This is a genomic window from Pseudomonas sp. GW821-FHT04C07, from assembly GCF_059420325.1.
In genome coordinates, this window is the sequence record NZ_JBWKTM010000002.1 from 629,927 (window position 1) to 673,536 (window position 43,610).

Genomic DNA, 43,610 nt, shown 5'->3' on the forward strand with positions numbered 1-43,610 from the left:
CAAACATCATCCCGACCATGGAGCTGGCGCCCAATATGCCCGCTTCACCGGGTGTCAACGCCCACGCGGTCATCAGACGTGGCAGCACCGAACCGTAGATGACCAGGTCGTAGCCATCGAACATCATGATGAATGAACACCAGAAAACCAGCAGGTAGTGGAACCGATTAAGCCTTGCAGAGTTGACGACTTCCAATGCATTAATTGAGCGCATACACGTTACTCTTATTATTGTCATGGCCATGGCAGCGGGACTTGGCAGTGCGCTGTCCGGAAGTTTTACGAAGCAGTGCAGGACTACTTCGTTTGCGTTTCCAGACGATATGGATAGAATCCGAATAGATCAAATAGATAGATTTTTCGATTAAATATAAATACAAACTATATTTGGAGTGGCCGTGATCGACCTCAATCTGGTCCGGGTCTTTGTGACGATTTTCGAAACCGGCAGCGTCAGCGCCGCCGCCGAGCGCTTGCATGTGACCCAGCCGTCTGTGAGTTACGCGTTGTCTCGCCTGCGTACATTGCTGAACGAACCGTTGTTCAAACGCAGCCGGGACGGCATGCAACCCACATTCCTGGCCACGCAGCTATATGCCAAATTCCGTTACTCACTGTCGGAGATCGAGCGGGCCATTGCCCAGACCAGCCACTTCGACCCACGGGTTTCGACTCGCGGCTTTCGCCTGGCCTTGTCCGACCTGGGCGAGGTGTTCTTTCTGCCTTACATCCTCAAGGCCTTGCAGGCGCAAGCACCCGATACCGAGCTGGAAATCATCCAGATTGACATCGACAAGCTGGGAGAGTGGCTGAGTACCGGAAAGATCGACGCGGCCATCTGTAACCGCAGCGACTCACCGCTCAATGCCAACTGTGACCTGATTTTTAGTGAGCGCTATGTGTGCCTGGTTTGTCAGGACCACCCACGCATTGGTTCGACGATGACGATGGAGCAGTACCTGGAGGAGAACCACGTGGTGGTATCCGCATTGACCGGGCACCACGTGGTGGAGGATCGTTTGCGCGAGTCAGGCTTCGAACGCAAAGTCCGATTGCGGGTGCCGCACTTCAGTGTCTTGCCGGAAGTTGTTTCCAGCAGCGACCTGCTGGTTACCCTGCCCTCACGGGTGGCGACCATGTTCGCGTCTCGCAGCCATACCCGCGTGGTGGAGCTACCCTTTAGCGTCCCGTCTATCGAAGTCAGCCTGCAATGGAATGACCATGACAGCGATATCCTTGCCCAACGTTGGTTTTGTGGGCTGTTGAAGGACACTCTGACCGGCCTCTGAGCCCAAGCGGCTGAAGCCGATCGGTTAGCCCGACAAAAATAGATATCATCTATATTTAATCGAAAAAACCATCTATTTGATCTATTCAAGACGACCTCTTACTTTTGAGGCTGACGTTTTGAGAGAGATCATCGCAATGGCATCCGTACACTCCACGACCTACGAACTGCTGCGTCGCCAAGGTATCACCACCGTCTTTGGCAACCCGGGCTCAAACGAGCTACCGTTCCTCAAGGACTTTCCAAAGGATTTCAACTACATCCTCGGTTTGCACGAGGGTGTGGTGGTCGGCATCGCCGATGGTTACGCACAGGCCAGCGGTACCCCCGGTTTCGTGAACCTGCATTCGGCCGCCGGCACCGGCAACGCCATGGGTGCGTTGAGCAATGCCTGGAACTCTCATTCCCCACTGATCATCACCGCAGGCCAGCAGACCCGCGCCATGGTTGGGGTGGAAGCGCTGTTGACCAACGTCGACGCCGCCAACCTGCCCAAGCCGCTGGTCAAATGGAGCTATGAGCCGGCCAGTGCCCAGGAAGTCCCGCACGCCATGAGTCGTGCGATCCATATGGCCTCCATGTCACCGCGCGGGCCCGTCTATTTGTCCGTGCCCTATGACGACTGGGAACGGGAAGCCGATCCACAATCTTCTCACTTGCTTGAGCGACGGGTAGTCAGTGCCGGGTTGCCGGGCGATGCCCTTCTGGCGGATCTGCTCGAGCAACTGTCGAACGCCCGCAACCCGGTGCTGGTGCTAGGGCCAGATGTCGATGCGGCAAACGCCAACAAGCATTGCGTAACATTGGCAGAACGTCTTAAAGCCCCGGTGTGGGTCGCACCGTCGGCGCCTCGCTGCCCTTTCCCGACGCGCCATCCGTGCTTTCGTGGCCTGCTGCCGGCAGGCATTGCGGCCATTGGAAAACTGCTGGAAGGTCATGACCTGGTACTGGTGCTCGGTGCACCGGTGTTTCGCTACCATCAGTACGATCCGGGTCAGTACCTGGCTCAAGGTACGCGACTGATTGCGGTTACCTGCGACCCACTGGAAGCGGCGCGGGCGCCCATGGGTGACGCCATCGTTGGCGATGTCGGCTTGATTGCCGCCGCCTTGGCCGAGCGCGTAACACCCTCCTCCCGAGCGATGCCCACAGCACTGCCACTGCCTGAGCCGGTGGAACAGCTCGCAGGCCCGCTGCGCCCGGAGGTGGTGTTCGACACGCTCGACGAAATCGCTCCGCACAATGCCATTTACCTGAACGAATCCACCTCCACTACCGCGCTGATGTGGCAACGCCTGGCCATGCGCAATCCAGGCAGCTACTACTTCGCCGCTGCCGGTGGTCTGGGGTTCGCCATGCCTGCGGCAGTGGGCGTTCAACTGGCCGAGCCCGAGCGCCGTGTCATTGCGGTGATCGGCGATGGCTCGGCCAACTACAGCATCACCGCACTATGGACCGCTGTTCAATACAACATCCCGACGATTTTCATCATCATGAACAACGGGACCTACGGCGCCTTGCGCTGGTTTGCCGGGGTTCTGGAGGTCGAGAATGTACCTGGCCTGGACGTCCCGGGCATCGACTTCTGCGCCCTGGCCAAGGGCTATGGCATGCAGTCGTTCAAAGCCCAGGACCGAGGCCAACTTGAAGATGCGCTGCATCAGGCTCTGGCGCTGCACGCCCCGGTACTGATCGAAGTCAGCACATTGGCGCCGCAGAGCTGAGGAGCATCATCCATGTGGAACAATGCTCCGTTGAACGTCGCCGCCTATCGTGAGTTGGCCCGTCGGCGCTTGCCGAAAATGGTCTTCGATTACCTTGAAGGCGGTGCCGAAGACGAACAGGGCCTGCAGCACAATCGCGAGGTGTTCCAGAACGTCCGGTTCAAGCCCCGGCGGCTGGTGGATGTCAGCCAGCGTGACCTCTCGGCCAGCCTGTTCGGCAAACGCCAATCACTACCACTGCTGATCGGCCCCACTGGCCTCAATGGCGCGTTGTGGCCCGACGGCGATCTGGCCCTGGCCCGTGCGGCAAGCCGGGCGGGCATACCTTTTGTGCTGTCTACCGCCTCCAACCTGTCCATCGAAGACCTGGCCCGGCGCTGCGATGGTGAATTGTGGTTCCAGCTCTACGTGGTCCACCGCACCCTGGCCGAACAGATGGTCGAGCGAGCGCTGGCGGCTGGCTACACGACCCTAGTGCTGACCACCGACGTGGGGGTCAACGGCTACCGCGAACGCGACCTGCGCAACCAGTTCAAGATGCCGATGAGCTACACCACGCGGGTAGTGCTCGACGGTTGCCTGCATCCGCGCTGGTCGCTTGATCTGGTGCGCCATGGCATGCCCGAACTGGCCAACTTTGTCAGTAGTGACGCGTCCAGCCTGGAGGTCCAGGCCGCTCTGATGAGTCGGCAGATGGACGCCAGTTTTGATTGGCAGGCGTTACGCTGGCTGCGCGACAAATGGCCCCACACCTTGCTGGTCAAGGGCCTGCTGGATGCCGACGATGCGGCCCGATGTATCGCTGAGGGCATCGACGGTGTGATTCTGTCCAACCACGGCGGACGTCAACTCGACACTGCCATCTCACCCTTCGAAGTGCTGGCTGAAACCGTGCGCAAGGTTAGCCGCCCGGTACTGATCGACAGCGGCTTCCGTCGCGGAGCCGATGTCGTCAAGGCGCTGGCCATGGGAGCCGACGCGGTGTTGCTGGGGCGCGCCACTCTGTATGGCCTGGCTGCGCGGGGCGAATCCGGTGTGGACGACGTGTTACGCCTGCTCAAGGCCGATATCGATCGGACCCTGGCCCAGATCGGTTGCCCTTGCGTCGAGCAGTTGTCGCCCGAATACCTCGACCTGCCGCCTGCACCAGCACAGGCCATTTTGGTACCCGCCCGGACTCATCCACTAGAACAAGCGAGAAGCTAAAGATGTGTGCCGTCAAGATCACCGGACTCAAGTCCCGAGCTGTGAATGTTCCCCTGACGTATCCCATTCATACCGCTGTCGGCACTGTCGCCACAGCCCCGTTGGTGCTATTGGATCTGACCACCGACGCTGGTGTAACCGGGCATGCCTACCTGTTCGCTTACACGCCAGTAGCACTCAAACCGCTCAAACAGATGGTCGATGACATGGCCAGTCTGATCGTCGATCAGCCCTTGGCGCCCAGTGACTTGGAACAGATGCTCAGCAAGCGCTTTTGCTTGCTGGGTTTCACTGGTCTGGTGCGAATGGCCGCCGCCGGGATCGATATGGCCGCGTGGGATGCCTTGGCCAAGACCCAGGGGATGCCGTTGGTACAGTGTCTGGGCGGCAATCTACGGGCAGTGAAAAGCTACGACAGCCACAGCCTGGACGGTGAAGCCCTGGCAACGTCACGTGCCGTTGACGCCGCCGAAGCGGGTTTTCGCGCGGTAAAGACCAAGATCGGCTATACCAGTCTGGTCGAAGATCTGCGTGTCATTCGTAGCATGCGCCGCGCCGTAGGTGACGATTTCTCCATCATGGTCGACTACAACCAGAGCCTGAGCGTGCCCGAAGCGATCCGCCGGGGCCTGGCCCTGCAACAAGAAGGCTTGGCCTGGATCGAAGAACCGACTCTGCAGTACGACTATGTCGGTCATTCACGAATCTGCGAAGCATTGGATATACCGATTCAGATCGGCGAAAACTGGTTCGGCCCCGAAGAGATGTTCAAGGCGCTGAGCGCCGGCGCCTGCGACCTGGCGATGCCGGACATCATGAAAGTCGGTGGTGTTACCGGATGGCTCCGAGCAAGTGCGTTAGCCCAGCAATTCAGCCTGCCGCTTTCCAGCCACTTGTTCCAGGAGTTCAGTGCACACATGCTGGCAGTCTCCCCCACCGCTGACTGGCTCGAACGGCTGGACATCGCAGGAGCTGTTATAGAGCCGACTCTGACCTTCAAGAACGGGCACGCCGTGATCCCAGACTTGCCAGGTGTCGGGATTGTGTGGCGCGAAACGCAGATCGATAAATTCAGTGTCTGAAGTCCCCCCTCGCAACGCTGTACCGTCAAGCAAGGAAGTGATAGCACCTATGCATGTTGCGCAATGCTTGAAATAGCACCTCCCGCCAACCCGCTTTCTCTGGATAACGGGTTGGCGGGAGGTTGCAGGTCTACTTACAACAGCTCTACTTATCGCCTTGCTTTTCTGGGCTCTCCTCGCTTCTGGTAGCATCCGTTCCCGTACCGAACGCCAACACCGAGGTCGTCGGCAACGGCTGCTGCTGGACATAATGCACACGCGTCATTGGCTCCCGGTTGACCAGCAACCGCAGCACATCAGGGCGCGAATAGTGGCCAACAGGGTCGTAGGCAGCTTTGGCCACACCGATCACCCCCAAGTCGATATCCGCATAGAGGATGCCCTCCTCTGTTTCCGCCAATGGCGTACATAGCGGTGCGCCATCCGGGCCGTAGATCATTGCGAAGCCCCCGCCTTCCAGTAGCAGCTCGGCCTTGGCAGGAGAATCAATCAGTTCGTCGAGCATTTCTTTGGACACCGTGGCACATGGCGCCAGCACAAAACACTGACCTTCCAATGCGTAGACTTGCGAGGCGGCATTATTGGCTTGGGCGCTAAGCTGAAAGGCCGCCCCCCGGTATACCGAAAAGCTAGGCCAGGCCGCGATATGCACCTGTTCGTGCTGAGCGTACATGGCGTACTTGGACAGCGGCTGGATATGCTCCGCGCAGCACAAGGCACCTAACCGACCCAAGGCAGTGTCATGCACAGCAAGGTCACTGCCGTCGCCTTCTCCGTAGACTGAGCGCTCCACGTGAGTTGGCTTGAGCTTACGCCGTGTGGCGACTACCCGCCCGCAATCGTCAATGATCGCCTGAGCCAGATACAAGGTACCGCCAGAGCGTTCTGTGAAGCCCATTACGACGTGGATCTTGTGCTGTGCCGCAGCCCTGCAGAGACGCTCGAAGGGTTCACTTCCGACCTCCAGAGCGTTGTCGAAGTTGCGCTGGACGAAGCGCATGCCACCGGCCGGTGAGTCCAGCCAGATCCACCAGGGATATCCCGGCAACCACGCTTCGGGGAAAGCCACCAGCGAGGCGCCCTCAGCCGCCGCCTGAGCAATCAGTCCAATGGCCTTGGTAACACCGGCTTCCAGGTCGAGGAACGCAGGAGCGGCCTGCACTGCGGCTACTTTGTACTGTTTCTTATGTAGGGTCATGCTTGGTCACCTTGCTTGGTCAGAAAATATGAGCCAGACGCACATTCACCCGCAGGTTTTCCTGCGGGCCATTGCTTACGTCGAGGTCTTGGCCTGCTTGGGTTTGCAGTTGTGTTTTCGGGGTAAGGAAATGCGACCAAGTCAGTAGATAGCGCCTGGTATTCAGGCTGTCGTCCAGGCTGACACCACCCAGATGATTTTCACCTCCAGTGGTGTGGAAGAAGCTGACCCCAAACTGGTCGGTGGGACTGAATACATAGCGTAAGTGCGTCTGCACTTCGAAAACCGAATCTTGACGTAGTGTGCGACCGGCAAAGTCATCATTCTTGCCGAACTCATCGTGCTCCAGGGTGATTTCACCGTACAGCGTCCGAGGAATGATTGCCTGCACGTAATTGACTTCGAATATCCCTTTCCAGCGGTTCTCGCCAATGTTCATTGAGCCTTTGTCAGCATCGTAGCTACCTAACGGCAAGCCGACATAACCGCCCAGGCTGAAGTAACGCTCGTTGACCGCATCGTTGAGGAGCCAGATATTGCTGCCGATGATCGGGTCGCCAAAATTGCTTTCCGAAGCATGGCTGCCACCACTTATTTTCAGGTGGCCGTAAGGTAGGATCACCTGCGGTGTCACCAGGAAGCCGGCTAACGAAGTCCATTTCACGTATCGAGCCAGAGCTATGTCACTATTGAGGCGAAAATCCCCCGGCGCATCATGGCCGTCTACCTTCAATGTGTTGCGCTCGGCGTGTTGGTAGTAGAGAACCCCTAGATCCGTGCCCTCGGGTAAGGGAGCCGAATCTCCAGGCTCGGTGGTAACCACCCCAGCACTGGCCCCTGCGGTATACCCAATTAATAGCGTCGCCACTGCCCGCTTGAGACCATGCGCAAGACACTCGTCTTTTAGCACCGATTCACTTCTCATATCAGCTCACTCTTATAATTGGAGAGTTGGGAACAGCCTTGCGGTTTATTGCGCGGGGCCAGCCTGGCGTCCGAGGATCGATTGCATCCTCAGGCCGATAGCCAACAGGTGACCGTCAGAGTCGGGCAGTCCGTCGATTTCCAGACCAACCGGCAGCGCGCTACGTGGGCCAAGCCCAATAGGAAGTGTCAAGCCAGGCATACGAGCATTGCTGCCGGGGTCGGCGTTGCGGATCATCCGTGCAAACGCCGCAAAGGTAGTGGCTTCAGGTTCGCTTTTGATCGCCACATCGGGGGTGGTCGGAAACACCAAGGCATCGAGACGGTTGTCCTGTACGAGCGCCTGGTACATCTGCATCAGTGCCGGAACGCCTTTGTTGATCGCCCAGTCGTAGGCCGGTGCCAGATCAACGAGATTGCCATTGGCGTCAGGAAGTTTTTGCGGGGTGATGAATCGGTGAAAAATCTCCCGTACGTCAGGGCTGGAGATCTGCCGAGCCAACGTCTCGATACTGATGCCGCTGCCGCTAATCACCAGATAGCGTTGCAGGTCTAATTTGCCCTCGTACAATGCAATCGGCATCCCTACCTTGGCATCCAGTTCGAATACCCCAGACATAGAAACAGGCACCAGTTGGAACCCCGCGGCCTCAAGCTTTTTCAGCGCTTGGTCAGCGGTGGCTGCGACATCTGGATCCAGGTCTTGCCAGAACTCGGCAGGTACACCCAGCCTTATCGCGGAGGCCTTCGGTGATACTACTGGCTTCAGCCCGGTGATGACCTGATCCAGTAAAACAACATCCTCGACGCAACGTGTCATGGGCCCAGCTGTGTCCCGTGTATGGGATATCGGCGTAATGCCTTGCTGACTGTAGCGTCCCACCGTAGGCCTGAAACCTACACAGCCATTGAGTGCACACGGTTGACGGATGGATCCGCCGGTGTCGGTGCCCAAGGCCATTGGTACCAGCCTTGCGCCCACCGCACTGGCGCTGCCTGAAGACGAACCTCCGGCAATCCGTGTCGAGTCGTAGGCATTACGTACGCCAACTACTCCTGGTTCATGAAAGGCCGTGTTGTAGCCGGATGTGCCGTAGGCCAGTTCCTGCATATTGGTCTTGCCAATGACAATCGCCCCGGCGGCTATCAGGCGGTCGACGATGGGCGCGTTGGTCTTCGGATAAAAGTCGGCCAGAGCGGGGGTTCCCGCACTATTGGCGAAGCCCTTGACCTGGATATTATCCTTGATGGCGATGGGCACACCGCCCAAGGGCAGACAGGGTTTACCCTGCTGCATGCCTTGATCGTAAACGTCTGCCTGTGCCAGCGCGGCACGTGCGTCAACCGAGATGAACGCATTCAATGCCTTACGAGTCTCGATACGCGCCAACCAGCCTTCCACCAACTGGCGACTGGTAACGGTTTTCGAGCAGATCAGCTTTGCCGTTTCAACACCGGTCAATTCATAAAAATTAGCCGGTAATACTCCTGCACTCGACACGCTGGCAGCCAACGCCAACGGTGGTCCGATACCCCATTTCAACTGTCGCATCACTCGTATCCTGTCCAGTTATCGGGCCCCAATGCCCTGCCACTAAACTAACGAGCGTGCCGTTCGGCCGCTTCCTCATTAATGAGGAGGAGGTACTAGAAATGTCGAGCCAGTTGAGTGCGATTCGCGCAGTCGAGCTTGCACATGGCATTGCTCAAATGGGTTCGAACAGTGGTGAAGGCGATGCCCAATTGCCGAGCGACTTCCTTGTCGCTTGCACCGTTTGCGACCAGTCGCGCGACATCTGCCTCGCGTCCCGAAAGCCCTTGCGCATGTTGAATAGACGGTGACAGCGAACGCACGAAATAAGGTGAAAGACTATTGAGGATGCGCTCTTCCCGAAGTGTGAAGGATTGCCCTCCAGCACCTCGCCAAATGCGCAGATCGCCCACATCAACGCCCCCGTCGAAAAAGTAGATGTTGATGCCATGGTACATGCCTGCCGGCTTCAGAAAATCGACGTAGAACTCACTGCCCAGCAGCTGAGGACGAGCGATCACATTGTCCACGTTGGTAGCCGACACGCAGGCACGCAAGGCCGGAGTGACATGATCAATCTGACAGAAGTGCTGATCGTAGCTGTTCAGCATCGCATCACTGATATTGACCGCAACTCTCTGGGTCGATTTCTTGCGCTGATCATCCCAGACAAATGAGGCCGCATAGTCAGCGTCGACCAGCTCGGTCACCAGTTTAAGAACCTCTGCTCGTGCCTCAGCCTTGCCGCGATATTCAGAGAGCCGCCAGATGATTTCGGCGACGCACTCCACTTGCAGCTTGCTCAAATCTGTCGTAACCATTGTGATGAACTCTCCCCGACCGCTTGCACCAACGAAACAGCATGTGCACAGCAAGAATCAGACCCTTGCGCAGGTTACACAGATCAACGCTTCAGAGTATTCGAAGGTAGCGAGCTTTCCCTCAAGGACAAAACGTTGAGGACACAGGTCCAAACTGGAAAACTTGCGAAGGTTCAACCGCGCTTTCGATGCGCATGCTCAGGGTAAACTAATGGAGTGGCTACCGATGTGCTCATTGATAAGTGAGATACTGCATACGGGCCCACATTCTCGGAGACTTGGCTGTGCTGACTCAACAGGTGCGTGTTCATGTCCGGATTACTCTGATTATTGTTATGGACCATTAATCGTGCTCATCAAAAAACAGAGCGAAGGGAATGACTCGATTTTATGGTTAAAAGAACGATATTAGCAGTGTCGTTACAGCGCAAATAGATAGTTTGACGAATGCATATAGCCCGTCTTTATAATCATCTCGATAGCCAAAAGCTCTGTAAAACTCTGAAAGCACCCTTTGCAATAGCTGGCGCTCACTAACACTCGCCAAATCATACCTTTTAGGTATCGTACAGCACCAAAATGATATTAGACGCTGACAAGCGCCACACTTAGTCTCTGACTAGGCAGGCTCCGCCTGCGCACAAAAATTATAAAAATGCCTTAGTGATCGGAGCAGCCATGAGCACTCATTACTCCATTCCCGAGTTGATCGATAGCACTCGATTCAGCGCTTTTCAGTGGCGAGTTTTTGGCCTCTGTTTTTTCGTAGCCATTTTAGACGGATTCGACACTCAAGCGATTGCATTCACCGGCCCCTCGATCATTCAGGCATTCGGACTTGGAGCAGGGGCTTTGGCGCCTATTCTGACAGCAGGAGTTGTCGGTATGGTGCTGGGGGCAATGGTACTGGGCTTGATGGGCGACAAATTCGGTCGACGACCGACGATTATCGGGTCAGTAGCATTATTTGCTGTCGCGTCCCTAGCGACTGCATTTGCACAGACTACGGACCAGATTCTGGTCTTGCGATTTATCGCAGGGCTTGGAATGGGCGGCGCAACACCCGTAGTACTATCGCTCGCGGCCGAGTACGGCTGCGCTAAACATCGTGGCACGATCATGACCACGGTTTTACTTGGTTTGCCCGCAGGAGCCATTCTGGGAGGGTTGTTAGCGGCCAAAATGCTGCCGTCTATTGGCTGGCAAGGCATCTTTGCAGTCGGCGGCATCGTACCGCTGGTGCTGTTGGCTGTATTGATATTTGCACTGCCAGAGTCGTTGTATTTTTTAACGAGACACCGGGCGAATATCAGTCGTAAAAAGATTGAGAAAATTGTCGCTAAAATCACCAAAAACCAAATCTCCCCAGGCAGTACCTATAGTGTCCCAGAGATGGATTTAAAAACTAGAGTGACCTCCTTGTTCTCTGGCGGGCTAGCGCGTAATACCTTTGGAATATGGATTATCTACCTTTTTAACTGGATTGCATGGTTCATGTTTCTGTCCTGGTTACCCACCGTTTTCAAAGCCACCGGACTACCAGCAGAGCAGGCGCCAATGGGCACTGTTGCGGTCAACGCGGTGTTTGTTGTTTGTGCTATTCCCCTCTCGATCATCTTGCCGAAAGTTAACACTCGGCTGTTGCTGCTGGTCTTGTTTCTTTTTGGTATTGCTCTGTGCCTGGGCCTGGCTAACAGTGGTAACAACTGGACATTGGTTTTCATCCTCGCCGGCTTAGCAGGCTTAGGTATTGGTGGTCAGCAAATCGTATTGAACTACATGGTTTCCCAGGCGTATCCCACTGCATTGCGTGCAACTGCAAAAGGCTGGGCGATTGCACTGGGTCGAGTAGGGGCCATTATTGGATCAGCAAGCGGCGGTTGGTTTCTCGAACACGGTGGTCCCGCGGGCTATTACTCAGCGCTGATTGTGCCATTGGCAATTGCGGCGACAGGGCTCATGATCGTTCGCGCCCAACCAGATGCGGTAGAAGGTCAGTCACTCGCAGCGCATTGAACACTGTAACCGGCAACGGCTGCTGAAAATAATGCACACATGTCATTGGCTCGTGGTTGACCAGGGTCGTAGGCAGATTATCGTCTGCAGGTGCGAGACAATGGCCCAGGTATCGACCGGCCAATCCGAGTCCATTTGTTTGAGCCATTCTTAACCAATAAGCACGGCTAAGCTGGCCTCCTGATGCTTTACGACAACCTTGCTACCGCTGCTGGCGGTAGCCTAGCGAGGAGCGGCACCCAATAGAAACATTTCTACCGCTCGACCGACCAGCTCTTGAATCTGCCCAACTTCCAAAGGCTCTGAACTGGGTTGATAAAGCCTTACCTGTACCTCAGCTGTTAACAATGCCAGGAATTGTGCGGCTTTAACCTGAGGGTCTGCCTGGCGTAGCTCACCACGGGCCATGGCGTCGCGCATCCAGCTCGACAATACCGCATTACAATCGCTTGGCCCGGCCTCGTAGAACAGCATGCCGATATTGGAGCGCCCTGCCTCGGCCATGACCATCCGGTAAACCGCCAGTGCGCTGCTCTCGTTGGTCAACACGAATAACATGCGCTCGCCAAAGCGCGTCAGCGCCTGCTCGAGCGTGACGTTATCCCGGTCATGGGCGGACAGTTGCGCCACCGCCTCTGATAAATGCACGGTCGCAACCGAACGAACGACTTCTACAAACAACTCTTCCTTGGAAGGGAAATAGCCATACAGCGTGGCTTTTGAACCACCCAACCTTTTGGTCAATTCGTTCATCGACGCACGCTCGTAGCCCACCTCCTGAAACAGAACCGCCGCGGCTTCAACGATTGCTTCGCGGCGCGCCTGCGTCCTTACCTTCATCACAACTCTCGCTCTGTAAGTGAACCGACGTGTACATTTTTGCTTGACAGGCATTTGCGTGCCGCGCAAGAATTAAAAGCGTACCGACTGGTTCAGTTTTGATTTAAAAAACCACTGTACTGCGCAGGCCTTTCAAAAACAAGGAAAGGCTGGGTCGCAACCGGCACCTGTGAATGCCAAAACCGCTTTATCTCACCTGATCACGCTTCTTCAAACAGGGTTCTGACATGTACAAAATGCTCAAGGCTTCTCGACTGGCAATGCTGACGGTCACCCTGGCCATGGCCGGATGTGCCGGGACATCGCCGTCTTTGTATTCGGACATCGATTCCTCGGCACGCCTGGCGCCGAACACCGATGATGACTCCGACCGCGTGCCTTATATCTATAAGGCTAACGTGGACTGGAGCAAATACTCCGCGGTCATTCTCGAGCCGATCACGGTCTATCAAGCGCCGGACAATCAATTCGGCAACCTTACTCAAGCAGACAAACAAACCCTCACTCAGTACATGCACCGCCAGTTCAGCGAACGCTTGCAAGAGCGCTTCAAGTTAACGCGGGTAGCGGCGCCCAATGCCCTGCGAGTCAAACTGACCTTGACCGGTGCGCAAACTACTACGCCCTTTTTCGGCACATTCACGCGATTCGATCTGGCAGGCGGCCCTTACAACATCGTGCAATCCATTCGCGGGAAAGAGGGTTCGTTTACCGGCTCGGTCAGTTATGCGGTGGAGATTTACGACTCGTCCAACAACCGCCTGCTTAACGCTTACGTGACCAAGCAATACCCGAACTCGCTGAACATCAGCGCGACTCGGGGATCGCTGAGCGCCGCACAAACGGGGATCGATAAAGGCGCGGACGCGCTCGTCGCCCAGTTCGAATAACACCGCCCATGAAAACGTACCCGTACCTGATCGCCTGCGAGCATTGCGACACGGTGTATCAACGCTTCGCCGTGACTTCAGGAGAAGTGGCGCGATGCCGGCGATGCTCGGCCGTCTTGTATCGTGGGGGCCTACTGGACATCGACCGATGGCTGGCGTTGACCGTCGCAGCGGCCATCGCCTTCGTGATCACCAACGCGTGCCCGGTCATCCGCATCAGTTTCCATGGTCTGCACAACGAAGCGACACTTTGGGACGCGGCTGCCGCGCTCGCGCACAGCTCGGCGTCCCCCATCGCGGCGTTGGCCGCGTTTTCGATCATCGTCGCACCACTGCTGCAGATCGCCCTGTTGGGCTGGGTGCTGGGGTTCGCCCGGGCCGGGCGAAGGGCGCCCGGTTTCTCTCAGGTCATGAGGCTGCTCATCCATTTGCGCCCCTGGTGCATGATTGAAGTCTGCATGCTCGGCACCTTGGTCGCGGTGATCAAACTCTCAAGCTTTCTGCAGGTGCTGCCGGGTGCGGGTATCTGGGGCATGGCCGTGTTGATGGCGCTGCTCGCGTTGATCGCCAACCGGGACATGCGATGGCTGTGGGAGCTGAGCGCGCAGCTACATGGCAATGAGGTGAGAGCTTGAAATACTCACCGCGTGCCGCGCATCTGGGCGTCGTCGCCTGCCATCTGTGTGGGCTGGTCTGTGAGAGCGTCCCCGATCAAGGCGAGCCCGCTCGATGCCCGCGCTGCCGCTCAAGGCTTCATCGACGACGCCCGGACAGCATTGCGCGAGGCTGGGCCTTTCTGTTGGCGGGCCTCATTGCCTATATTCCCGCCAATGTTCTGCCGGTGATGTACTCCAGCCTGTTCGGTCATGGCAGCGAGAGCACCATCCTGCACGGGGTTATCGAGTTCTGGGAATCGGGCTCTTACGGCATCGCATTGGTTATTTTCATCGCCAGCGTGGTGGTGCCCTGCACCAAGTTTCTGGTACTCGGCACTTTGCTGTTCACCGCACAGCAGCGCAGTCTCCGGGCAATGCGTGAGCGCGTCCGTCTCTACCGCCTGGTCGAGTTGATCGGTTACTGGTCGATGCTCGACGTGTTGGTGGTCGCCGTCGTTGCCGCACTCGTCCAGTTTCAGGCGCTAAGTACCATCGAACCTCGCATAGGCATTTTCTTCTTTGGCCTGATGGTGATCCTCACCATGCTCTCGGCCATGAGTTTCGACCCACGTCTGATCTGGGATGGTGAACAAGCCGATGCGTCACATGCCTGACAACGCCCATGATTTGCCACACCCTCCGATGGTGAGCAGGCGTCGTGGAATATCCCTCGTCTGGCTGGTGCCTCTGGTCGCCGCACTGATCGGGCTTTCGATGTTGATGCGTGCCTGGCTGTCGGCCGGCCCGCAAATCACCCTGACCTTTCAAACAGCCACGGGCTTGGAAGCCGGCAAGACACCGGTCAAATACAAAGACGTTACGGTCGGCAGCGTCTCCTCTATCACCTTGAGCGATGATCGCTCCCATGTACTGGTCACCGCCTCCTTGGTCGAAAGCGCCGAAAGCCTCGCACGCGAGGACACGCGTTTCTGGGTCGTGCGGCCACGTATTGGCGCCCGCGGTATCTCCGGTGTGGATACGTTACTGTCCGGCGCTTACATCGGTATGGACACCGGGATATCCTCAAAACCTGCCAGCACGTTTACCGGCCTGGAATCACCACCCACCCTCATCACGGGCATGCCGGGCAAGGTCTTTACCATTCGCACTGCTGCGCTTAAATCACTGGATATTGATTCGCCTGTCTACTACAGAGATATCAAGGTCGGGCGGGTGGTGTCGTACCAGCTGGACAGCGACGGCAAGGGCGTGAGCCTGCAAGTCTTCATCGACGAGCCCTACGATCGCTTTGTGACCACGGATACGCGCTTCTGGAATGCCAGTGGCGTGGACCTTTCACTCGGCGCCGAAGGGCTGAAAGTCAAAACCCAATCTATGGCTGCCATCGTGGCGGGCGGTATTGCTTTCTCAGCACCCGATTACAGTCGCGCCGAACCCGCCACGGCCAAAGCGCAATTTACACTGGCGCAAGATCAGCAAAGTGCCATGGTGCAACCGGATGGCCCGGCCCATTACATCCAGCTTCGTTTTGACCAGTCACTGCGTGGCTTGACTGTCGGCGCACCGGTGGAGTTCTCATCCGTCACTGTCGGCCGAGTCGTCTCGATGAACCTCGACTACGATCCCTCCCGGCAGCGCTTTCCGACGATCGTCGGCATAGAGGTTTATCAACAGCGATTGGGACGAGTGCAGGAGAAGCTTCCCAAACCCGAAGGCGACCGAGAGCAACAGGCGGCTACATTTTTGCGCGGTATGGTCGAACAGGGTTTGCGCGCGCAAGTACGCTCGAGCAACCTGCTGACAGGTCAGCTCTATGTAGCACTCGACTATGTGCCAAACGCGCCGCGGGTTACGTTCGATACCCGCGCGCGCCCGCTCAACATTCCAACCATCCCCAGCAGTTTCGACCACCTGCAAGAACAACTGGCCAGCATCATCGGCAAGGTCGACAAACTCCCGCTCGACTCCATCGCCCGGCATCTGGACGCGACTCTGGTTGGCCTGGACAAGACCCTGCACCAGGTCAATGAGCACGTGCTGCCGGAGACGACTCAGACATTGCAGCAGACTCACAAAACCCTGGGCGCGATGCAGAGTTTGATGGATGGGGACGCGCCGATACCACAAGCACTGGGCCAGACACTGCAAGAGGTGAAACGCGCCGCGCTTTCTTTTCGCGTGCTGACCGACCTGCTGGGCCGCCATCCGGAATCCTTGCTGCGCGGCCGGCCAGATGATCAACCAACCCCTCGCCCCCTCCCGGTTTCCCAGGAATTGTCACAATGAGCATTGCAGCCCGTTTTGGCTTTATTGCCCTGATCGTCGGGCTGACCGGGTGCGCCTCAACGCCCATCCATTATCACACTCTCGTTTCACCATCCTCCGTGACTTCGACCCACCTTCCCCCCGTTCCCTTCCTGATCGATGTCATGGCAGTGGGCGTACCGGTTCAGATCGACCAGCCGCAGTGGGTGGTGCGCCTCGGCGCAAACAATGTCGGCGTGCTTGAAGGCGAACGCTGGGGCGCGCCGCTGAGTGACGAGCTGCACAGCGCACTCTCCGCCGAGCTAACACAACGCCTCAATACCCAGGATATTTCCGGGCTGACAGCGTCGTCGGATAAACCGGTGCTTAGAATAAAGGTACAGGTTCGACGCTTCGATAACTGGCCCGGTCGCCAAGTCGAGCTACAGGCGAATTGGAGTTTGAGTTTTGCCGGTGACACGCCCTCTGCCCGCTTGCTGTGCCAAGGCCGGTTCAGGGAAGACGCACTCGACGGTTATCCGCAACTGGCCACCGCACAACAACGCATAGCGGCCGCGCTGGGCAAAAAGATCGCCGAGGATGCGCGTGCGTGGTCACTGCCGCGAAGCACAGCTTGCGCGCATTAGCTCCATCGTGGGTGCGTCATGAGGAGGGCGTGCAATAGGCCCCGCCATCCTCCGTGAGCCCCACCACTCAACTCATCCAATTCCCGCCATCGACGTTGTACGTTTGTGCAACTACGTACTCGCTTTCGTTTGAAGCCAGGAAAATGGCCATTCCCGTCAGGTCTTCTGCGGTTCCCATCCGTCCAAAAGGCACCTCCTGCCCCACCAGCCATTTCTTTTCACCCAATGGCCGATTCTCATACTGGGCGAACATTGCATCGACGCCATCCCAGTGCTCACCGTCCACGACCCCTGGCGCGATGGCATTCACATTGATCCGGTGCTTGATCAGATCCAGACCTGCCGACTGAGTAAGGCTGATAACGGCTGCTTTGGTTGCGCAATACACACCCACAAGCGCCTCCCCTCTCCTGCCTGCCTGGCTGGCCATGTTGATGATCTTGCCACCATGCCCCTGGCTGATCATCTGTCGGGCCGCTGCCTGCAGAGTGAAAAGCGTTCCTGCAACATTGATCGAAAACAGGCGCTCGTAACTCTCACGGGTGATATCGACAATGGGTGCAAGATCGAACAATGCGGCGTTGTTGATCAAGATATCCAGCTTACCCGTCTGCGCTATCACGGCGGCAATGGCATCATCGATAGACGCCTGATTGGTAACATCCATCTCGACAGCGTAAGCATTTGGCCCAAGCTCGGCGGACGTAGCCCGGGCGCGCTCAAGATTGATGTCAGCGATGGCGACTGTTGCCCCTTCACTGATATAGGCCTGAGCAAAAGAACGTCCGATGCCTCGGGCCGATCCAGTAACAAGAGCACTTTTACCTTCTAGTCGTTTCATTGATTGTTCATCCGTTTGCTTGAATATCGGGTTCGCCCAACCGAGGGCATTGGAGTGTCAATAGGGTCAGGCGGCAAGACGTGCCAGCGGGGCTACAGCTTTCCCGTGCTCGTCGAACAAATGGCAATGCTGGACATCCAGCGCAACCCATCGCTGTTCTCCATACGCCACCTCACAATCGCCATTGACTCGTACGGTGAGTGCTTCACCGGACTTGGCGACGACGTGGCAGAAGGTGTCACTACCCAGGCGTTCGGTGACATCGGTGGTGATGGGCAGTTGCCCTAGATCATCCAGACTGAGGTGTTCGGGACGTATGCCCACGGTGACCTCATTGCCTACAGCCAAAGTGCTTCCGTCACGAGGGATGAGCAGACGTCGACCGGATGCCAGCTCGACCTCTACGCCCTGATAGTTATTGGCAGTTACCGTGGCTTTGAGAAAGCCCATTTTCGGAGTGCCGAGGAATCCTGCTACGAACAGATTCGCGGGTTGGTGATAAAGCTCAAGGGGCGAGCCAATCTGCTCTATTCGACCGCCGTTAAGCACCACCACCTTGGTGGCGAGGGTCATGGCCTCGACCTGGTCATGAGTCACGTAGATCATGGTGGCTTGCAATTCTTTGTGCAGCCGGGACAGCTCCAAACGCATCTGCACCCGCAGGGCGGCGTCGAGGTTGGACAGTGGCTCGTCGAACAAAAAGATCTTCGGGTTACGCACGATGGCGCGACCGATAGCGACTCGTTGGCGCTGGCCGCCGGACAGCTGTTTCGGCTTACGCTCCAACAGGCGTTCCAGCTCCAGGATCCGTGCGGCCTCAGTGACCTTGCACTCGACGTCCTGCTTGTTGTCACCCGCGAGATCCAGCGCGAAGGACATGTTCTTGCGCACCGTCATGTGCGGGTACAGGGCGTAGGTCTGAAAGACCATCGCCAGGTCGCGCTTGGCCGGGCTGACTTCGGTGATGTCGCGACCATCGAGCTCGATAGTGCCGCTGGTGACCTCCTCCAGACCGGCGATTAGCCGCAGCAGGGTGGATTTGCCGCAGCCCGATGGGCCGACGAATACCACGAACTCTTTATCGCGGACTTCCAGATCGATGCCCTTGATGATGGACAAACCTTCGAAGCCTTTTTTCAGATTTTTTATTTTCAGAGTGGCCATGAAATGAATCTCCGCTTTGTTAGTTTCAGTTCGCACGAACCTTCAATTCGCGCTCGCAAAAATCTCTTGGTTATTTGACGGCGCCAAATGACAAACCACGCACCAGCTGTTTCTGGCTGATCCAGCCGAAGATCAGGATCGGCGCACAGGCCAGCGTCGACACCGCCGACAACTTGGCCCAGAACAACCCTTCGGGACTCGAATAGGAGGCGATCAACGCGGTCAGCGGCGCGGCTTTCGACGAGGTGAGGTTCAGCGACCAGAACGCTTCGTTCCAGCACAGGATCAGCGACAGCAGCACGGTGGACGCCAGGCCGCCCTTGGCGATCGGCAGCAGCACCCGAAGCATTTCCTGAGCGAGCGTCGCACCGTCGAGGCGGGCGGCTTCGAGGATGTCTTTAGGAATGTCCTTGAAGTAGGTGTAAATCATCCAGACCACGATCGGCAGGTTGATCAGCGTGTAGATCACGATCAGCGCGATGCGCGTGTCGAGCAGGCCGAAACTCTTGGCCAGCAGGTAGATCGGCATCAGCACGCCCACCGGTGGCAGCATCTTGGTCGAGAGCATCCACAGCAGCGTGCGTTTGGTGCGCTGGGTTTCGTAGAACGCCATGGAGTAAGCCGCCGGCACCGCAATCAGCAGGCACAGGGCCGTGGCACTGAAGGAAATCACCACGGAGTTCCAGGCGAAACTGAAGTAGTCGCTACGCTCGTTGATGTGCAGGTAGTTCTCCAGCGTCGGGGTGAAGAGGAACTGCGGCGGCGTGGCGAAGGCGTCGATTTCGGTTTTGAAACTGGTCAGCACCATCCAGAAAATCGGGAAGAAAATCAGGATCGCGATGGCCCAGGCCAGGGTGCCCAGCAGCAGGCTTTGCAGACGACGGGATTGTTGAAGGGTCATGGTGCAGGCCTCAAGGCTTGTCAGTCAGGTTTTTGCCGATCATCCGGACCAGGAGGATCGCCGCGATATTGGCAATCACCACCGCAATCAAGCCGCCAGCCGACGCCATGCCGACATCGAATTGCACCAGCGCCTGGTTGTAGATCAGGTAGGCGAGGTTGGTCGAGGCATAGCCGGGGCCACCGTTGGTGGTGGTGAAGATTTCGGCGAACACCGAGAGCAGGAAGATGGTTTCGATCATTACCACCACCGCAATCGGCCGCGCCAGGTGCGGCAGGGTCAGGTGCCAGAAGATCGCGATCGGCCCGGCACCATCGAGGCGCGCGGCTTCTTTCTGTTCCTGGTCGAGGGACTGCATGGCGGTCATCAGGATCAGGATCGCGAACGGCAGCCATTGCCAGGAGACAATGATGATGATCGACAGCAGCGGGTAGTGCGCCAGCCAGTCCACCGGTTGCGCGCCGAACAGCTTCCAGACGTAGGCGAGAATCCCCGAGACCGGATGGAAAATCAGGTTCTTCCAGATCAACGCACCCACGGTGGGCATGATGAAGAACGGCGAGATCAGCAGTACGCGGACGATGCCGCGCCCGAGAAACTCGCTGGCCTCCAGCAAGGCGCTGATCAACACCCCCAGTACCACGCTGATCAGCAACACGCTGCCGACCAGCAACAGGGTATTGGTGGCGCCGGGCAGGAAGCCCGAATCGCTCAGGAAGTAGGTGAAGTTCTCCAGTCCCACGAACTGGTTTTCACCAGGGTAGAGCAGGCTGTAGCGGATCAGCGAAAAGTACAGGGTCATGCCCAGTGGCACGATCATCCACAGCAGCAACAGCGCCACCGAGGGGCTGACCAGAAACCAGCCGGGGTTGGCCAACCGGCTTTTGCGAACCGGCTGGGGAATTTCCATATGTGCTTTGAGCGTCGAAGTATTCATGGTGATCACAACCGATTGGTGACAGGCAGATGAAGATCAAATGTGGGAGCGACGGTGCGGCGATCCCACAGGGGGTTCCGGGTTATTTCGGATAACCGGCGCGTTTCATCTCGCGTTCAGTTGAGGTTTGCGCGGCAGCGAGTGCTTGATCAACCGACATCTGTCCAGTGAGAGCCGCCGAAAACAACTTCCCTACGGAAGTCCCAATCGCCTGGAACTCGGGAATGGTGACGTACTGGATTCCAACGTAAGGAACAGGTTTGATCGAAGGGTGTGCAGGATCGGCGTGCTGCATCATCTGCAACGTAACTTTTGCGAAAGGCGCTGCCTGCAGATAGGCCTCGTTGTAAGTGGACTGCCGAGTGCCGGGCGGCACATTGGTGATTCCATCTTTTTCAGCGACCAATTGAATGTATTCTTTCGACGTCGCCCAGGTAATAAAGGCCTTTGCTGTGTCTTTGTGTTTGGAGGTTGCCGGTATCGCCAATGACCATGCATACAGCCATGACGAGCCTTTGTCGGTCACTTCCGTAGGTGCAGGGGCGAAACCCACACTGTCGACGACCTTGCTCTGCTCCTTGTCCGTGGTGAACGAGCCCGCGACGCTGGCATCCACCCAGATGGCGCACTTACCGCTGTTAAACAGTGCGAGGGTTTCGTTGAAACCATTGCTAGACACGCCTGGCGGCCCATACTTCTTGAGGGTATCAACGTAGAAATGTGCCGCCGCTGTCCACTCAGGGCTGCTTAGCTCCGGCTGCCATTTTTCATCGAACCAACGGGCACCAAACGCATTTGCCATGGTGCTCATTAGAGCGATGTTTTCACCCCACCCTGCCTTACCGCGCAGACACATTCCATACTGCCCCTTGTCAGGCTCATGGAGTTTGGACGCAAATTCGCCGAGCTGCGTCCAGGTCGGGTGCTCCGGCATGCTAAGACCTGCTTGCTTGAACAGATCAGTACGGTAATAGGTGATCGTGCTTTCGCCATAGAATGGCAACGCGTAGAGCGTATTGTTGACCGACAACCCCTGACGGACTGAAGGAAAGATGTCTTCCAGGTCGTACTCCGGTGGCAACGCCGTGATCGGTTCAAGCCAGCTTTTGGCGCCCCACAAGGGCGTTTCATAAGTGCCAATGGTCAGCACATCGAATTGGCCGCCTTGTGTGGCGATATCGGTGGTCAGGCGCTGACGCAGAACGTTTTCTTCCAGTACCACCCAATTGAGCTTCACATCGGGATGCTGCTGTTCAAAAATTTTGGAGAGTCGCTGCATGCGGATCATGTCGCCATTGTTCACAGTGGCAATGGTCACTGTTTCGGCGGCTTGACTGACGAGGGCGAAGGACAGGCCAGCGGAAAGGAAAAGCGCTTTCGGGATTTTCATCGTAGTGCTCTCCGCTCCGCGCCTTGGACGACGGGAGCTATTATTTTTGTTGTTAACCACCGCTGGGCAATTACAGCTTTTCAGCAATGGGGGACGATTTGATTACAGCACCTTGAAATAGCCACGACAAACGCGCAACGGACGGCCAACTGATACTTTTTTAACCTGGCCAGCGAAGCCTTCTGCGAATCAAAAAAGTATCAGTGATACGCAATCTTGAACTAGCAAGCGCCTGCGCACAGGGCGTATGTTGCTCGCATACAAACAAGAAATAACCAAACCGGGGTCTGCCATGACTGATAGCCGAACAGCGCTTTTCGAACAGCGCCCCGCCGAACTGGAAGTCATCCTTCCCGAGCCCGATCATAGCTTTCGCTGGTATGAGCACGACTACCCCTACTCCCTCGCTCGCTGGAATCACCATCCAGAATTCGAAATTCATCTGATCCGCCAAGGCAGCGGCAAGCTCGTTGCTGGTGATTACATTGGCGCATTCGACACCGGCCACGTAGCACTTATCGGCCCTGACCTTCCCCATGATTGGATAGGCGATCTGAGACCGGGTGAGTTCTTGAAGGGGCGCGACGTTGTGCTGCAATTTGATGGTGCAGCCATTTTGGCGTTGCGCAGCACAATGCCCGAGTTAGGCGAGCTTCAGCACCTTTTTGAACGTGCACGCCGTGGCTTGGAGTTCACCGGAGCAACCGCAGTACAGGCGGCTCGATTGATGGAAGATATCGGCCCTGCGCAAGGACTTGAACGCCTTATTCTTTTTCTGCAGTTGATCAACGTACTAATGAAAGCGCCAACCCAAGACGCTCATACGCTGGCCAGCGCTTGCTACGCGCCGACCCTGGACGACCGAAGTTCTGAACGCATCCATAAGGCCTTTGACTATTTGTTGACTGAGCTCACTGGCGACATTCGCCTGTCGGTGATTGCTCGGCAATTGGAAATGAGCGAGCCCGGCTTTTCGCGCTTCTTCAAGCGGGTAACCGGCCATGGCTTCATTGATCTGATGCGTAAACTCAGGGTTCAGCGCGCATGCCGACTATTGTTGCAAACAGAGATGTCCGTGGCAGACATCTGTTTTGAGGTTGGCTATGAAAACCTTTCCAACTTCAACAGACACTTCCGTATCGAAATGGAACAGACACCGAGTGAATATCGTCGCGGAACGGCGATGAACCTGTTCAATCGCAACGGTCTCCAGGCTGCCCTGGCGCACACAAAAGCCCATTAAGTAATTAACGCCTGACCGATGCGGGTTAGTCATCCGCATCCCACAACAAGAAGGAAATCACAATGGTGTTGCCTCGCGCAGTCGTATTTGGCGAAGCCCTGACCGACCTGGTACAGGGTCATCCTGGACAATGGCAAGGGTATCCGGGCGGTGCGCCATGGAATGTCGCACGAGCGCTGAGTCGCTTGGGAGTCAGCACGGCATTCGCCGGATCGGTGAGCACCGATTCTCTGGGCGATGAGATTGTCCAGAAATCGGCTGCGGCAGGACTGGATATGCGGTTTATCCAACGAACAGAGCGCGATCCGTTGGTTGCCATCGTTCCCTCTAGTCGTCCGCCAAGGTATTTTTTTGCTGGAAACGCCGATTTGTCTTTCGATCCCGAACAGCTACCGAACGATTGGATTTTGCACGCTGAAGTCTGTCACTTCAGTTGCATTAGCCTGGCCCGCCAACCATTGGCAGACACGTTGGTACGCGTGGCACAACTGGCGAAACGGGAAGGCAAACGGATAAGTTTTGACCCGAACTGGCGTAACCTGATGGACAGACAATACCGAGAGCAAACTTTCCCGTCAGTGACCGCCCTTGCCGACATGATCAAGCTCTCGGACGAAGACATTCGGCATATCTATCCAGGGTTGACCGAAACCCAGGCAATCAATGAGATTCGTGCCATCAACTCGCACGCTCAAATCCTGTTAACGCGCGGTGAATGCGGCATGGCGCTGTACACCTCCGATGGCTACTACGAACAGTCCGCTTACGTTGTAGACGTCGCAGATACAGTCGGGGCCGGAGATTCTTCTATGGCCGGTTGGCTCGCCGCAGACTTGCTTGGGATCTCCGATCTGCAAGAACGCCTTCGTTTTTCAGCCGCTTGTGCATCTGTATCTTGTTGTTATGCAGGTGCCCATGCGCCAGCAATGGCCGAAGTAAAAAAGTTGCTCAGCGCCGTTCCCGGTATTTGACGAAATGGGTCGACTGCTGAGAGGCATCTAAAAATGTTTTTCGCGACAATGAAAAAGGCCCTCAGGGCCCAATGCCAGTCAGTTAAGGGTATGTGTAGGAGCAGCCGGTCGACGCTCGATTGCTCCGGGCGGCGCTCCGACGATGGACCTGAGGGCGACGCGTTTATCCAGCAAACACGCGTCATCGTTAACGTCCATCATGCCCTGAGCCTTTCCGTCAACACGGTTTTGCAGTGTCCGGCTCCATGACCAAAGGCGAGCCGCTGCCAGCGAGGCTGCGGCTGTTCAGATGCTGAGTTGAGCGCCTGACCGGGGGAATTTCCTTGCCAGCCGACGATTGTGAAATATCAATTACCCGCAGTAGTCATGGAGATGGGCATCTATCGCTTCCCCTTCATGCAGACTACGGAAAGATAAGCACCCCAAAGAACACCACATAGGGCAAGTATTAGCTCCGGATTGAAAATGCGCTGATCGACCGGCGCCACCAGGATTTCGCTATAAAGGCACAAGGCACCCGCGATCAACGCAATGAAGTAGCCGGTCTGGGTTCTAGTCCGGCGCAGCAACAGAACCTTTTTCAGACCCTCGTCTTTCCATTCTTGAAGGGGCATGCATTGGATCTCCTCCAGCAGCACCACACCCCACAGCAACGCGCACAACCAATAGCCTATCATCATGATGTCCTCCAGTTAGAACATTGATTCAACATGAATACAGCGCGCACTCCGCGCTTAACTTACGAATATCGATTCCAGAGTCTTTTCTGACTCGTGCAATTTGCTCTCATGCATATTCTGAAGCAGGTGAGAAGGTTCGAGCGGCTGCCAGGGACGGCGATGCAGGACCATAGACGGGGAGTCCGAGCGGAGCACGCCCGGTCTCGTTGCCAGTGGTCGCATCCCGCTGGACCAGTTCGGCGGCGTCGAAGTCATATTCCCAGTGGCCTGCCTTATTCCACTCGTGGAGAAAGTAGGTATAAAACGGCACAAACAGTCCCTGGCCCGGTTCAGCGTATTGCAGCCCGAACACGTACTCAGGCTGGTCCTTCATTTCACGACCACTATGGCAATGCTGGACCCAGACACGGTCGTCGAGGACGACAACCTTCCAGAACGGGTCGTGGTCGTAGAACTTCAGCGAAACTTTCTTGCCGCGTCTGCGGCACTCATTAAGGAACGCAATGCTGGCGGCAAGTTCCTCTTGAAAGGTCGAGGTCGTAATTTCTTCTGGAAGTGAGTCGACTCGCTTGCGCGCTGCTACGCCAAGCGGATTGAGCAGCATGACGCGGATTTCATACGCCGTCGTGAAGACGTCTTTCAACACGCTATCTGGCGCAATCAGGGTTTCGTACCCCGTGAGCGAAAGGATGGAGGCGTGACGCGCCGCCGGTAAAGAGCGGACCAGATTCCGTTCGTGAAGGGTCGAAAGCCATCCCTTGCGAGGATGTCTCGCAAAGAGCAGGGAGGCCATCTTCGCGCTTGTCAGACGATGGTGGTTGCCCCATGCGCGTTTGCACAGATAGAACAGAACCATCAAGGTTGAGGCCAGCACGATTTCTGTCGCAAGCAGCAGATTCGAGTTCAACTCCACGCGTGGCCACCATACATAGAGGATGTACCGTGCGGCATCCGGCGTGGCAAACGCCATAGCCATTGCGAGCAAGGTGATGACGCCATGTGACATGACGTGCTGCAGTATGGCTAGAAAGTCGTGTTCTTTGCTGATTGGTTCCATGGGGTACTGCTCCCATTTGGTGATGGTTGCCAGCAGGACAAAGCTTCTGGTAACAGGGACTTGGCTAAACGCTCCAACATGCGGCGCATGGCGGCAAGTTCATGGATCTTGTCGTAGGAGGCGTAGGCTCCCGCTTTTGTGAAGTACTTCCAATGTGTCGGATCAGCACAATTGCTGGCCACTATGACTTTTGTCAGCGGATACTCGGCTGCGACCACACGCAATACTTCCATGCCATTACCGTCGCTGAGGTTGACGTCCAGTAAGACGACATCGGGTGGTTCATGCCGGATGGCGGCGATAGCGGTCGATGCGCAGTGGAACGCCCCGGCAAGTGACAGGCCCGCGATCCGCGGCGACACCGTGTGCCACAACGCTCGCACGACGTTCGAATCCTCAACGACAAACAGGCGCAAGGGGCCTGAATCTCTGGCTGGCATCAGTGCAGTCAATGGTTTTGTGTTGGTGACCTGCATGATTTGACCTCTCTTTTTTGACATAGCTGTACAAGACGCTGACGAAGACAACTCCATTCAGCGGACGAAATCTTGCAGAGAGGTAACTATGCTTAAGTGCAACGAATCCCACTATCGACGTTAGCAGGAGTTCTTTGTGGAGATATCGGCCAAGAACTTGTAGTGATTCCACTACAAGCAGGCTGGATCGGGCGACGCTTCGGCGAAGCCGGGCATGTGCTGCGCATCGTTGCTGCACAGTTCGTTAAACGCACCTGAAGTTCAATCAGAACGATTCAATGATGCCGAGGCGTTTACCGCAGAGAGTGGAGGATGCCGAAAACGATTGGGTGGCTCGGCTGCGTCGGATGGCAGGGCGTTCTAAGTTAACAGGCCGTTTTCGAGTGCATAGCGGGCCAGTTTCGCGTTGCTGTCGATCCCTGTTTTTTCCAGGATGCGTGCCCGGTACGTCGTGACGGTACTCGGGCTTAAGTGCAATATCTCAGCGATGCGGACAATTCTCTCGCCTGAAGCGAGGAGCTTTAGTACTTCAAGTTCCCGGTCCGATAGCGCTTCGTGGGGTGCCGCGTCGCCTCTGCCGATAGCGTTGACCAGTTTTTCTGCCAGTTCAGGACTGACGTGCTTGCCGCCTGAGGCCACCTTGCGAACTGCCGCAACCAGGGTGGCTGCGGAAATATCCTTGGTGAGGTATCCCGCAGCGCCGTGCTTGATTGCGCGTAACGCATAGGCCTCGACCGAATGCATGCTCAACATCAGAACGGCGAGCTTGGGCTTCTCCGCACGCATGAGCTTGAGGAGTTGGAGGCCGGTCTTATCGGGCAGCTGAATATCTACCAGCGCCACGTCGAAATCTTGCTCCCGGACCAGGAGCATTGCTTCTTGTGCCGTCTCTGCTTCACCCGTTACGTCGATCTCGTTGGCAGTCTCCAGCATGCGTCGCACGCCGTTACGCACGATGCTGTGATCATCCACCAGCAAGACTCTGATTCTGTGGTCAGTCATCCGTATTTTCCATTCGCACCCGCAAGGCCCTGGCCGTATCGTGTCTCGATGTACAGATGATGTTGAACCCGCCGGCACAGTGGCGCGCGCTCATGCAGTCCCACACTAACCCTGCGGCCAGTGGCCGGCAAGCCATGGAATCTGCTGCAGAGTTTGACGTTAGCAGGCAGGTAGCGCACTTGCACTGTTGCCTCAGGCGTTAGCGCTCACTTCTCCGGACTGCCGGTGCAGTCGGTTGGAACGGCCTGTCCCCGGAAGCCATCAGTCGGCCACTACCACCCGGCATATTCAATCGGCATCCGCCAGGCAGCCAGGCTGGGATTGCACTGCAAGATGACAATCTCCCCAGAATCTGGGGCATTGCGCCAACCTTGCTAATATTTCGTAAGCCAGCGCTCAGTTTTCAGCATGGAAAATACTGCAAAGCCGGCTCCTGCGGCAATGGCAATCCTGGAGTCGACACCCGCGTGGGCATTCAGTCCGGGGGCATTTCCGGCCTCTGGCGCCTAAGCTCTCAGGTGTGTCTGCATGCGCCCATGGGTAATGCCTTGCGCGTGGCATCAATTTTAACTGGACAGAGACATGGCCACAGTGACGACACCGATCGAAGTTTTCGACATGAAGACATTGCTGGCAGCGCTGAAGTCGTTGCGCAAAGGTGACTTCACCACGCGTATGCCGGAAGACTGGACCGGCATGCCGGGCAAGATCGCCGACACGCTCAACGAGATCATCGACATGGCGGCCGACACCACCACCGAATTCGAACGCGTGGCGCGACTGATCGGCAAGCAGGGCAAGGTCGATGAGCGTATCGAATTGCCGATGATGAAAGGCTCATGGCAAAAGATCGTCAACTCGAGCAATGCGCTCACCAGCGACCTCATCAGCCCGATGAACGAGATAATTCGCGTTGTCGGTTCGGTTGCCGAGGGTAATCTGAGCCAGCAGGTACCGCCAGTACTCGACGGCCTGAAACTCCGGGGCCAGTTCCTCAAATCCGCCCAGATCGTGAACACCATGGTGACGCGACTGGGCTCCTTCGCTTCCGAGGTGACCCGCGTGGCCCGCGAAGTCGGCACTGAAGGGATTCTCGGTGGGCAGGCCAATGTCAAAGGGGTGTCCGGCACCTGGAAAGATCTGACCGACTCCGTCAACGACATGGCCGCCAATCTGACCACCCAGATGCGCAACATCGCATACGTGACGACCGCAGTGGCCAATGGCGATCTGGGCAAGACGATTACCGTCGAAGTCAGGGGTGAGATTCTCGAGCTGAAAAACACCATCAACACGATGGTCGGCCAGCTCTCGAGCTTCGCTGCGGAGGTGACCCGCGTGGCGCTGGAAGTCGGTACCGAAGGCAAGTTGGGCGGTCAGGCGGAAGTGCGCGACGTATCAGGCACCTGGCGCGACCTGACCGAATCGGTCAACGGCATGGCGGCCAACCTGACCACCCAGGTGCGCAACCTCGCACAGGTGACGACGGCGGTGGCGCGCGGCGACCTCGGCAAGAAAATTACGGTTGAAGCCAAGGGCGAGATACTCGAACTGAAAAACACTATCAACACGATGGTCGACCAACTCTCCAGCTTCGCCGCGGAGGTGACACGCGTCGCGCTGGAAGTCGGTACCGAAGGCAAACTGGGCGGACAGGCCGAAGTGAGCGGCGTATCCGGTACCTGGAAGGACTTGACCAATTCGGTCAACGGCATGGCGGCCAACCTGACCACCCAGGTGCGCAACATTGCCGACGTGACCACGGCGGTGGCCAACGGCGACCTGTCGCGCAAGATCACCGCCGAAGCGAAAGGTGAAATTCTCCAACTCAAGGAAACCATTAACACAATGGTGGACCAGCTCTCGACCTTTGCCGACGAAGTGACGCGCATGGCACGCGAAGTGGGGACTGACGGCAAGCTCGGCGGCCAGGCCAAGGTGGCGGGCGTCGGTGGAACCTGGAAAGATTTGACCGACTCGGTCAACAGCATGGCGGCCAACCTGACCAATCAGGTCCGCAACATCGCCGACGTGACGACGGCGGTGGCCAAAGGCGACCTGGGGCGCAAGATTACCGTGGAAGCCAAGGGCGAAATCATGGAGCTGAAGAACACCATCAACACAATGGTGGACCAGCTCAATAGCTTTGCCGCCGAAGTGACGCGGGTGGCGCGCGAAGTTGGCACCGAAGGAAAGCTCGGGGGACAGGCACAGGTGCAAGGCGTGTCCGGCACCTGGAAGGATTTGACCGAAAACGTGAACTTCATGGCGGCCAACCTGACCAGCCAGGTGCGAGGCATCGCGAAAGTGGTGACCGCGGTAGCCAACGGCGACATGAAGAAGAAACTGACACTGGAAGCCAAGGGCGAGATCGCCGAACTGGCCGACACCATCAACGGTATGACCGATACGCTGGCGCTGTTCTCCGATCAGGTGACCTCGGTGGCGCGTGAAGTGGGCGTCGAGGGCAAGTTGGGCGGCCAGGCCAACGTGCCGGGTGCTGCCGGCACCTGGCGCGATCTGACCGACAACGTGAACGGTCTGGCGGCCAACCTGACCAATCAGGTGCGCGCAATTGCCGACGTGGCGACTGCCGTGACCAAGGGCGATCTGACTCGTTACGTGGAGGTGGAAGCAAAGGGTGAAGTGGCGGAATTGAAGGACAACGTCAACGAAATGATCCGCAACCTGCGGGAAACCACGCGGCAAAACGCGGAACAGGATTGGCTCAAGACCAATCTCGCGAAATTTACGCGCCTGCTGCAGGGCCAGCGCGATCTGGCAGCAGTCTCCAAGATGGTGCTGTCAGAACTGGCTCCGCTGATCAACGCCCAGCACGGTGTGTTCTATATGATGAACGAGAGCCCGCCCGATCCTGCGAAACTCAAACTGCTGTCGGCTTATGCGTATAAGGGAAACATCAATGTAAACGATGAGTGGCGGCTCGGCGAGGGCCTGGTCGGGCAATGCGCTTACGAGAAGCGGCGCATCCTGCTGACCGATGTACCCGGAAATTACGTCGCGATTTCATCGGGACTGGGTGCGGCCGCCCCGCTGAATATCATCGTGTTGCCGATCCTGTTCGAGAACAAGGTCAAGGCCGTCGTCGAAATGGCTTCGTTCACGCGCTACAGCATCATTCATCAAACCTTCCTTGATCAGCTTGCTGAATCGATTGGTATCGTGCTCAACACGATCGAAGCCAATATGCGTACCGAAGAACTGCTCAAGCAGTCGCAATCGCTGGCGCAGGAGCTGCAAAGGCAACAAGAAGAGTTGAGACAGACCAACGAGGAACTGGAGGACAAGGCTGGACTGCTGGCGGAGCAGAAAGCCGAAGTCGAGAGCAAGAACCGCGAAGTCGAAATCACCAAGCTGTCGCTGGAGGAGAAGGCGGAGCAGCTGATGCTGACCTCGAAGTACAAGTCCGAATTCCTCTCCAGTATGTCCCATGAGCTCAGAACGCCATTGAACAGCTTGCTGATCCTGGCCCAGCAGCTCAGCGACAATGCGGAACACAATCTCACTCCCAGGCAGGTCGAATATGCCAAGACCATCCGTAGCGCGGGCAAAGACCTGCTGGAGCTGATCGACGAGATTCTCTATCTGTCCAAGATCGAGTCGGGTACGGTCACACTGGATCTGAATGAAGCGCTGTTCGCCAATCTGCACGACCAGATCGAACGCACCTTCCGGCCGGTCGCCGAAAGCCGAGGCCTCACCTTCACGATTGAACTGGCGCCTACCCTGCCCCCCGTCATCTGGACCGACGAAAAGCGCCTGTTGCAGGTGGTCAAGAACCTGCTGTCCAACGCCTTCAAGTTCACTGAGCAAGGCAGCGTCAAGATCAGCATCGCGCCCGCTGTGTCCGGCTGGAGCGTGGATCACAGCGAACTGAATCGCGCCGATATGGTGGTCGCCTTCGTGGTCACCGACACCGGCATTGGCGTATCTGGCGGCAAGCAGAAGCTCATCTTCGAGGCGTTCCAGCAAGCAGATACCGGAACCTCACGAAAATACGGCGGCACCGGCCTCGGCCTGTCGATCAGCCGCGAGCTCGCACACCGGCTGGGCGGTGAGCTGCGGCTGATCCCCGGTGAGGGCAAGGGCAGTACTTTCGCGCTGTACGTGCCCTTGCGTACACAGGATGCCCAGCGTCAGACGCTAGACGAATCAGCGACAGAGACAGAGACAGTACCTGGCCAAGTCAAGCGCGACCTCATGTCAGGTCCGTCTGCACAGATACTGGACGACCGCGAATCCGTCCAACCCGGGGACCAAGTGCTGCTGATGCTCGAGGGCGACGCCCGATTCGCCGGCATTCTGCTCGAGGCCGCGCGCCAGAAGGGGTTCAGGGCTATCGTCACGACCCGTGGCGCGGACGCACTGGAGCTTGTCGAGCGCTTCAAACCCGCCGCGATCACGCTAGACCCAGGCCTGACGGACATCGATGGCTGGTTGCTACTCGAGCAGTTGAAGCGAAATTTCGCCACGCGTCACATCCCGGTCCAGATCATCTCGATCGCTGACGACCGCACACGCGGGCTGCGCTATGGCGCTTTCGACTATCTGCTCAAGCCGGTCACAGCCGACGAGATTCAAAATGCGCTGGTCGGCATCGTGGCATTCGCACGGCGCAAGACCAGGAGTCTGCTGCTCATCGACGGCGACGAAGGGAACCGCGCCCGCATCCTCGATCTACTTGGCAACACCGACGTGAAGATCGCAACGACCGACAGCGGCGCTGATGCCTTGAAGAAACTGGCAAAGAAACGCTACGACTGCATGGCAATCAATCTCAAACTGCCCGACGCATCCGGTATCAGGTTTCTCGAGGCGCTGCAGGAAGACCACGCATTGCGTGAATTGCCGATCGTCGTCTATGGTGCAGAAACACTGACCAAGCCGGAACACGAGCGTTTCAGGACACTGCTCGGCAAGGGCGTCATCAAGGCAGTTCAATCCCCCGAGCGCATACTCGACGAAACCGCGCTGTTTCTACACCGCGTCGTAGCCAAGCTGCCGCAGACCCAGCGCAGGATGCTGGAAAAACTCTATGAGGGTTCGGACAGTCTGGAGGGTAAAAAGGCCCTGGTGGTCGACGATGACGTGCGCAATATTTTTGCCCTGACCAGCGTGCTTGAGTCCAACAAAATGCTGGTGGCCACGGCCGAAAACGGCCGAACCGCCATAGAACTGCTGCAGCAGCAGCCCGATACCGACATCGTGCTGATGGACATCATGATGCCCGAGATGGATGGCTTTGAAACCATGCGCCAGATCCGTACATTCAAAAGATTTGAAACCCTGCCCATGATTGCGCTGACGGCCAAGGCGATGATGGGTGACCGTGAAAAGTGCATCGAAGCAGGAGCATCGGACTATGTCAGCAAGCCGGTGGATACCGACCAGCTGCTGTCACTGATGCGCAAATGGCTCTATCGATGACTCTGTACCGCGCTCATTGCCCGACAGCAAAGGTGGCAATGTGTGCAAGGCCCGCTCGATTTTACCGGTGCTGCCATTATGGCAAGATGCGCTAGCGCAAACCGAAGTGGCATAAATATGCAGCAGGAACCCCCGGTATTCAAAGAGAGAGCCCAGGTGCGGCAAGCGCTCCCGCCTGATGGCGTGCCAGCATCAGTGTTGCTGGTGGATGACAACCCCGCCAAACTTACGGCGCTTGCCGCGGTGATTGCCGACATGGGCCTCGATATTGCCACGGCGACTTCCGGGTTCGAGGCCCTGCGCCTGCTATTGCAGCGCGACTTCGCAGTCATTCTGCTCGACGTGAAAATGCCAGTGATGGACGGTTTTGAAACCGCGGCACTCATTCACGGCCGCCCGAAGTCGGCCCACACGCCCATTATCTTCGTCACAGCTGAGGCCGATACGGATTCCGAGCGTTTCCGCGGTTATACGTCCGGCGCAGTGGATTACATCTTCTCGCCGATTGTGGCCGAGGTTCTTCGCGCCAAGATCCGGGTGTTTGTCGACCTGTTCTACCTGCAGCGCAAACTGACGATGCAGGCCGAAGAATTGCTGCAATCGAAGCTGCTGCTGCGTGAACTGGCCTCCTATCAGGAGCACATCAAGGAAGAAGAGCGAAAGCGGATCGCACGCGACATCCATGACGAGCTGGGACAGAGTCTGCTGGCGTTGCGAATCGATGTCTCCATGTTGCAGGCGCGCACCAGTACCATGCACCCCAAGCTCAACGAAAAGGCCAGCGATGCTCTGAATCACCTCGATACAGCCATCCGCAGTGTCCGCAGTATCATCAATGATCTTCGGCCGCCCGTACTCGATCTGGGATTGCAGGCAGCGATCGAGTGGCAACTTGAAGAGTTCCGGCAGCGCAGCGCGATCGATTGCGTGATGTCGATGAAAGACCAGAATTTCCGTTGCGATCTTAATGAAAAATCCGCCACGACTCTGTTCCGCATCGTGCAGGAATCGCTGTCGAACATTGCCCGGCACGCGCAAGCGACACAGGTGCATATCGAGCTCTACAGGGACGGTCGCCGGCTTTACCTGCAGATCAAAGACAATGGCGTAGGCATGACGGATCGCAAAAAATTGAACTCGTTCGGGTTGGTGGGGATGAAGGAACGCATCAGCATGCTGGACGGGGAATTCACGATCGACAGCGCACCGGACAAAGGAACGAGATTAACGATATCGCTGCCACTCGACTGACCCGGATGGCATTGAAATGCTGTAGCCCGGGCCCATCGGGCGGGCCAACCAGACTGCGACCACCCTCTTGATGGCGGTGCGGCCGCCAACGAATATCCCCGCTGCCGCTATCCTCGTCGGTGTTTCGGACGGTGCGACAGATTTCGAAAAAAAGTCGTAAACCCCGCGACGTTTCAGGGCTTGCGACTCATTGCTGATACGTCCCTCAAGCTCCCGGGACGTTTCGTCGGTAACCACTACAACACTGTTGTTCGAATGCAGGTCTATGCCACAGAATTTCATCACCGCCTCCTCAGCAAAAGTCTAAGTTCGCACCTTGAATTTTGCGCCACCTCTGTGAGGTGGGGAGGCCGGCCAGACGATTCTCAGATTTACCTTTCGGCGCTGCGCTGGGGGCAGTCAATAAATCAGGGAATCATCTGGCCGGCTCGATGGCGGAAAATGTGCACATGAACGAGGCCTGGCCAAACATGCCTGGAAGACCGAGGGAGACTGGATATAAACCGTGGTTTGCAATCCGTTTCAGAGGTCCATGCGCTGAGGGCAGCTCCTCTGCATCAATGGCCTGGCGAGTCGCCGGGGCGCGTTGAAACGCCTTCAGGCTTGCTCGCGGAACACCCGCGCCGCGACCGTGGACGAGTTGCTGTGACAGGAGATAGTCGGGGTTCCGGCCTGCGCCGCGCAGGCGAGGCCCAGAACCCTATCGGCGAGCGGATCAGGCAATACTGGCGGGGTTGGCCGGGCTTGCGCCCCATTCGAGGAAACGGATCTTGTGCACCTCGCCCTCGCTGTCTTCGTAGACCAGGGTCACCGGTACCACACCGGTCTTATCGGATGTATCAGTGCGCTGCAGTACCCTCTTCACATCGATTTCCATCCCGTAGTGGTATTCGACGGCTGAGACATGCGCGCCGGGTTCTTGCAGGCCGTTCTGGTCGAATACACTTGGCGCGAGACTGGAAATCACGGCACTTACTGCTGTGGCGATGTTCATTAGGCTGTACCTCTGCTGAAGTTCGCTTGACAAGGACTAGATGTGACACGCGGTGAAAGTGAAGTTCACTCCACCCGGACGAACGACCCTTTTCCATTATTGCTTGAGTCGCCGCAGGCCCCAGCGATCCCCCATGGTTGAGCGGTTTCGACCACTCGTCCTTTATCCATGGGCGTTCTCCCAATCTGTCGATTGTTTTACCAAAGCGGCATTCATTTGCGCAGGACGTGGGAGTTGATGTGGTGGCTTGAGGATCATTTCCCCTCGATTCCCCGAGGAATCAATTTTTTAGCTGAGGATTCCCCTATGGCATTGCCGCGAATGTGCTTTTTTCGAGGGGAAAATGACAGTGCTTTGACCTGGTTTGTTAACCCGGCCAAGGGATTTTTTATGGCTGACCAGGTTATACCCCCCGATTTCCCCCATGGAATTTGGAAAAAAGACGAAAAAATCGGCGGGGCTCTCATCTGCCTCCCGACTCGCCGGAAACCCAGTAATGGTGCTGGCTGCGCTATCCAAACCAGCAATGTGTCACTAGCCATTTCACTGCCGTTGGTCGGGACAATTGATCAAAAAATGAACGGACTCGGACTTTTTCGTTCAGAATACGCAGCAGGTGACACAGGCTCTGATCCTCACCTAGCCCCAGAAGCGGAAGTTAAACCACATATGCACTAAGTGCGAATGGGGATTTTCATTACCTGAAAATGGAGATAATCGAATGATTAGAAGTTCATTCGCGAAGCTCACTTTTATCTCGACAGCGTAATACCGCAAGACTAATTAATAGAAATTGCTGGATCTTAATTGCAGTCAGTCACTGTAAGTTCCAGTTAAGTCCAACTGAGAGTCATGTACTGATTCACTACTAGAACAAAGAGGTAGCCGGTAACCATGGAGCTTAATATGCTTTCTTCGTCGACCGTGGAGTTTTTGCGTTTGGGCGTTGTATATGCCCACCTTATTGCCTGCTGTGTGGCAATCGGGCTTGTTTTGACCAGCGATATTGCAATGGTCAAGCAACTCCTGAAGGGGGATGCGTCAGGTCACCATGATGACGCGCACATGGAAAGTCTTCAAAAAACCGTAGTGCTTGCCCTTGTAGCTCTTTGGATTACGGGCATTGGTATTGTCGGGATAGATTATGCCGGCAAGGGGATGGAGTATTTCCTCAATCCAAAGTTGCAAGCCAAGATCGGCATAGTTGTACTGCTGACCATTAATGGCGTCGTGTTGCATAGCGCGGTATTGCCTGCTCTGAAAAAAGCCGGTTCGTTGCTCAAGCTCTCCTTCAGCCTGCGCATGCTGGCGCTGTTCTCGGGGGCGTTCTCTGGCGTGTCGTGGTTCTATGCCGCAATGCTGGGTGTTGGTCGTCCGTTGGCCTGGAAATACTCGTTGGTGGAGTTGCTGGCAGCCTATCCGGTCCTCATCGTCGGTGGATTCGGGATGATGGTGATGCTCACCATCTGGGCCAAAAACAAGAGCACGGCAGAATCTACGGAGCAAAGCACCTGGACAGTAGGAAACGCCGCCCTGGCTGGATGGTGAAGCCAGGTTGAACAAGGACGTTCAGCTTTAGCCAATAAATCCCGCTGTTAGCTGTTAACCCAATCTCACTTGAGGATACCCAAATGAAATCCATGAAAGCTCTCTTCGTCGTCGCCGCTCTGACCGTTTCCTCTCTGGCTATGGCCACAGGTGGCGGTGGTGACCGGACCATCGCACGCATGGAGAAAGCCCGGAAAGTCTCGATGGAAGCCTACCAGGTTGCACAGAAACAGAAGGCTGAAGCCGCTGTAGCTCAAAGCAAAGCCAAGGCGGCCGACCACTCCAACTCCTGATCTGTCTGTCGCGTCCCCGATCTGACAGACATATGCGGTCTCAAGCTTCAAATGCAGCACCCAAGGTTCAGCCTCTGTGCTTCTTGCCCGGCAGTCGTTTCAATCTTGGCGTTTTCGAGGGATGTTGCGCCGACTTCCAGCCGGCTTTGCCCCTTGGAATCTAAGGCAGATGAAGCCTCGCATGAGCGGTGAGCTTATCTAGAAACCGGCTTACCGTACTCTTTTGCTCTACCCCTTGACGGGTAATGCAATGAAAGGCAGAACGATAAGCCAAGCGTTGCGGCATGATCGATCGAAGCCTGCCTCGCTCGACCCAGCTCGCGGCGTAGTGGGTGGGCAGGTAACCGATGTAGGTGTCGGAAAAGACCAGCAGCGCAATGGCCTCCATCGAAAACGCGCTGACCGCGCTGGCGAACCTGAGCTCGCACGGTCGTTTGTTTTCGGCGACATAGCCTCTGTCGACATAGTCCGCTGCGCTTAACTCTTCATACGTCAGGTCCTGATCAGGGCGCTCGAAAAACGGATGCCCGTTGCCGCAATACAGGTGCTGCTCCTCTTCGAACAGCGCCTGATAATGAAGCCCCGACAATCGGTGGTGGAAGGCGCCGACGGCGACCTGGATGCGCTCTTCAAGGACCGCCTGTTCAAGTTCGTCGGGCCGCATGACTTGCAAATCGATATGGACGCCGGGTTGCGCAGCACGTAACTGGGCAATGGCCGCCGGTACAGGGCTGTGCCCGAGGGTGATCAGGCTGTCGACCGTGCCGATGCGCAACAACTCCCGATGGCGCCCGCTGAGCACCGCCGTGCGCTGGCGGAAATGTCCGATGTTGGCGAACAGCTCCTGGGCTGCCGCGTAGGTTTCTTCGCCTTCTTCGGTCAACTGGAAACCGCTTTTCCCGCGTTTGCACAACGAGTAGCCGAGCCTGACTTCAAGGTCTCGAACGAGCACGCTGAGGCGCGACAGACTGGTGTTCAACGGGACCTGTGCAGCCGTAAAACCACCGGCATCCACGATCGCACAGAAGATCCGCAGCATGCGCAGATCCACATCCGTCAAATTCACCAGCATGCCGCCCTCTCCTCGTGTGTTTGCTTGCGACCGCAATCAGCCGTTCATTACACCGCCGCCATTGACGCCCAGTATCTGCCCGGTCATGAAACTGGCCTGCTCCGAGGCCAGGAAGATCACCGCGGCGGCAATTTCCTGCGCCGTTCCCAGTCGCAGCATCGGATAACGCAGCGCTTCTTCGCGAATATAAGCCTCGCCCAGGCGTTCGACCATCGGCGTCAACGTGCCGCCGGGGGCAACCCCGTTTACCCGTATACCATGGGCCGCCAACTCTCGCGCCAACGACTTGGTCAGCGCAATGATTCCACCTTTTGCAGCCGAGTAATGGCAGAGATTGGCGCACCCGAGCTGCCCAAGGTCAGAGGCGATATTGACGATGGTGCCGCTGCCCTGGCAGGTCATCAGGGCCGCCGCCGGTTTGCAGAAAAGGAACGTCCCATAGAGATGAACACGGATCATCCGGTCCCAGGCCTCGACACTGAGTTCGCTCAGCGGCGCCTCCTGCAAGAACCCCGCGTTGTTGACCAGCACATCCAGGCGTTGCAGCCCGGTAAATGCACGCTCTGCTGTTGCGGGGTCCGAGACATCACCCAGCGCAAGACGCACCTCCACGCCCCGCGCCTGCAGCTCATCGGCCAAGGCCAGCAGCACCGGGCTTTCCTGCAAATCATTGAGAACGGCAAGACTGCCTTGCTCGCCAAGAGCAAGCGCGACCGCATGGCCGATGCCTTGTGCAGCACCGGTTACCAGATAGGTTTTCATGAATGACCTCAGCCTTCAGAGAATTTAGTAAGGATGCTGTTCCAGCCACTGCGCATACATGGCAATGCCTTCATACAGGTCGAACCGGGGCCGGTAGCCCAGTTGTTCGCCCGCCGCCGAAATGTCGAAGCACGCATTTTCATCCAGTACGCTCAAGGTACCGGGGCCGATGCTGAGCTGGGCATGGGGGTAGACCTTGCGAATCCGCGCCGCGACCGCGCGGTAACTGTCCTGCTCACCAGCCGTCACATTGAACACCCGTTGTTGCAACCGCTCTTCCTGAACAGTGGCCGCCAGTACACAAGCGTGGGCGACATCCACGACGTGCACGTACTGAAAGCGGTAATCGCCGCCCTCCTCCTCATGCCACGGCTCGTTATCGATCGCGCTTCTGAGCATGCTCTTGAGGTAGCACTGCATGAACTGGCCAGGACCATAGATCCAGCCCGGTCGCAAAGACACCACGCTGACCTGGTACAGGTCGCTGTAAACCTGACCGAGCTTTTCGGTGAACACCTTGGTACAGCCATACGGCGTGGTCGGTTCAAGGGGCGCGCGCTCATCGACCACATCCATTTCCCGGTTGGGCCCGTAGGCGCATTCGGAACTGAGGTTGACCACCCGAGAAATACCGCTGAGCCGGGCGCACTCAAACACATGGGTGGTGCCCAGTGCATTGGTCAGCACCGTTTGCAGGGGAATACGCCGAGAGTCCACCGGGTGCGAGATCGCCGCGGTATGAACGATCGCGTTGACCGGACGGCTCCGGCAGCTCTCCAGCAAACTCGCCAGGTCAGCCAGATCACCTTGTACGTAACGATACGCAGCGTGCTCGATGGCGCACACCAGGCTGCGGTCGTAGCCCACTACTTCGTTACCCTGAGCCAGTAACTGACGCACTACTTCCTGGCCAAGAAATCCGTTGGCCCCGGTTACCAGTATGCTCATGATCCGTCCTCAGTAAGGATGCAGCGGCAGTGTCAAATCGCCCGCCTGCCAGCGTGAGTAGACATCGTCAGGCGTGCAGATCCAGACATCGTCATAGCGTTGTATCTGTTGGATCAGCCGCTCCAGCATCGCAATGCGTGATGCGCGACCGATCAATTGCGGGTGCATGGTCAGGATGAAATGGCTGCCGTAGTGACGCATTCCTTCCAGCTCCGCCGACCAGAGTCGAAAGACCTTTTCCGGGTCTTCGATCACACTGCCCAACGCAGGCTCTGCCGAATAGGCGAACTGCTCCCAGTCGTCCAGCAACCAACTGACGGGCAGCTCCAGCAGACTCTTCTCAGCGCTGCCGACGCGGTACGGCCGGTCATCGCCCATCAAGCTACTATCGCTGTGAAAGCCCAGGGCAATGAGCGAGTCAACGACGTCCGGGGTCAGCTCCCACAACGGTGCGCGGTAATGGGTGACCGGCCGATCCAGGAGGGTTTCGAGCAGCGCCTTGGAGTCCTTGAGAATCTGCAGATTCTGCTCGGGCGTCTGTTCATCGACACGCTCATGGAAGTAACCGTGGCAACCAATCCCGTGGCCGGCAGCTGCGATGCGGCGTACCACCTCCGGGTCGATCTCGGCCACGCGAGCGGGAATGTAGAACTGCGCCCGAAGGCCGTAGCGGGCCAGCAATTCCAGCAGGCGCGGCACGCCAACGCGGCGTCCATAGGCGCCCATCGACAGCAGCGAGAGCCGGCGCCCGTCGAGGCTGGATGGCTCCCAGGCGCTTTCTGCATCCAGGTCAAAACTCAAGGTCACAGCAAAACGTTTGTTCTCAGGCCAGGCAGTCATCAATGGATTCCTTCTACGAGCGACGCTTGATTGAGTCGGCGAGAATGCACAGCAACTCGAACATCATGGTCGCGCCCACCAGCGCCGTGGCCCCGCCCACATCAAAGGGCGGCGACACTTCCACCACATCGGCACCGACCAGGTTCAGGCCTTGCAGGCCCCGGATCAGTTGCTGCGCCTGCAACGTGGTGATGCCGCCGATCTCGGGTGTGCCGGTGCCTGGGGCAAACGCCGGGTCCAGGACATCGACATCGAAGGTGACGTAGGTCGGCTCGTCGCCCACGATGCGTCGCGTCTCGGCAATGGTCGCGGCAACGCCGATGTCGGCGAACTCCTCCATATGGATCACCCGGATACCGCAGTCCTTGGCGAAGTCTTCGTCTTCTGCCGAATAGATCGACCCGCGAATACCAATCTGTACCGTGCGCTTGGGGTCCAGCAGCCCCTCCTCGATCGCACGGCGAAAAGGTGTGCCATGGGTGTAGAGGTTGTCGCCGAAATAACGGTCATTGGTGTCGGAGTGAGCATCGAAATGGACCATGCCGATAGGCCGGTCCCGGGCGATGGCGCGGAAAATCGGCAACGTCACCAGATGATCGCCACCGACGGACAGCGGCACCGTACCGACCTCATGGACCTGCCGATAGAACGCTTCAATTCGCTTGAGGGAATCGAGCAGATCAATTGGGTTGACCGGCGCGTCGCCCAGGTCGCCGACCCGCACCAGATCATAGGGTGCGATATGGCTAACGTGGTGAACCTTGCGCATCATGCTCGACTGGTTGCGCACCTCCCGTGGGCCATGCCGGGCGCCCGCGCGGTTGGTGGTGCCGCCATCCCAGGGGATACCCAGCAAGGCGATCTGGACGTCTGCCGGATCGGTGAATATCGGCAGGCGCATAAAGCTCGGCATGCCTGCAAAACGGGGGATGACGGCGGCGTCCAGAGGTTGCGGAAAGTCATTGGCCATCAAGATTACTCCTGGGTATCAGCAGATGAATTGACGATAAAAAAGGGATGTTCAGGACGTATCACGCCTTCGCCGGCATCGCACCGGCACCTCTGCGCCGGCGTTTACCCGAGAGCACGATCAGCGCGCCACTCACCAGCGACAGCGCTCCCAAATACCAGGCGGTATAGAGATCGTCCGGGGAGACCGGGTTGGCGCCTGCGGTGTAACCGATGTAGGCGAGTACAAAGAGCGCCAGCAATGCGGGGATCGACAGTAGTGTTGCGGTGAGTGCCTTGTGTTGTTTCCAGGTCATGACCATGAAGGCCGCCAGCGCCGAGATGTAGGACATCACCAGGGTGATCGTGACCACGTCGTAATACCAAACGATCTTGTCCAGCGGTTTCCACCAGAGCAAGGCAATGCCGGCGAGCGACACCAGCCCCAGGGTGAACCACGGCGCCTTGAAGCGGTTGACAGCGCTAAACGCACCCGGCAGATGCCCCTCCTCACTCATCCGATACAGCGTGCGCGCCGACGAATTGGAAGAAATCTGCAAGCCGGCGCACGCCGAGGTAATCACTACGAACAGCGCCAGCCAGGCCATGGCCGGTGGCAGGTAGACATTGGCGACAGCGGCGATCGGCCCGCCGTTGCCGTTTTCAACAATGGCAGCCAACTGCTCCACCGGAACCGCGTATTGCCAGCCGATGGCCGCCAGACTGTAGATCACGAAGGCCGAGGTCAGCACGATCAACAGTGAACGCTGCACGGTGCGAACCGGTACGCGTGCCTCTTCGATGTAGTTAATGGCCGAATCGAAGTTCGCCAGCATCCACACACCAAACAGCACTCCCGGGCCAATCGCCGCCAGACCACCGGCGCCTTGCAGCGAATACATCGAGGCAAACGACAGGTTCTCGACCTGAGGATGGATGAGCCCCATGAAACCGAGCCCGGCGACCACGGCTATTTCGAAAACCAGAAAGGTACTGGCAAGCTTCGCGGTCACTCCGACCCCGCGCACCGACACAGCAAAGAAGGTCACGATCAACAACGTACCGATGATCTTCGCGTTGAGTTCGCCAGCGAGCGAAGGAATCAGCGCCTGGAGGTACTCGGAGCCAATCAACGCACACATCGGCGTGACGGCGATGCAGGCAACGGCATAGGTCCAGCCCAGGATGCAACCAATATCCGGGTGCAGAAAACGCGAGCAAAAGGTGAAGATGCCCCCTGCCGACGGTGCCTGACGTGTCAGCGAAACCATGCACACGGCCAGCACCAACATGGGAAAGAAAAACGCAATCAGGATCGCCAGGGGTGCCTGGTGACCGGAGATCGAATAGAGGATCGACATCGACGAGGCGGCCACCCAGGCCGGTGCGTTGAACCCCAACGCGGAAAAACTGACGTCCTTGGTGTTGAGCTTTCCTTTGTTGAGCGCCGTGTCGAGCTCGCTGATTGCACCGTGACGGTCGTAACCGAAAAGTTCGTAGAGTTTCATGATTGTTCCCAGGCTCGTTTTTTATTGGCAGGTAGCGAAAACGCTTCTTGTAGGACAGAGCTCTTGAGCAACACCCGATCGTTGCCGGGTGTTATCGCCAACTCAAGATAGGGTGATGGCTGCGAGGCACCAATTACCAAAGACGAAAGCTGACTTGCACAAAACCGCACGGATGCCGGACGCCGGCAGGATGTAGTGGTCTAATTTCCCCGGACACCTCGATAGGTGGAGAATGCATCTATCGAGGAGTTTTTCATGACCGACAAACGCAGGACATTCGACGACAGCTTCAAGCTGCAAGTCGTGAA

At 57.2% G+C, this 43,610-nt stretch carries 39 protein-coding genes and 2 pseudogenes (1 of these 41 cut by a window edge); 18 read left to right on the forward strand and 23 right to left on the reverse strand.

The features are described 5' to 3' along the window. On the reverse strand, nt 1-214 hold the 5' portion of the coding sequence (locus AC07UI_RS06455; protein WP_494991675.1) for an MFS transporter. 1,133 nt of this gene lie to the left of the window's left edge; 214 of the gene's 1,347 nt are visible here — the first part of the coding sequence; it begins with the start codon at nt 212-214; its stop codon lies off the left edge, out of view. A 184-nt stretch (nt 215-398) separates the two neighbouring features. On the opposite strand from AC07UI_RS06455, the gene AC07UI_RS06460 reads away from it, so the two are divergent. The 4 genes from AC07UI_RS06460 (at nt 399) to AC07UI_RS06475 (ending at nt 5,300) form a co-directional block, all read left to right on the forward strand. Beyond that, a complete protein-coding gene (locus tag AC07UI_RS06460) occupies nt 399-1,289 on the forward strand; it encodes a LysR family transcriptional regulator (protein ID WP_494991676.1) in 891 nt (296 codons plus the stop codon). A gap of 136 nt (nt 1,290-1,425) precedes the next feature. Next, nucleotides 1,426-3,012: a benzoylformate decarboxylase gene (gene mdlC, locus AC07UI_RS06465; protein ID WP_494991677.1), complete on the forward strand. Its 1,587-nt coding sequence runs from the start codon at nt 1,426-1,428 to the stop codon at nt 3,010-3,012. A 12-nt stretch (nt 3,013-3,024) separates the two neighbouring features. Beyond that, the gene (locus tag AC07UI_RS06470) at nt 3,025-4,218 is read left to right on the forward strand and encodes an alpha-hydroxy-acid oxidizing protein (RefSeq protein WP_494991678.1); all 1,194 of its coding nucleotides are present in this window, start codon (nt 3,025-3,027) and stop codon (nt 4,216-4,218) included. Between the two features lie 2 nt (nt 4,219-4,220). Then, nucleotides 4,221-5,300, forward strand: coding sequence for an enolase C-terminal domain-like protein (locus AC07UI_RS06475; RefSeq protein WP_494991679.1), 1,080 nt, complete (start codon nt 4,221-4,223; stop codon nt 5,298-5,300). A gap of 145 nt (nt 5,301-5,445) precedes the next feature. Here AC07UI_RS06475 and AC07UI_RS06480 read toward each other — a convergent pair whose 3' ends face one another. The 4 genes from AC07UI_RS06480 to AC07UI_RS06495 form a co-directional block, all read right to left on the reverse strand. Next, nucleotides 5,446-6,498 (reverse strand): carbon-nitrogen hydrolase family protein, encoded by a 1,053-nt coding sequence (locus AC07UI_RS06480; protein ID WP_494991680.1) that lies wholly within the window; start codon nt 6,496-6,498, stop codon nt 5,446-5,448. 19 nt (nt 6,499-6,517) lie between these two features. Continuing rightward, nucleotides 6,518-7,423, reverse strand: a complete 906-nt coding sequence (locus AC07UI_RS06485) for a transporter (RefSeq protein ID WP_494991681.1) — start codon at nt 7,421-7,423, stop codon at nt 6,518-6,520. Between the two features lie 45 nt (nt 7,424-7,468). Continuing rightward, nucleotides 7,469-8,974 (reverse strand): indoleacetamide hydrolase, encoded by a 1,506-nt coding sequence (gene iaaH / locus AC07UI_RS06490; protein ID WP_494991682.1) that lies wholly within the window; start codon nt 8,972-8,974, stop codon nt 7,469-7,471. 95 nt (nt 8,975-9,069) lie between these two features. Next, on the reverse strand, nt 9,070-9,759 hold the full coding sequence (locus AC07UI_RS06495; protein WP_494991683.1) for a helix-turn-helix domain-containing protein: 690 nt from the start codon (nt 9,757-9,759) through the stop codon (nt 9,070-9,072). 693 nt (nt 9,760-10,452) lie between these two features. Here AC07UI_RS06495 and AC07UI_RS06500 point away from each other — a divergent pair. Both AC07UI_RS06500 and AC07UI_RS06505 read left to right on the forward strand, forming a co-directional pair. Continuing rightward, complete coding sequence (locus AC07UI_RS06500) at nt 10,453-11,790, forward strand: MFS transporter (RefSeq protein WP_494991684.1); 1,338 nt, start codon at nt 10,453-10,455, stop codon at nt 11,788-11,790. Between the two features lie 78 nt (nt 11,791-11,868). Beyond that, nucleotides 11,869-11,958 (forward strand): annotated as a pseudogene (locus AC07UI_RS06505) (hypothetical protein); the annotation flags it as partial. Between the two features lie 54 nt (nt 11,959-12,012). On the opposite strand, the gene AC07UI_RS06510 reads toward AC07UI_RS06505, so the two are convergent. Then, the gene (locus AC07UI_RS06510) at nt 12,013-12,630 is read right to left on the reverse strand and encodes a TetR/AcrR family transcriptional regulator (protein WP_494991737.1); all 618 of its coding nucleotides are present in this window, start codon (nt 12,628-12,630) and stop codon (nt 12,013-12,015) included. A gap of 227 nt (nt 12,631-12,857) precedes the next feature. Here AC07UI_RS06510 and AC07UI_RS06515 point away from each other — a divergent pair, with 227 nt between their 5' ends. From AC07UI_RS06515 to AC07UI_RS06535, 5 genes are read left to right on the forward strand one after another with little or no spacing between them, the layout of a single operon-like run. Then, nucleotides 12,858-13,520: a DUF3313 domain-containing protein gene (locus AC07UI_RS06515; protein ID WP_494991685.1), complete on the forward strand. Its 663-nt coding sequence runs from the start codon at nt 12,858-12,860 to the stop codon at nt 13,518-13,520. Nucleotides 13,521-13,528: 8 nt separating this feature from the next. Next, a complete protein-coding gene (locus tag AC07UI_RS06520; protein ID WP_494991686.1) occupies nt 13,529-14,155 on the forward strand; it encodes a paraquat-inducible protein A in 627 nt (208 codons plus the stop codon). Beyond that, nucleotides 14,152-14,790 (forward strand): paraquat-inducible protein A, encoded by a 639-nt coding sequence (locus AC07UI_RS06525; protein WP_494991687.1) that lies wholly within the window; start codon nt 14,152-14,154, stop codon nt 14,788-14,790. Before AC07UI_RS06520 ends, AC07UI_RS06525 begins: the two co-directional genes overlap by 4 nt. Further along, nucleotides 14,783-16,423 carry a PqiB family protein gene (locus tag AC07UI_RS06530; RefSeq protein ID WP_494991688.1) on the forward strand — a complete coding sequence of 547 codons (1,641 nt, stop codon included), beginning with the start codon at nt 14,783-14,785 and terminating at the stop codon, nt 16,421-16,423. Before AC07UI_RS06525 ends, AC07UI_RS06530 begins: the two co-directional genes overlap by 8 nt. Further along, a complete protein-coding gene (locus AC07UI_RS06535) occupies nt 16,420-17,028 on the forward strand; it encodes a PqiC family protein (RefSeq protein WP_494991689.1) in 609 nt (202 codons plus the stop codon). Before AC07UI_RS06530 ends, AC07UI_RS06535 begins: the two co-directional genes overlap by 4 nt. 67 nt (nt 17,029-17,095) lie before the next feature. Here AC07UI_RS06535 and AC07UI_RS06540 read toward each other — a convergent pair whose 3' ends face one another. The 5 genes from AC07UI_RS06540 to AC07UI_RS06560 form a co-directional block, all read right to left on the reverse strand. After that, nucleotides 17,096-17,869: an L-iditol 2-dehydrogenase gene (locus AC07UI_RS06540; RefSeq protein ID WP_494991690.1), complete on the reverse strand. Its 774-nt coding sequence runs from the start codon at nt 17,867-17,869 to the stop codon at nt 17,096-17,098. A gap of 66 nt (nt 17,870-17,935) precedes the next feature. Continuing rightward, nucleotides 17,936-19,033 carry an ABC transporter ATP-binding protein gene (locus tag AC07UI_RS06545; RefSeq protein ID WP_494991691.1) on the reverse strand — a complete coding sequence of 366 codons (1,098 nt, stop codon included), beginning with the start codon at nt 19,031-19,033 and terminating at the stop codon, nt 17,936-17,938. Between the two features lie 70 nt (nt 19,034-19,103). Then, the gene (locus tag AC07UI_RS06550; RefSeq protein ID WP_494991692.1) at nt 19,104-19,934 is read right to left on the reverse strand and encodes a carbohydrate ABC transporter permease; all 831 of its coding nucleotides are present in this window, start codon (nt 19,932-19,934) and stop codon (nt 19,104-19,106) included. A gap of 10 nt (nt 19,935-19,944) precedes the next feature. Then, on the reverse strand, nt 19,945-20,871 hold the full coding sequence (locus tag AC07UI_RS06555) for a carbohydrate ABC transporter permease (RefSeq protein ID WP_494991693.1): 927 nt from the start codon (nt 20,869-20,871) through the stop codon (nt 19,945-19,947). An 82-nt stretch (nt 20,872-20,953) separates the two neighbouring features. After that, complete coding sequence (locus AC07UI_RS06560; protein ID WP_494991694.1) at nt 20,954-22,261, reverse strand: ABC transporter substrate-binding protein; 1,308 nt, start codon at nt 22,259-22,261, stop codon at nt 20,954-20,956. A 292-nt stretch (nt 22,262-22,553) separates the two neighbouring features. Between AC07UI_RS06560 and AC07UI_RS06565 the strand changes: the two genes are divergently transcribed. After that, nucleotides 22,554-23,504 carry a cupin domain-containing protein gene (locus tag AC07UI_RS06565; protein WP_494991695.1) on the forward strand — a complete coding sequence of 317 codons (951 nt, stop codon included), beginning with the start codon at nt 22,554-22,556 and terminating at the stop codon, nt 23,502-23,504. A gap of 62 nt (nt 23,505-23,566) precedes the next feature. Continuing rightward, complete coding sequence (locus AC07UI_RS06570) at nt 23,567-24,475, forward strand: carbohydrate kinase family protein (RefSeq protein ID WP_494991696.1); 909 nt, start codon at nt 23,567-23,569, stop codon at nt 24,473-24,475. Between the two features lie 380 nt (nt 24,476-24,855). Here the strand turns inward: AC07UI_RS06570 and AC07UI_RS06575 are convergent, their stop codons facing one another. The 4 genes from AC07UI_RS06575 to AC07UI_RS06590 all read right to left on the reverse strand — a co-directional run bounded on the left by AC07UI_RS06575 (nt 24,856) and on the right by AC07UI_RS06590 (nt 27,690). Next, the gene (locus AC07UI_RS06575; RefSeq protein ID WP_494991697.1) at nt 24,856-25,155 is read right to left on the reverse strand and encodes a hypothetical protein; all 300 of its coding nucleotides are present in this window, start codon (nt 25,153-25,155) and stop codon (nt 24,856-24,858) included. 106 nt (nt 25,156-25,261) lie between these two features. Beyond that, the gene (locus AC07UI_RS06580) at nt 25,262-26,212 is read right to left on the reverse strand and encodes a hypothetical protein (RefSeq protein ID WP_494991698.1); all 951 of its coding nucleotides are present in this window, start codon (nt 26,210-26,212) and stop codon (nt 25,262-25,264) included. After that, nucleotides 26,179-26,688 carry a response regulator gene (locus AC07UI_RS06585; RefSeq protein ID WP_494991699.1) on the reverse strand — a complete coding sequence of 170 codons (510 nt, stop codon included), beginning with the start codon at nt 26,686-26,688 and terminating at the stop codon, nt 26,179-26,181. Before AC07UI_RS06585 ends, AC07UI_RS06580 begins: the two co-directional genes overlap by 34 nt. A gap of 360 nt (nt 26,689-27,048) precedes the next feature. Continuing rightward, nucleotides 27,049-27,690, reverse strand: a complete 642-nt coding sequence (locus AC07UI_RS06590) for a response regulator (protein ID WP_494991700.1) — start codon at nt 27,688-27,690, stop codon at nt 27,049-27,051. Between the two features lie 582 nt (nt 27,691-28,272). Between AC07UI_RS06590 and AC07UI_RS06595 the strand changes: the two genes are divergently transcribed. Further along, the gene (locus tag AC07UI_RS06595; RefSeq protein ID WP_494991701.1) at nt 28,273-33,138 is read left to right on the forward strand and encodes a response regulator; all 4,866 of its coding nucleotides are present in this window, start codon (nt 28,273-28,275) and stop codon (nt 33,136-33,138) included. Nucleotides 33,139-33,255: 117 nt separating this feature from the next. Then, nucleotides 33,256-34,389: an ATP-binding response regulator gene (locus AC07UI_RS06600; protein ID WP_494991702.1), complete on the forward strand. Its 1,134-nt coding sequence runs from the start codon at nt 33,256-33,258 to the stop codon at nt 34,387-34,389. Nucleotides 34,390-35,104: 715 nt separating this feature from the next. Here AC07UI_RS06600 and AC07UI_RS06605 read toward each other — a convergent pair. Next, nucleotides 35,105-35,383 carry a DUF2790 domain-containing protein gene (locus tag AC07UI_RS06605; protein WP_494991703.1) on the reverse strand — a complete coding sequence of 93 codons (279 nt, stop codon included), beginning with the start codon at nt 35,381-35,383 and terminating at the stop codon, nt 35,105-35,107. A gap of 306 nt (nt 35,384-35,689) precedes the next feature. On the opposite strand from AC07UI_RS06605, the gene AC07UI_RS06610 reads away from it, so the two are divergent. The 3 genes from AC07UI_RS06610 to AC07UI_RS06620 all read left to right on the forward strand — a co-directional run bounded on the left by AC07UI_RS06610 (nt 35,690) and on the right by AC07UI_RS06620 (nt 37,224). Next, the gene (locus tag AC07UI_RS06610; protein WP_494991704.1) at nt 35,690-36,061 is read left to right on the forward strand and encodes a hypothetical protein; all 372 of its coding nucleotides are present in this window, start codon (nt 35,690-35,692) and stop codon (nt 36,059-36,061) included. Nucleotides 36,062-36,277: 216 nt separating this feature from the next. Then, nucleotides 36,278-36,931: a hypothetical protein gene (locus tag AC07UI_RS06615; RefSeq protein WP_494991705.1), complete on the forward strand. Its 654-nt coding sequence runs from the start codon at nt 36,278-36,280 to the stop codon at nt 36,929-36,931. 83 nt (nt 36,932-37,014) lie between these two features. Then, nucleotides 37,015-37,224, forward strand: coding sequence for a co-regulatory protein PtrA N-terminal domain-containing protein (locus tag AC07UI_RS06620; RefSeq protein WP_494991706.1), 210 nt, complete (start codon nt 37,015-37,017; stop codon nt 37,222-37,224). Between the two features lie 160 nt (nt 37,225-37,384). Here AC07UI_RS06620 and AC07UI_RS06625 read toward each other — a convergent pair whose 3' ends face one another. The 7 genes and pseudogenes from AC07UI_RS06625 to AC07UI_RS06655 form a co-directional block, all read right to left on the reverse strand. Next, nucleotides 37,385-38,296 (reverse strand): LysR family transcriptional regulator, encoded by a 912-nt coding sequence (locus AC07UI_RS06625; RefSeq protein WP_494991707.1) that lies wholly within the window; start codon nt 38,294-38,296, stop codon nt 37,385-37,387. Nucleotides 38,297-38,332: 36 nt separating this feature from the next. Then, the gene (locus AC07UI_RS06630; protein ID WP_494991708.1) at nt 38,333-39,058 is read right to left on the reverse strand and encodes an SDR family NAD(P)-dependent oxidoreductase; all 726 of its coding nucleotides are present in this window, start codon (nt 39,056-39,058) and stop codon (nt 38,333-38,335) included. 24 nt (nt 39,059-39,082) lie between these two features. Next, on the reverse strand, nt 39,083-40,006 hold the full coding sequence (locus tag AC07UI_RS06635; RefSeq protein WP_494991709.1) for an NAD-dependent epimerase/dehydratase family protein: 924 nt from the start codon (nt 40,004-40,006) through the stop codon (nt 39,083-39,085). Between the two features lie 9 nt (nt 40,007-40,015). After that, nucleotides 40,016-40,846, reverse strand: coding sequence for a polysaccharide deacetylase family protein (locus AC07UI_RS06640; RefSeq protein ID WP_494991710.1), 831 nt, complete (start codon nt 40,844-40,846; stop codon nt 40,016-40,018). Nucleotides 40,847-40,859: 13 nt separating this feature from the next. Beyond that, entirely contained in the window at nt 40,860-41,816 is a 957-nt protein-coding gene (gene speB, locus AC07UI_RS06645; protein ID WP_494991711.1) for an agmatinase, read from the reverse strand. 61 nt (nt 41,817-41,877) lie between these two features. Beyond that, nucleotides 41,878-43,302 (reverse strand): APC family permease, encoded by a 1,425-nt coding sequence (locus AC07UI_RS06650; protein WP_494991712.1) that lies wholly within the window; start codon nt 43,300-43,302, stop codon nt 41,878-41,880. 102 nt (nt 43,303-43,404) lie between these two features. Beyond that, nucleotides 43,405-43,610, reverse strand: a pseudogene (locus tag AC07UI_RS06655) (hypothetical protein); the annotation flags it as partial.

Bases quoted from the DNA above. Each gene is read 5' to 3' on its own strand.
- mdlC (WP_494991677.1), top strand. From the start codon at position 1,426: ATGGCATCCGTACACTCCACGACCTACGAACTGCTGCGTCGCCAAGGT.
- AC07UI_RS06470 (WP_494991678.1), top strand. From the start codon at position 3,025: ATGTGGAACAATGCTCCGTTGAACGTCGCCGCCTATCGTGAGTTGGCC.
- AC07UI_RS06475 (WP_494991679.1), top strand. From the start codon at position 4,221: ATGTGTGCCGTCAAGATCACCGGACTCAAGTCCCGAGCTGTGAATGTT.
- AC07UI_RS06480 (WP_494991680.1), bottom strand. From the start codon at position 6,498: ATGACCCTACATAAGAAACAGTACAAAGTAGCCGCAGTGCAGGCCGCT.
- AC07UI_RS06485 (WP_494991681.1), bottom strand. From the start codon at position 7,423: ATGAGAAGTGAATCGGTGCTAAAAGACGAGTGTCTTGCGCATGGTCTC.
- iaaH (WP_494991682.1), bottom strand. From the start codon at position 8,974: ATGCGACAGTTGAAATGGGGTATCGGACCACCGTTGGCGTTGGCTGCC.
- AC07UI_RS06500 (WP_494991684.1), top strand. From the start codon at position 10,453: ATGAGCACTCATTACTCCATTCCCGAGTTGATCGATAGCACTCGATTC.
- AC07UI_RS06510 (WP_494991737.1), bottom strand. From the start codon at position 12,630: ATGAAGGTAAGGACGCAGGCGCGCCGCGAAGCAATCGTTGAAGCCGCG.
- AC07UI_RS06515 (WP_494991685.1), top strand. From the start codon at position 12,858: ATGTACAAAATGCTCAAGGCTTCTCGACTGGCAATGCTGACGGTCACC.
- AC07UI_RS06520 (WP_494991686.1), top strand. From the start codon at position 13,529: ATGAAAACGTACCCGTACCTGATCGCCTGCGAGCATTGCGACACGGTG.
- AC07UI_RS06530 (WP_494991688.1), top strand. From the start codon at position 14,783: ATGCCTGACAACGCCCATGATTTGCCACACCCTCCGATGGTGAGCAGG.
- AC07UI_RS06535 (WP_494991689.1), top strand. From the start codon at position 16,420: ATGAGCATTGCAGCCCGTTTTGGCTTTATTGCCCTGATCGTCGGGCTG.
- AC07UI_RS06540 (WP_494991690.1), bottom strand. From the start codon at position 17,869: ATGAAACGACTAGAAGGTAAAAGTGCTCTTGTTACTGGATCGGCCCGA.
- AC07UI_RS06545 (WP_494991691.1), bottom strand. From the start codon at position 19,033: ATGGCCACTCTGAAAATAAAAAATCTGAAAAAAGGCTTCGAAGGTTTG.
- AC07UI_RS06550 (WP_494991692.1), bottom strand. From the start codon at position 19,934: ATGACCCTTCAACAATCCCGTCGTCTGCAAAGCCTGCTGCTGGGCACC.
- AC07UI_RS06555 (WP_494991693.1), bottom strand. From the start codon at position 20,871: ATGAATACTTCGACGCTCAAAGCACATATGGAAATTCCCCAGCCGGTT.
- AC07UI_RS06560 (WP_494991694.1), bottom strand. From the start codon at position 22,261: ATGAAAATCCCGAAAGCGCTTTTCCTTTCCGCTGGCCTGTCCTTCGCC.
- AC07UI_RS06565 (WP_494991695.1), top strand. From the start codon at position 22,554: ATGACTGATAGCCGAACAGCGCTTTTCGAACAGCGCCCCGCCGAACTG.
- AC07UI_RS06570 (WP_494991696.1), top strand. From the start codon at position 23,567: ATGGTGTTGCCTCGCGCAGTCGTATTTGGCGAAGCCCTGACCGACCTG.
- AC07UI_RS06575 (WP_494991697.1), bottom strand. From the start codon at position 25,155: ATGATGATAGGCTATTGGTTGTGCGCGTTGCTGTGGGGTGTGGTGCTG.
- AC07UI_RS06580 (WP_494991698.1), bottom strand. From the start codon at position 26,212: ATGGAACCAATCAGCAAAGAACACGACTTTCTAGCCATACTGCAGCAC.
- AC07UI_RS06585 (WP_494991699.1), bottom strand. From the start codon at position 26,688: ATGCAGGTCACCAACACAAAACCATTGACTGCACTGATGCCAGCCAGA.
- AC07UI_RS06590 (WP_494991700.1), bottom strand. From the start codon at position 27,690: ATGACTGACCACAGAATCAGAGTCTTGCTGGTGGATGATCACAGCATC.
- AC07UI_RS06595 (WP_494991701.1), top strand. From the start codon at position 28,273: ATGGCCACAGTGACGACACCGATCGAAGTTTTCGACATGAAGACATTG.
- AC07UI_RS06600 (WP_494991702.1), top strand. From the start codon at position 33,256: ATGCAGCAGGAACCCCCGGTATTCAAAGAGAGAGCCCAGGTGCGGCAA.
- AC07UI_RS06605 (WP_494991703.1), bottom strand. From the start codon at position 35,383: ATGAACATCGCCACAGCAGTAAGTGCCGTGATTTCCAGTCTCGCGCCA.
- AC07UI_RS06610 (WP_494991704.1), top strand. From the start codon at position 35,690: ATGGCATTGCCGCGAATGTGCTTTTTTCGAGGGGAAAATGACAGTGCT.
- AC07UI_RS06615 (WP_494991705.1), top strand. From the start codon at position 36,278: ATGGAGCTTAATATGCTTTCTTCGTCGACCGTGGAGTTTTTGCGTTTG.
- AC07UI_RS06620 (WP_494991706.1), top strand. From the start codon at position 37,015: ATGAAATCCATGAAAGCTCTCTTCGTCGTCGCCGCTCTGACCGTTTCC.
- AC07UI_RS06625 (WP_494991707.1), bottom strand. From the start codon at position 38,296: ATGCTGGTGAATTTGACGGATGTGGATCTGCGCATGCTGCGGATCTTC.
- AC07UI_RS06630 (WP_494991708.1), bottom strand. From the start codon at position 39,058: ATGAAAACCTATCTGGTAACCGGTGCTGCACAAGGCATCGGCCATGCG.
- AC07UI_RS06635 (WP_494991709.1), bottom strand. From the start codon at position 40,006: ATGAGCATACTGGTAACCGGGGCCAACGGATTTCTTGGCCAGGAAGTA.
- AC07UI_RS06640 (WP_494991710.1), bottom strand. From the start codon at position 40,846: ATGACTGCCTGGCCTGAGAACAAACGTTTTGCTGTGACCTTGAGTTTT.
- speB (WP_494991711.1), bottom strand. From the start codon at position 41,816: ATGGCCAATGACTTTCCGCAACCTCTGGACGCCGCCGTCATCCCCCGT.
- AC07UI_RS06650 (WP_494991712.1), bottom strand. From the start codon at position 43,302: ATGAAACTCTACGAACTTTTCGGTTACGACCGTCACGGTGCAATCAGC.